Source organism: Microbacterium sp. CGR1, assembly GCF_001266755.1.
Lineage (GTDB): Bacteria > Actinomycetota > Actinomycetes > Actinomycetales > Microbacteriaceae > Microbacterium.
In genome coordinates this window covers 2144651-2202321 of record NZ_CP012299.1, presented here as the reverse complement: position 1 = coordinate 2202321, position 57671 = coordinate 2144651, and the positions used below count along the sequence as shown (strand labels likewise).

The following is a 57671-nucleotide window of genomic DNA, read 5'->3' as shown; positions in this document are numbered from 1 at the left end:
ACCTCCGTGACACACTGCTGTGACCGGTCACAGTGACCACCGCCGACCCTGAGGTATCCGTGAGCAACGAAGCCCCCGTCTTCTCCCCTGAGATCGACGCCTCCATCCAGGCCGTCCGCGAGGATGTCGCCCGTCTGCACGGCGAACTGGTCCGTTACGACCTCATCGTCTGGACCGGCGGCAACGTCTCGAGCCGCGTGCCCGGAGCCGACCTGTTCGTGATCAAGCCGTCGGGCGTCAGCTACGACGACCTCACGCCCGAGAACATGATCCTGTGCGACCTCGACGGCGCCGTGATCCCCGGCACTCCGGGAAGCGACCGCTCGCCCTCGAGCGACACCGCGGCGCACGCGTACGTCTACCGTCACATGCCCGACGTCGGCGGAGTCGTGCACACGCACTCGACGTTCGCCGTCGCGTGGGCAGCCCGTGGCGAAGAGATCCCCTGCGTCATCACGGCCATGGCCGATGAGTTCGGCGGTCCTATCCCGGTCGGTCCCTTCGCGATCATCGGCGACGACTCGATCGGCCGCGGCATCGTGCAGACGCTCTCGGGTCACCGCAGCCGCGCGGTGCTCATGCAGAACCACGGTCCCTTCACCATCGGAGTCGACGCGAAGGATGCCGTGAAGGCCGCCGTCATGGTCGAAGACGTGGCCCGCACCGTGCACTACGCCCGTGAGGCCGGCCCGCTGATCCCGATTCCGCAGGAGGCCATCGACAGCCTCTTCACCCGCTACCAGAACGTCTACGGACAGAACTCGGACGCCCGACGATGAGCGACACGACCCGCACGACCGCCCGCGACGACATCCTCGCCGGCCGCACGAGCCTCGGCATCGAGCTCGGCTCCACGCGCATCAAGGCCTGTCTGATCGGATCCGACGCCACCGAGGTGCTCGCGACCGGGTCGTTCTCGTGGGAGAACCGCCTCCAGGACGGCCTCTGGACCTACGCGATCGACGAGGTGTGGACAGGCCTGCAGGCGGCATACGCCGGTCTCGTCGCCGACGCGGACGAGCGCCACGGCGTGCGCCCCGAGACGTTCGGCGCGATCGGGATCTCGGCCATGATGCACGGATACCTCGCGTTCGATGCGCGGGGCGAGCTGCTCACGCCGTTCCGCACCTGGCGCAACACCAACACGGGCGCCGCGGCGGCCGAGCTGACCGACCTGCTCGGCGTGAACATCCCCCTGCGCTGGTCGATCGCGCACCTGCACCAGGCAGTGCTCGACGGCGAGGCGCACGTGCCGCAGCTCGACTTCGTCACCACCCTCGCGGGCTATGTGCACACGAGGCTGACGGGCGAGCGCGTTCTCGGCGTCGGCGACGCCTCCGGCATGTTCCCGATCGACTCGGCCACCGGAGACTACGACGAGCGGATGCTACAGGCCTACGACGCCCTCGCCGCCGACCGTCTTCCCGCCGCAGCCAAGGACCTGCTCCCGACCGTCCTTCCCGCCGGCGCCGCCGCCGGGACGCTCACCGCCGAGGGCGCGGCCCTGCTCGATCCGTCGGGCGCGCTGCCCCCCGGCATCCCGCTCTGCCCGCCCGAGGGCGACGCGGGCACCGGCATGGTCGCGACGAACTCGGTGTCGCCGCGCACCGGCAACGTCTCGGCCGGAACCAGCATCTTCGCGATGGTCGTGCTCGAGCGCCCGCTCTCCGAAGTGCACCACGAGCTCGACCTCGTGACGACACCCGCGGGCGACGCCGTCGCGATGGTGCACTGCAACAACGGCGCGAGCGAACTGGCCGCCTGGGCAGGGCTCTTCACCCGTTTCGCCGCCGCCGCGGGGCAGCCGCTGAGTGATGACGCCGTCTTCGACGCACTCTTCCGCGAGGCTCTCGACGGAGAGGCGGATGCCGGCGGCCTGCTGGCGTACAACCACCTCGCGGGCGAGCCGATCGCCGGCCTCACCGAGGGGCGCCCGCTGTTCGTGCGCACCCCCGACAGTGCCTTCACGCTGGCGAACTTCATGCGCTCGCAGCTGTACGGCGTGTTCGGCACGCTCGCGCTGGGGATGCAGGTGCTCGCCGCCGAAGGAGTCGAACTCGACCGCATGTTCGCGCACGGTGGCATGTTCCGCACCGCGGGGGTCGCGCAGCGTTTCCTCGCCGGAGCGCTCGGCGCTCCCGTCGCGGTGGGCGAGCTCGCCTCCGAGGGCGGCGCGTGGGGCATCGCGGTGCTCGCGTCGTATCTCGCGCACTCCGAGACGGCGTCGCTGGGGGAGTACCTCGAGCGCGACGTCTTCGCCTCCGCATCCCTCGCGGTCGCCGACCCCGACCCTGCCGACGTCGCCGGCTTCACCGCCTACCTCGACCGCTACCGCGCGGGCCTCGCGATCGAAGCCGCCGCGACCACCGCTCTCTGACCCCCACGCGCACTCTTCACGCCGACACCGGAACCCCCAAGGACTCTCATGCCCCGCACCCCGCTCACCACTTCGCTCGACGGCTACGAGGTCTGGTTCCTCACCGGCAGTCAGCACCTCTACGGCCCCGAGACGCTCGCGCAGGTCGCCGAGCAGTCGCAGGAGATCGCCCGCATCCTCGACGAGGCCGGCGAGGTGCCCGTGACCATCGTCTGGAAGCCGGTGCTGACGGATGCCGCAGCCATCAAGCGCACGGCCCTCGAGGCGAACGCCGACGACCGGGTCATCGGCCTGATCGCGTGGATGCACACCTTCAGCCCCGCGAAGATGTGGATCGCCGGTCTCGACGCACTGCAGAAGCCGCTCGCGCACCTGCACACGCAGGCGAACGTCGAGCTGCCGTGGGCCGACATCGACTTCGACTTCATGAACCTGAACCAGGCGGCGCACGGCGACCGCGAGTTCGGCTACATCCAGACGCGCCTCGGCGTGCCGCGCAAGACCGTCGTCGGTCATGCGAGCGACCCGCGGGTGCGCCAGGAGATCGCGACGTGGCAGCGTGCGGCCGCCGGCCTCGCGGCATCCCGTTCGCTCAAGCTCGCCCGCTTCGGCGACAACATGCGCTTCGTCGCGGTCACCGAGGGCGACAAGACCGAGGCCGAGCTGCGCTTCGGCGTGCAGGTCAACACGTGGGGCGTGAACGACCTGGCGGATGCCGTCGCCGCGGCATCCGACTCCGAGATCGACGCCCTCGTGGCCGAGTACGAAGAGCTGTACGAGGTCGTGCCGGAGCTTCGTCGCGGTGGCGACCGCCACCAGTCGCTGCGCGACGGTGCCGCGATCGAGATCGGTCTGCGGACGTTCCTCGAAGAGGGCGGCTTCGGCGCCTTCACGACCTCGTTCGAAGACCTCGGCGCCCTGAAGCAGCTGCCGGGCCTCGCGGTGCAGCGGCTGATGGCCGAGGGCTACGGCTTCGGCGCCGAGGGCGACTGGAAGACCGCGATCCTCGTGCGCGTCGCCAACGTCATGGGCGCGGGCCTGCCCGGTGGGGCGAGTCTCATGGAGGACTACACCTACGACATGACGCCCGGCGACGAGCTGATCCTCGGGGCGCACATGCTCGAGGTCTCGCCCTCGCTCACGACGGCGAAGCCGACCCTCGAGATCCACCCGCTCGGCATCGGCGGCAAGGAAGACCCGGTGCGCCTGGTCTTCACCGCCGACCCCGGCCCCGCGATCGTCGTCGCCCTCAGCGACATGCGCGACCGCTTCCGCCTCACCGCGAACGTCGTCGAGAACGTGCCCCCGCGCCAGTCGCTGCCGAAGCTGCCGGTCGGCCGCGCCGTGTGGAAGCCGCAGCCCGACTTCAACACCTCGGCCGCCGCCTGGCTGACCGCGGGTGCTGCGCACCACACGGTGATGTCGACCGCCGTCGGGCTCGAGGCCTTCCGCGACTTCGCCGAGATGGCCGAGGTCGAGCTGCTCGTGATCGACGATGCGACCACCCTGCCCGAGTTCCAGAAGCAGGTCCGCTGGAACCAGGCCTACTACCGACTCGCGCAGGGGCTGTGATGACGGGAGCCGGCCGGCCGCGCTCGGGGCGTCAGCTGCGCATCACCGGGCACGGATACGACGCCGTGATCGCGAGCGTCGGCGCCTCGCTGCGCCTGCTCGCATTCGAAGGACGCGACCTGGTCGTGCCCTTCGACGCCGACGAGGTGCGGCCCGGATACCGCGGCACCACCCTCGCACCGTGGCCCAATCGCATCGTCGACGGTCGCTACACGTTCAGCGGCGCCGAGCATCAGCTGGCCCTTACCGAGCCCGCCCGCGGACAGGCGCTGCATGGGCTGCTCGCCTGGGCCGAGTTCGAAGACCGACTCGTGCTCGACGACCGCGTCGTGCTCGCGGCCGTGATCGAGCCGCAGACCGGCTATCCGTTCCGCGTCGAGGTGGAGACCGAGTACCGCATCGACGGCGACGGCCTTCAGCAGACCGTCACCGCGCGCAACCTCGGGACGGATGCCGCGCCCTGGGGCACAGGGCCGCACCCGTATCTCGTCGCCGGACCCGATGGTCGGGTCGATGACTGGACGCTGACCCTGCCGGCATCCGAGGTGCTGACCGTCACCGACGACCGGCTGAGCCCGGTGGCGCTCGAGGGAGTGTCCTCGCATCCGCAGTGGGACTTCCGCGTTGCGCGCCCGATCGCCGACGTCTTCATCGACCACGCTTTCGCCGGCCTCGCCCGCGAGGGCGGAGTCGCCGAGGTGCGGGTGGTGACGGATGCCGGAAGCGGCGTCGTCATGACCTTCGATGAGCGCTGCCCGTGGGTGCAGGTGCACACGGCCGACAACCCCGGCATCGACGCGATCCATCGCATCGGCCTCGCGGTCGAGCCGATGACCTGTCCGCCGGACGCGTTCAACTCGGGGACCGACCTGGTCGTGCTCGAACCCGGCGCGACGCACGCAGCATCCTGGCGGATCGCCGCCGTCTGACGCGTGGCGGCCGGCCCGAGTCGCTCGCGGCACGGTCGTGGCGCCGATGCGGGGCCAGTTCGGCATCCGGGACTCGGTGCGGGGCCAGTTCGGCATCCGAATGGGGCGTTTCCGGTGCGCAACTGGCCCCGCACGCGTGATGCCGTGCGAGAGCGGGCGATGCTGCCGGGTGCGGGGCCAGTTCGGCACCAGGGATCGTATGCGGGGCCAGTTCGGCACCCGGGACCCGGTGCGGGGCCAGTTCGGCATCCGAATGGGGCGTTTCCGGTGCGCAACTGGCCCCGCACGCATGGTGCCGGTGCGGGTGCGGGTGCGGGTGCGGGTGCGGGTGCGGGTGCGGGTGACGGATGTCGCGGCTGCGCACCGCGCCTCTCCGATCAGGCGAGTGCCGCGACCAGCGCCCGGGCTGCGGATGCCGACGACTGCGGGTTCTGGCCGGTGATGAGCAGTCCGTCGACGATCGTGTGATCGCTCCACGGGTCGGTCACGTCGATGTCGGCGCCGAGCTCGCGCAGAGAGGTCTCGAGCAGGAACGGCGCGCGGTCCGCGAGCCCTCCGAGGCGCTCCTCCTCGTCGGAGAATCCGGTGATGCGCCGTCCGGCGACGAGCGGCTCGCCCGCAGCATCGCGTGCGGGCATCAGAGCCGCGAGCCCGTGGCACACCGCGGCCAGCGGACGTCCCGCCGCGACGGTCGCCGAGATGAGCGCCGCCGAATCGGCATCCACAGCGAGGTCCTGCATCGGTCCGTGCCCGCCGGGGTAGTAGACGGCTGCGTAGTCGGCGCCGTCGACATCGGCGAGCACCAGGGGAGTGCTGAGCCCCGGGATCTCCGCGAGCGCCGCGGCATCCCCGTCGCCGAGGCTCGACGCATCGGCGACCGGCTCGACACCGCCGGGTGTCGCGAACACCACGTCGTGCCCCGCGGCGGTGAGCAGGCGATAGGGGGCGAGCAGCTCTTCGGCCCAGTAGCCGGTGGGGTGCTCGGTGCCGTCGGACAGGGTCCAGGTGCGGGCGCCGGAGACGACGAAGAGGACGGATGACATGGATGCTCCCAAGGTTCGGACGACGGATGCCGTGCGGATTCGATATCCAGGACAACGCCCCGCCGCGACGAACGATTCCGATAGATTGCCGATATGAGCAATCGGAATTCCGATGGATTGCCCGACCTGGGGCTGTGGCGCACCTTCCTCATCGCGCACCGATCCGGGTCGGTGTCGGCGGCGGCGCGCAGGCTCGGACTCGCGCAGTCGTCGGTCACGACGCAGTTGCAGGCGCTGGAGGCGAGCGTCGGCGAGCCGCTGTTCGTCCGTCATGCCCGCGGCATCCGTCCGACGCCCCGAGCCGACGAGCTCGCCGCGCGGCTCTCGGGCCCGCTCGACGCGTTGGCGGATGCTCTCGGCACCCACCCGGCCCTCGAACCGCCGGTCATCCGCCTCGGCGGGGCGGGGGAGTTCCTGGCCACCGTCGCAGCCCCGGCTCTCGCGAGTGCTGTCGCCGGCGGACTGCGGCTTGCGGTGACCACGGGCCTGGCCGACGATCTGCTCGATCAGCTGAGGGTCGGCAGCCTCGACCTGGTGATCTCCGCCGTGCGTCCTCGCGGACGGGCGCTGCCGAGCATGCCGCTGTTCGACGAGGAATTCGTGCTCGTGGCCTCGCCGTCGCTGAGCATCGACCCGTCTCCTGCCCTCTCGCCGGACGCGCTCGCGCACGTGCCTCTGCTGGCATACGACCGAGACGTCCCGATCGTCCGACGGTACTGGCGCCACGTGTTCGGCATCCGTCTCGACCGGGAACCGGCTCTCGTCTTCCCCGACCTGCGCGCGCTCGCCGCCGCTGCGGTTGCGGGGGCGGGCGTCACCGCCCTGCCGACCTATCTGATCGCCGACGAACTCGCCGATGGCAGACTCGTCGACCTGCGACCCACCCAGGACCCGCCGATCAACACGCTGTATCTCGTGCGGCGACCGGGTCCGTTGTCCGACGGGGTCGCGGCCGTGGAGAAGGCGCTGCGCGCCGCCGTCGCCGACCTCTGACGCTCGTCGCGGCGGCGGTGCGGGGTCAGGTGCGCATCTGGAGTCCGGTGCAAGGTCAGTTTCGCATCGGACATCCGGTGCAGGGTCAGTTTCGCATCGGAAACGCCCGATTCGGATGCGGTAGTGGCCCCGCACAGATGCACTGCCCGGCCTCACAGATGTGCGGCCGCTCGCGCGCCGAACGCACACGACGGACGGATGCCGCACCTCACGGACGCACGCACCTCATGCACGCACCTCACGGACGGATCGCACACGGCAGGTGTGGCAGACCCGATGCGGCAGTGGCGACCGAGCCTCAGCGGTTGAGCCAGTGGCGCAGCGTGCGCGTGACCCAGGGCAGCACCCAGTAGGTCATGATCGGCGTGAGCACGACGGTCGTGGCGAGCACGCGCAGCCAGATCGGCAGCTCGTTCCAGCCGGGCACGGGGCTCAGCGCATAGGTGAAGGCGAGGTTCAGCGGGAAGAACCCGAGCCAGATCGACACGGCCTGCTTCCACCGCGGCGGAGTGCTGACCATCGCGACGGTGGTCGTCGAGCCGTCAGCGCGGGGGAGGGTGATGGTGTCGGTGGTCGGCTCGTCGAACCAGCCCTCGATGCCCGTGCGGCGGCGCACGCGCTCGCTGCGCACGAACTGCTCGCCGGTCGACTTCCACCACTCGCGCTCGCCCGACTGCTCCCACGCCACAAGCGACTTCTCGTCGGAGAAGCGGTACAACATGTGCCAGACATGCGAGTCCTCGCCGTCGCGCACCCAGCCGGATCCGAGGAACCCCGGGTATCGGTGCGCCAGATTCACGCCGGTCTGCACCCAAGCGGTGGCGGCGGCGACATGCTCGGGGTCGACCTCGCGGCGGATGGAGACGGTGATGGGTTCGCTGGACATGGTGGGGTCCTCGGAGAGAGCGGATCGCCCGGGTCACGGGCGCCTCGACGGTGGGGGATGCGCCGGGGTGCGGGCGCGTGTTCGATTGTATTTCGGATGCCGGGTGTCGCCGGTCGTTTTTCGCCGCGCGCGAAGACGGCATCTCCGGGTGCCGGGTGCCGGATGTCGGATGCCGAGTACCGATGCCGGGTGCCGGGTGCTTCAGAAGGCCGAATGCGCCTGGGACGGCCGGATGCCGGGAATCCGGCCGTCGCGGGCGCGCATGGCCGAGGCTGGTGCAGGGCAGCGACGCGGCATCCGTCCCCGCACTCCGCGACAGGGCGAGAATAGGAGGCATGAGCACGCGCAGCGAAGCCGTCCTGATCGATGTCGTCCGCACTCCCGTCGGACGCGGCAAGCCGGGCGGCGCGCTCTCGGGTGTGCATCCTGTCGACCTCGCGGCGGGTGCTCTCGCCGCGATACTCGAGCGCAGCGGGCTCGAGTCGAGGCAGATCGACGACGTGCTGCTCGGTTGCGTGAGTCAGGTGGGGGACCAGTCGTCGAACATCGCGCGGCAGGCTGTGCTCGCCGCGGGTTTCGACGAGTCGATCCCCGCGACGACGATCGACCGCCAGTGCGGGTCCAGCCAGCAGGCCGTGCATTTCGCCGCCCAGGGGATCATGGCCGGCGCGTATGACGCGGTCATCGTCGGCGGCGTCGAGTCGATGAGTCGGGTGCCGCTCGGATCGTCTGCGGCCGGCGGGTCGCCGATGTCGCCTCGCCTGCGTGAACGCTACCCCGAGGGACTCGTGAACCAGGGCGTCTCGGCCGAGCTGATCGCCCAGCGCTGGGGCATCGATCGCGCAGCGCTGGATGAGTACGCCGCCGAGTCGCACCGCCGCGCGGCCGCCGCGTGGCACGAGGGATTCTTCGACCGCACCGTCATCCCGGTCGCCGAGGCTCCGGATGCCGTGGGTGACGAGACCGTGCGCGCCGGCACGACGGCCGAGGGCCTCGGGGGACTCAGCCCCGCGTTCCGCACCGACGCTCTTGCCGCCCGATTCCCGGACGTCGACTGGCGGATCACTCCCGGCAACTCCTCGCCGCTGACCGACGGAGCATCCGCTGCGCTCGTGACGAGCGCCGAGCGTGCCGAACAGCTGGGACTCACGCCGCGGGCGAGGTTCCACGCGTTCACGGTGGTCGGCGACGATCCGCTCATGATGCTGACCGGCCCGATCCCCGCGACGCGGCGCATTCTCGAACGCACCGGACTGACGATCGATGACCTCGACGCCTACGAGGTCAATGAGGCCTTCGCGTCGGTGCCACTGGCCTGGGCCGCGGAACTCGGGGCGGATGCCGCCAAGCTCAACCCGCGCGGAGGTGCGATCGCCCTCGGGCACGCACTGGGCTCGTCGGGCACCCGCCTGCTCGGCACCCTGATCGACCACCTCGACGCGGTCGGCGGCCGCTTCGGACTGCAGACCATGTGCGAGGGCGGTGGCATGGCGAACGCCACGATCATCGAGCGGCTGTAGGCCGGCACCCGGCACCCGCTGTGCCCCTGCCGGGTCGATGTTCGCCGGACAGGACAGAGAAGACCCCCGCCGACCCGATTCGGCGGGGGTCTCTTCGGGAGCAGACGCTCACCGTATGCGCGGATGACGTGACTACCCGATCCGGTCTGAGTCTGTGTCCGCGCATCTGCAGTTGTAGTCGGCGAAGGTGTCCGGGCGGTGAACGCGGCGAGAAATCCTCCTCACCCGGGATTCGCGATCCTGGAAGCGTTTGCGACTTACGGCCATCAGCAACATTCACACCCCTGACTTTTCGCCAGAACACTACTGCAAGCGCTTGCAGTCATAGACCCCGCCCTGCTAGCTTCACTCGCAAGCCTCCGGACACGTCGTCGTGTCCGCCGCCATCAGGGAGCATCATTTGTTCAAGTCGGCTCGGTCGAAGACGACCGCTTCACGTCCGCTCGCTCTACTCGCCGCCACCGCGCTCGTCGTCTCGGGCTTCGGCGCGGCCGGCACGCTCGGCGGCTCATCCGCCGCGGCGGCCGATCGCACCGTGGCTCTCGTGGGCTCGCTGCAGTCCGAGCTCGGCTGCGCGGCGGACTGGGCGCCCGACTGCACCGAGACCGAGCTCGAGCCCACGGGCGCCGAGGGCATCTACTCCGCCGAGTTCGAGGTCCCTGCGGGCACGTGGCAGTACAAAGTCGCGGTGAACGACGGCTGGGACGAGGCGTACGGGCTCGACGGCGGGGCCGACGACATCCCTCTGACGGTGGCCGGCCCGACGACCCTCCGCTTCACGTTCGACGACACGCTCAAGCGCGTCGGGCTCGAGTCCACCGACCTGCGTGGCGGCTACACCTCCGACGACGAGGCGCTCATCGCGAGCCCGGCCCGACAGGCGGGTGCCGGCGAGCAGTTCTACTTCGTGATGACCGACCGCTTCGCGAACGGCGACACGGCCAACGACACCGGCGGTCTCGAGGGCGACCGGCTCACCACCGGTTTCGACCCCACGGACAAGGGCTTCTATCAGGGCGGCGACATCGCCGGAATCCGCGAGAACCTCGACTACATCGAGGGGCTCGGCACATCGGCGATCTGGCTGACGCCGAGCTTCGCCAACAAGCCGGTGCAGGGTGAGGGCGCCAACGCCTCTGCCGGCTATCACGGCTACTGGATCACCGACTTCACCCGCATCGACCCGCACCTCGGCACCAATGAGGAGCTGCAGGCCCTGATCGCCGACGCGCACGCCCGCGACATCAAGGTGTACTTCGACATCATCACCAACCACACCGCCGACGTCATCGACTACGCCGAGGGGCAGTACTCCTACATCGACCAGGCGACGAGTCCCTACACGGATGCCGCGGGCACGGCGTTCGACCCGGCCGACCACGCGGGCACCGACGGGTTCCCCGAACTCGACCCGGCGACGAGCTTCCCCTACACGCCGGTGATCGACGACAGCGAGGCCGACGTGAAGGTGCCGGCCTGGCTGAACGACCCGTCGCTCTATCACAACCGCGGAGACTCGACCTGGTCGGGGGAGTCGGTCACATACGGCGACTTCAGCGGACTCGACGACCTGATGACCGAGCACCCGACGGTGGTCAACGGCTTCGTCGAGGTCTACGACAAGTGGATCGACCTCGGCATCGACGGCTTCCGCATCGACACCGTCAAGCATGTGAACTTCGAGTTCTGGGAGAAATGGACGGCCGACGTCCTCGACTACGCGCACGAGAAGGGCAACGACGACTTCTTCATGTTCGGCGAGGTCTACGACGCCGACCCCGTGAAGCTCGCACCGTACGTGCGAGACACCGACATGAACTCGATCCTCGACTTCACGTTCCAGTCCTCCGCCGTCAGATACGCGTCGGGCAATTCGGCCAAGGGCCTGCAGTCCCTGTTCGCGGGCGACGATCGCTACACGACACCCGACTCGTCGGCGACGGCACTGCCCACGTTCCTCGGCAACCACGACATGGGCAGGGTCGGATCCTTCCTCCAGACGACGGATGCTCCGCTCGAGCGCGACGAGCTGGCGCACGAGCTCATGTTCCTCACCCGGGGTCAGCCGGTCGTCTACTACGGCGACGAGCAGGGCTTCGCCGGCCCCGGCGGCGACAAGGACGCCCGGCAGTCGCTCTTCGCCACCCAGGTCGCCGACTACGCGAATCAGAACCTCATCACCGGCGAGCCGTCCGGCTCGGTCGACCGCTATGCGACGGATGCCGCGCTCTACGAGCACATCGCCGCGCTGTCAGAGCTCCGGGAGTCGAACCCGGCGCTCAGCGAGGGCGCGCAGATCGAGCGGTACGCGGCGTCCGGTGCTGGTGTGTACGCGTTCTCCCGCGTGGATCCCGACGACAAGGTCGAATACCTGGTGGCCGTGAACAACGCCGCCACCGCGCAGACGGTCGACCTCACCACGCTGACCGCCGACGCCTCGTACGAGGTGCTCTACGGTGACGCCGCGTCCCTCGCCACGGATGCCGGTGCGGCCGCCTCGATCACGGTGCCGGCTCTGTCGGCGGTGGTCTGGAAGGCCGACTCGACCGTCACGGCGCCGTCCGAGGCGGCATCCGTCGAGGTCGTCGTGCCCGCCGCCGGAGCCGGTGTCACCGGACAGTCCGCCGTGCAGGCCGACATCGCCGATCAGTGGGCGCAGACGAGCTTCGCCTGGCGCGTCGTCGGCTCCGAGGAGTGGCAGGCGCTCGGCACCGCGGAGGACACCGACCCTCGCGTCTTCCACGACATCCGCGATCTCGCGAACGGCACGCTCGTCGAATACCGGGCCGTGACGACGGATGCCGCGGGCAACCACGCCGCAGCCTCGACGTACGCGTCGGTCGGCAACGCCGTGACGCTGGCGGCCGGCGAGGAGCCCGAGTCTCCGATCGACATGGTGACCGTGCCCGGCAGTCTCAACTCCGAGATGGGCTGTGCGGGCGACTGGGACCCTGCCTGCGAGAAGGCGAGGCTGACCCTGCGCGCCGACGGCGTATGGGAGGGGGCTTTTGATCTGCCGGCCGGCGACTACGAGTACAAGGCCGCGATCAATGGCAGCTGGGCCGTCAACTACGGTGCGAACGGTGTGCCGGACGGCTCGAACGTCGCGCTCACCCACGCGGGCGGGCCGATCACCTTCTACTTCGACCCGCGCACGAACATCGTGCAGTCCTCGGCCGACGGACCCATCGTGACGCTGCCGGGCTCTCTGCAGGACGAGCTCGGCTGCGCGGCGGACTGGTCTCCCGACTGCCTCGGCACCCTCATGGCCGACGGTGACCGCGACGGCGTCTACGAGTTCTCGACCGCCGACCTCCCCACCGGAGCCTACGAGCTCAAGGTGGCGCACGGCCTGAGTTGGGCTGAGAACTACGGCGCCGACGGAGTGCCGGGCGGCGCGAACATCTCGTTCAGCGCGGCCGAGGGCAGCGTGACGTCGTTCCGCTACACGCTGGCGACGCACGTCCTCGAGGTCGTGAGCGCGGACCCGCAGCTCCCCGGCGCCGGAGAGCAGCGCGCACAGTGGGTCGACGCCGAGACGATCGCCTGGCCGGCGACTCTCGGGTCTGTCGACAAGGCCGCCTATCAGCTGTACTCCTCGGCGGACGCCTCGCTCGCGGTGGCAGACGGCGACATCGCGGGTGGCGAGTCGATCGCGCTCGAGGTGATCGAGGGCGGCCTGACGGACGAGCAGCTCGCCCGGTTCCCCGCGCTCGACGGATACCTCGCCCTGCGGGTGACGGATGCCGATGCGGCGGCACTGCTGCGAGCGCAGCTCGCGGTCGTCCAACGTGACGAGACGGGTGCGCCCTCCGCATTCACCGGCGTGCAGATCGCCGGGGTTCTCGACGATCTCTATGCCGCAGCCCTCGACGACGTCGACCTGGGCGTGACGTTCTCGGGCAAGAAGCCGACGTTCCGGCTGTGGGCGCCGACGGCGCAGAGCGCGACCCTTCTCACCTGGGACGAGGGCGCCGAGGGCGACCCCGCTCGGCACGAGGCCGCGTGGGATGCGGCGTCCGGCGTCTGGTCGGTCGCGGGCGCCAAGGATCTCAAGGGCGACGAGTTCCAGTGGGAGGTCGCGGTCTATGCGCCGACGACCGGCGCGATCGAGACGAACCGGGTCACCGATCCCTACTCGACGGCGCTCACCCTGAACTCTCGGCGTTCGGTCGCCATCGACCTCGACGACAAGGCCTGGCAGCCGAAGCAGTGGCAGAAGGCCGAAGCGCCGGTCGTCGAGCGCGCGGTCGACCGGGCGATCTACGAGCTGCACATCCGCGACTTCTCGATCAGCGACGAGACGGTTCCGGCCGACGAGCGCGGCACGTACCTGGCGTTCACCCGCGACAGCGCGGGCACCGATCAGCTGAAGCAGCTCGCGGATGCCGGAATCAACACCGTGCACCTGCTGCCCTCCTTCGACATCGCCTCGATCGAGGAGGACCGCGCAGCGCAGGCGGTGCCCGACTGCGACCTCGCCTCGTTCGGCCCGGCCGACGCGGCACAGCAGGCGTGCATCCAGGCGGTCGCGGATGCCGACGGCTTCAACTGGGGCTACGATCCGTACCACTACTCGACGCCCGAGGGCTCGTACGCGGTCGACGCCGACGGCGGCGCCAGGGTCAGCGAGTTCCGGTCGATGGTCGGCGCTCTCCATGACATGGACCTGCAGGTCGTGCTCGATGAGGTGTTCAACCACACGGCGGCATCCGGTCAGGCCGAGAAGTCGGTGCTCGACCAGGTCGTGCCCGGCTACTACCACCGGCTGAACGCGGCCGGCGGCGTCGAGACCTCGACGTGCTGCCAGAACGTCGCGACCGAGCACCTCGCCGCGCAGAAGCTCATGGTCGACTCGATCGTGACCTGGGCGCGCGACTACAAGGTCGACGGCTTCCGCTTCGACCTCATGGGCCACCACTCGACGACGAACATGCAGGCGATCCGCGACGCGCTCGACGCCCTGACCCTCGCGAAGGACGGCGTCGACGGTTCGGCGATCCATCTGTACGGCGAGGGCTGGAACTTCGGCGAGGTGGCGGACGATGCGCTGTTCGAGCAGGCCACCCAGGGGCAGCTGGGAGGCACCGGCATCGGCACGTTCAACGACCGCCTGCGCGACGCCGTGCACGGCGGCAGCCCGGTCGACTCGTCGTCGACGTTCCGTCAGGGCTTCGGCACCGGTCTCGGCACCGACCCGAACGGCGATCCGATCAACGGCACGGTCGAGCAGGCGCTCGCCGACCTCGGCCACGAGACCGATCTCGTCAAGCTCGGGCTGGCGGGCAATCTGCGCGACTTCGAGTTCACGACGAGCGACGGCTCGGTGACGGCGGGAGAGGCGATCGACTATCGCGGCTCCGCGGCGGGCTATGCCGATCAGCCGGACGAGACGATCAACTACGTCGATGCGCACGACAACGAGACGCTCTACGACCTCTCGGTGCTCAAGCTCCCGGTCGACACGACGATGGCCGACCGCGTGCGGATGAACACGCTGGAGCTCGCGACTGTGACGCTCTCGCAGTCGCCGTCGTTCTGGCATGCAGGCACCGAGCTGTTGCGGCCGAAGTCCCTCGATCGCAACAGCTACAACTCCGGTGACTGGTTCAACCGCATCGACTGGACCGGTCAGGAGTCGACGTTCGGCTCGGGGCTGCCGACCGCGGCGGACAACGAGGAGAAGTGGCCGATCATGGCGCCGCTGCTCGCCGATCCTGCGCTCAAGCCGGCCGCGGCCGACATGGCGGCCGCAGAGGCATCCGCTCTCGATCTGCTGCGCATCCGCGACGAGGTCGATCTGCTGCGGCTCGGCTCGGCCGAGCTGATCCAGCAGAAGGTCACGTTCCCGAACGGCGGGGCGGGGGCGGCTCCGGGCGTGATCCTGATGCAGATCGACGACCTGACGGGTCCCGACGCCGACGCCGATCTCGACGGGGCGCTCGTCGCGTTCAACTCCTCTCCTGCGCCGGTCACGCAGACCGTCGCGGGCCTGGCCGGGCGTTCGTTCGCGCTGACCCCGGCTCAGGCGAACGGAGCGGATGCCGTGGTCAAGACCACGACCTGGGACGCCGCGACCGGAACCGTGACGATCCCCGCCCGGTCGGTCGCCGTGCTGGTCGACGACCAGGTGCAGCCGATCGATACGCGGGTGCGCGCCTCCTCCGACCTGCTGGTGAAGTCGGGCAAGAGCGCCACCGTGAAGGTCACCGTGGCGGCCGATGACGGCAGCGCGCCGGTGGGCACGGTGACGGTGCACGAACGCGGCAAGGTCATCGCCACGGTCGAGCTGGCTCCCTCCGACAAGGGCAGGGTCACCGTCTCGGTGCCGAAGCCGAGCCGTGGGGTGCACCTGCTCACGGTCCGCTTCGACGGCACGGAGCCGTGGCAGGACTCCCGCAGCACGCGCAGCCTCCCGGTGATCGTCTACTGAGGTCGAGGCGAGGGGTGCGGCCGCGCGCCGCACCCCTCGACCCGCGCGACCGCGGCCGTCCTCGCGTGATCAGTCCCGCGCGTCGACCCCGCTCGTGTCGATGAACGCCCAGCCGTATGCACCGAGCTCGCGGCGCGCCGCGGTCGACCCCGTGAGCACATCGCGGCCGGGCACATCGACCGCCAACGGCTCCGCACTGTGGTTGATGGCGGTGAGGATGCCGCCTCGGCGTGCGATCTCGACGTGCTCGGGAAGGCCCTCGATCTCGGCGGTCACTCCCGCCTCGACGGCGAGCCAGCGCAGCACGGCTGCCATGCCGGCGTCGTCCGGGATCGTCGCGAGGTAGTAGCCGTTGCCGTCCCCGAAGGCCTTGCGGGTGAACGCCGCTCGCCCGGCGGTGCGACCCTCGGTGAAGCGACCCAGCACCTCGGCATCCTGCACGAGGAGCTCTTCCGCGAAGTACTGGCCGACGATCGTCCCCGCGGGGCCGTCCACTGGCGCCTCCGACTGGCCCGGCCCGTCGGGCACGGCGTGGCTCGCGACCTCTCCGGCCGAGTCGGCCGATCGCACCGACTCGGGCGGCACCAGCGCCCCGAAGTCCTCGAGCGCGACGCCGAGCGCGTCCCGCAGCGAGACGATGAAGCCGCCCTCGCGGAACGCGTCGTCCTGGTCGACGACATCGCTGAACGCCGAGACGAACAGGTTGCCGCCCTGCGCGACATACGCCGTGAGATTCGCGGCGCCCTCATCGCTCAGCAGATACTGCTGAGGCGCGACCACGAGTGAATAGCCGCGGAGATCGCTCGTCGTGTTCACGATGTCGACCGCGAGGTTCTGCCGATGCAGCGCCTCATGCCAGCGGTGCGAGAGCGTCAGGTAGTCGAGCACGATCGGGTGGTCGCGCCCGTCGATCGCCCACCAGTTCTCCCAGTCGAAGACGAGAGCGATCTTCGCCCCCGACGAGACGTCCGGCATCTCGGGGAGCTGCGCGAGCTGTCCGCCCAGCTCGACGACCTCCCGCCAGGTGCGGGTGTCGAGCCCGGCCTGCGGCACCATCGCCGAGTGGAACTTCTCGCTGCCGCGGCGCGACTGCCGCCACTGGAAGAACATGATCCCGTCGGCGCCTCGGCCCACCGCCTGCGCGCTGATCGCCGCCATCTGACCGGGTGCTTTCGGGGCGTTGGTGGGACGCCAGTTCAGGGCATTGGTGGACTGCTCCGTGAGGATCCAGGGCACCCCGGGCTTGAGACCGCGCATCAGCTCGCGTGCGAACGCGGCCCCGCGGAACGACTCGGGGTCGTTGGGATCGGGGTAGTTGTCGTCGCTGATCACGTCGACCTCGGCCGCCCACTTCCAGTAGTCGGCCGGCGGGAACGCGCCCATGAAGTTGGTCGTGATCGGCTGGGTCGCTCCCGCGGCGCGGATGATGTCGCGCTCCATCACGTACAGCTCGAGCAGGGTGTCGGAGGTGAACCGTTTGAAGTCCAGAACGCTGGTCGGGTTGATGCTGTACGGCGCCTTGCGCGGCGGCACGATCTGATCGAAGTCGGTGTAGCGCTGCGACCAGAAGTCCGTGCCCCAGGCGTGGTTGAGGGCGTCGATCGTCGCGTACCTGCGCTGCAACCACGCGCGGAACGCGTCGCGCGCGGCGTCGGAGTAGTCGTAGTGCAGATGGCATCCGTACTCGTTGTTGACGTGCCACAGCACGACGGCAGGATGCTGCGCGTAGCGCTCCGCGAGAGCGGTGACGAGTTCGGCCGCGAGGCGACGGTAGACGGGAGAGGAGGGCGCGAACGCCTGGCGGCTGCCGGGCCAGAACGTCGAGCCGTCGGCATCCTGCGGCAGCATCTCGGGGTAGGCGGTCGAGGCCCACGGCGGCGGGGATGCGGTGGCGGTGGCGAGGTCGACCTGGATGCCGCCCTCGTGCAGCAGCCCGATGATCTCGTCGAGCCACTCCCAGTCGAACTCGCCCTCGGCCGGCTGGATGCGCGACCACGAGAAGATCCCCAGGCTCACGAGCGTCACGCCGGCCTCGCGCATCAGCCGGACGTCGTCCGGCCACACCTCTCGCGGCCACTGCTCGGGGTTGTAGTCGGCGCCGTAGTGCATGAGTCTCCTGGGTCGGGTGTTCGGCCTGCTCTCTCGACCCTAGTGGGGAAGCGCTTTCCAGCACAGTCGTCCGGCGTGCTTCCGAAACTGCAAGGACACCCTAGTAAATATGCGGATGCCGAAGTACCATCGTCATAGTGCCAACGACGGCGCGAAGGGACATCGCACAATGACTCGTATCATTCCCCACTTCGTAGGCGGAAAGCACCTCACCCCCGAGGGAGGGCGCTTCGCCGACGTGTTCGATCCGAGCACGGGATCCGTTCAGGCGCGCGTGCCGCTGGCCTCCGCGGAGGAGGTCGCCGATGTGATCGCGAACGCCGAGGCCGCGCAGGTCGAGTGGGCGGCGACCAACCCCCAGAAGCGCGCACGTGTGCTGCTGCGCTTCCTCGATCTCGTGCAGCGCGAGATGACCGAGCTCGCCGAGCTGCTTGCGAGCGAGCACGGCAAGACGGTCGACGATGCGAAGGGCGACATCCAGCGGGGTCTCGAGGTCATCGAGTTCTCCGCGGGCGCGCCGCACCTGCTCAAAGGCGAGTACTCGACGGGTGCCGGCGCCGGCATCGACGTCTACTCGATGCGGCAGCCGCTCGGAGTGGTGGCGGCGATCACCCCGTTCAACTTCCCGGCGATGATCCCCCTGTGGAAGGCGGGCCCCGCCCTCGCCGCCGGCAACGCCGTGGTGCTCAAGCCCAGCGAGCGCGACCCCTCGGTGCCGGTGCGCATCGCCGAGCTGTTCCTCGAGGCGGGGCTGCCCGCCGGGGTCCTCAACGTCGTGCACGGTGACAAAGAGGCCGTCGACGCGCTGCTCACCGACGACCGCATCCGCGCCGTCGGCTTCGTGGGCTCGACGCCGATCGCCGAGTACATCTATTCGACGGCGGCCGCGCACGGCAAGCGCGCGCAGTGCTTCGGCGGCGCCAAGAACCACATGATCGTCATGCCCGACGCCGACCTCGACCAGGCCGTCGACGCGCTGATCGGCTCGGGATACGGATCGGCGGGCGAGCGTTGCATGGCGATCTCGGTCGCGGTGCCGGTCGGCCAGGAGACGGCGGATGCTCTCGCCGCCAAGCTCACCCAGCGCGTGGCGCAGCTGCGGATCGGCCCGTCCCTCGCCTCCGACGTCGACTACGGGCCACTCGTCACCCGGGCTGCCGTCGAGCGGGTCGAGGGGTACATCCAGCAGGGGGTCGACGAGGGCGCGACCCTCCTGGCCGACGGTCGCGGCTTCACGGTGCCCGGTCATGAGCAGGGCTTCTACCTCGGACCGACGCTGTTCGACGACGTGACCACCGACATGGCGATCTACCGCGAGGAGATCTTCGGACCGGTGCTCGTGATCGCCCGCGCCGCCGATTACGAGGAGGCGCTGCGCATGGCATCCGAGCACGAATACGGCAACGGCGTCGCGATCTTCACGCGCGACGGAGACGCGGCACGCGACTTCGCCGCACGGGTCGAGGTCGGGATGGTCGGCGTCAACGTGCCGATCCCGGTGCCGATCGCGTATTACACGTTCGGTGGCTGGAAGCGCAGCGGGTTCGGCGACCTCAACCAGCACGGCGCCGATGCCTTCCGCTTCTACACGAAGACCAAGACGGTCACGAGCCGCTGGCCGTCGGCCGGCATCCGCGACGGCGCCAGCTTCGTGATCCCCACCATGCACTGACCTCACGACGCCCACAAGGAATCGACATGACAATGACCACCGTCACCACCACCGCCGAAGAGCGCGAGGCCATTCTCGACGCCGTCCGCGAGTTCGCCGAGACCGAGCTCGCACCCTTCTCCGCCGAGCGCGACGAGAAGCACATCTTCCCCCGCGAGTCGCTCGGCAAGGCCGGAGAACTGGGCCTCGGCGGCATCTACGTGAGCGAGGAGTTCGGCGGCACGGGCCTCAGCCGCTCCGACACCGTGGCGATCTTCGAAGAGCTCGCGAAGGGCGACCCCGCCGTCGCCGCCTACATCTCGATCCACAACATGGTGGTGTGGATGATCGACACCTACGGCGACGATGCACAGCGCGGCCGCTGGCTGCCCGACCTCACCGCCATGCAGGAGTTCGGCGGCTACTGCCTGACCGAGCCGGGCGTCGGATCCGATGCCGCGAACGTCGCCACGAGCGCGGTGCGCGACGGGGACGACTACCTCCTCACCGGCGTGAAGCAGTTCATCTCGGGTGCCGGCGAGGCCGCCGTCTACGTGGTGATGGCCCGTACCGGCGAGCCGGGAGCCCGGGGCATCAGCGCCTTCCTCGTTCCCGGCGATGCCGAGGGACTCAGCTTCGGGGCGCCCGAGAAGAAGATGGGCTGGCACGCCCAGCCCACCCGTCAGGTGATCCTCGACGGCGTGCGCATCCCCGCATCCGGAATGCTCGGCGACGAGGACCGTGGCTTCGCGATCGCGATGTCGGCGCTCAACGGCGGTCGCCTCAACATCGCGGCCTGCTCCATCGGAGGTGCCCAGTGGGCCCTGGATCGGGCGGTGCAGTACGTGCACGAGCGCGTGGCGTTCGGCGAGCCGCTGGCCGAGAAGCAGTCGATCCTGTTCGCGATCGCCGACATGCGCACCGACCTGCAGGCCGCTCGCCTCATGGTGACCGACGGCGCGCTGGCGGTCGACGAGCACGCCCCGGATGCCACGATGCGATGCGCGATGGCCAAGCGCTTCGCGACGGATGCCGGATTCGACGTCGCCAACCGAGCGCTGCAGCTGCACGGCGGCTACGGCTACCTGCAGGACTACGGCATCGAGAAGGTCGTGCGCGACCTGCGGGTGCACCAGATCCTCGAGGGCACGAACGAGATCATGCGCCTGATCGTCGGGCGCGAGATGCTGCGACCGGCGGGATCCGCCTCGATGCGGAGCGCATCATGAGCGAGTCGTCGAGCGTCCGGATCGCCTTCCTCGGACTCGGCCACATGGGGCTGCCGATGGCGAAGAACCTCGTCGCCGCAGGGCACGAGGTGCACGGGTTCGACCTGGTGCCCGCGGCGATCGAGGCGGCGCAGGCCGCCGGCATCCCCGTCGCGGCCAGCGGAGCGGACGCCGTCGCCGACGCCGACGTCGTCATCACGATGTTCCCGGCGGGAAGGCACGTGATCGACGCGTACCGCACCGAGCTGCTCGCCGCAGCCCGCCCCGGCACCCTGTTCATCGAGTCGTCGACGATCGCGGTCGACGAGGCCCGTGCCGCCCACGCGCTCGCGCTCGCCGCGGGGCATCGCAATGTCGACGCCCCGGTGTCCGGCGGCGTCGTCGGTGCCGAGAACGGCACGCTCGCGTTCATGGTGGGCGGCTCGGACGAGGACTTCGCCGCCGCACTGCCGGTGCTCGAGATCATGGGCACGCGCATCGTGCACTGCGGGGGATCGGGGCTCGGCCAGGCCGCGAAGGTGTGCAACAACATGGTGCTCGCCGTCTCGCAGATCGCGGTGGCCGAGGCATTCGTGCTCGGCGAGCGGCTCGGGCTCGAGCACCAGGCGCTGTTCGACGTGGTGTCGCAGGCGTCCGGTCAGTGCTGGTCCATCACGACCAACTGCCCCGTGCCGGGCCCGGTGCCGACGAGCCCGGCGAACCGCGACTACCAGCCGGGCTTCGCCGGTGCTCTGATGGCGAAGGATCTCGGGCTCGCGCTGCAGGCGATCGAGCAGACGTCGACCGACGCGCGGATGGGGCGGCTCGCCCAGCAGCTCTACGCCGCCTTCGCTGCGGGCGACGGCGCGACCCGCGACTTCTCCGGCATCATCACCGACATCCGCGACGGCAGCGTGTGAGCCGCGCGAGATACTGAGATGACCACGACGGAGAGGCCTTCACGATGACGGAATACGAGACGATCCTGGTCGAGCAGCGCGGACGTGTGGGGTGGATCACCCTGAACCGCCCCGAGGCGCTCAACGCGTTGAACAGTCGCCTCGCCGACGAGGTCACCGCGGCCGCTGTGGCCTTCGACCTCGACGACGGGGTCGGCGCCATCGTCGTGACCGGGTCTGAGAAGGCGTTCGCCGCCGGCGCGGACATCAAGGAGATGGAGGGCATGTCGGCCTCCGAGATGCTCGAGACCGATCATTTCGGCGTCTGGCATGAGTTCGCCGCGGTGCGCACGCCCGTGATCGCCGCCGTCTCGGGGTTCGCACTCGGGGGAGGATGCGAGCTCGCGATGATGTGCGACATCATCCTCGCCGCCGACACCGCGAAGTTCGGGCAGCCCGAGATCAACCTCGGCGTCATTCCCGGCATGGGCGGCACGCAGCGGCTCATCCGCGCCGTGGGCTACTACAAGGCGGCCGAACTCGTGCTGTCCGGTCGGTTCATGGGCGCCGAGGAGGCGGAGCGCTCCGGCCTCGTGTCGCGCGTCGTGCCGGCATCCGACCTCCTCGCCGAGGCTACGAGGCTCGCCGAGACCATCGCGTCGAAATCGCTGCCGTCGGTGTTCGCCGCGAAGGCCGCGCTCGACGCGGCGATGGAGACGACGCTCGCCGATGGCCTCGCCCACGAGAAGCGGGCGTTCGCCGAGCTGTTCGACACCGCAGACCAGAAGGAAGGCATGTCCGCCTTCCGGGAGAAGCGTGCGCCCGACTTCCAGAACCGCTGAGCGCCGCTCCACAACTCCGGAGGACTGCGCCCGTTCCGTGCCGAGCACCCGCCGGCAAGCCCGAGCCCCCTCGGATCTCCGGAGTCATGGAGCAGAGCCTGCACGCAGGCGGCGGGAGACCTCAGCCGCGCAGCGCGTCGACGATCTTCGCGACGCGCCGCTCGCGGGTCGCATCCTGCTTGGCCTCCGCCACCGAGCGGGCGTGCTCCTTGCGCACGGAATAGGGGAGCGCGTCGAAGGCGGCGCGCAGCGCGGTGTCGGCGTCGAGCGCCTCCGCGAGGGCGGCGGGCACCTCGACAGTGCGCTCGGCCGCATCCAGCCGGATCACCGCATCGACCTCCTCGTCGATCTCGACGCCGAGGTCGGTGCGCACAGCCTTGCTGAAGCCGATCATGTTCGCACCTCCCATCCGGGCCAGGCGCAGACGGGCGGTGCGTCCTCCGATCGTGACCGCGACGGGGAACGCCTTCCCCGCTCCGAACGAGGCGACCTGCTCGTCGGTGAGGATGATCGCGGCGGCGGGGCCACGGCCTTCGAGGATCGTGTGCAGGCGCAGTTCGCTCATGCGGGCAGTGTACGCCCGCGTCCCTCGGCCTCGGATGCCAGGTGGGCGTTGCGCTCCTCGATCAGGCGTCGCATGTACTCGCGAAGGATCAGACGGTCGACGAGGCGTCCGATCGGACCGAACGGCGAGTGGAAGACGATCGTGTCGCGGGCCAGGGTTCCCTGCGGATGCTCCTCGAACACGTGCTCGTGCTCGAACGCTCCGAACGGCCCGGAGAGTTGCCGATCGCGGAACCCACGCGGCGGGTCGACGTCGTACACGATCGTCCGCAGCCGGAACGGGATGCCGAAGTGCCGTGCTCGCCACGTGACGGTCGACCCCTCCGTGAACACGCCGCCGGCGGGAGCCTCGATCATGGTCTCCCGGTATCGCGCCATCGACCGCAGGTGCATCCCGGGGTCGAGGGCGACTGCGAACACCGTCTCACGCGGTGCGGCGATGACCGTCTCGAGCACGAACGCGGCCATGTCAGAGCGGCTCGGGCTGCGGCCTGGGGTCGGTGAAGTCGCCGGCGGCCTTGCGCATGCGGGCGACGATCGCGACGAGCTCGGCGGCATCCTCGCGGCTCATCCCCGGGTCGGCGAAGACATCGGCGTTCAGGGCGTCCGTGGCGCGAGCGACCAGTTCTCGGCCCGACTCGGTCAGGGCGAGCAGTGCCGCACGGCCGTCGTGCGGGTGCGGTTCGCGCACGATGAGTCCGTCGCGCACGAGGCGCTCCGCGGTGCTCGTGACGGTCGTCGCGTGCACCTGCAGTCGGGCGACGACGCTCGACAGCGGCAGTCGGCCCGACCGGCTGAACGCCAGAAGACGCAGCATCTCGTATCGGGCGAAGCTGAGCGCGAAGGGCTTGAGCGTCGCGTCGACCCGCGCGAGCAGCAGCTGCTGCGCGCGCATGACGGAGGTGACGACGGTCATGCCGTCGGCGGCATCGGTCCATCCGTGCGCGAGCCACTGCCGCTTCGCCTCGGCGAGCGGATCGACGGGCAGCGGACGCGGTCGGTTCACGGTTCTACGGTAGGCCATCGCGTCGCCGCAGCCGGGACCCGGCACCCGGGAGCCGACTGGTGGTCCTCAGTCGCTCGTCGGGTGGAACTCAGTATCAAGGGACTAGAATCGACGCAGTCGTGAGGAGCAATCGATGAAGATCTTCGTCCTGGTCAAAGAGGTGCCGGACACCTATGGCGACCGCAAGCTGAACCTCGAGACCGGCCTCGCCGACAGAGGCGCCGGCGACGTGGTGCTCGATGAGATCACCGAGCGCGCGCTCGAGGTCGCGCTGAGCCATGCCGACAAGAACGAGGGCACCGAGGTGGTCGCGGTCGCGATGGCTCCTGGCGGCTCGACGGCATCGGTGCGCCGAGCGCTCGCGATCGGCGCAGGCTCCGCAGTGCACATCGCCGACGAGCAGCTCGCGGGGGCCGACCTCGGCCTCACTGCCGAGACGCTGGCCGCGGCGATCCGTCGCGGCGAGCCCGACCTGGTGATCACCGGCAACCTGTCGACGGACGGCTCGGGCGGCGTCATGGCGGCGATGCTCGCCGAGCACCTGGGGTGGGCGCAGGCGACGGCGCTGACCTCGGTCGAGATCTCCTCGGACGGCATCACCGGAACCCGAGGGGCGGATGCCGGAGCGCAGCCGATCTCGGCATCCCTCCCGGCGGTGATCTCGATCACCGAGGCGCTGCCCGACGCGCGCTTCCCCAACTTCAAGGGCATCATGGCGGCGAAGAAGAAGCCGCTCGAGGTGCTCACCCTCGACGACCTCGGTGTCTCCGCGGACCCGGCGGCCGCACCCCGCACCATCATGACGTCGGTCGCCGAGAAGCCGCCGCGTGCGGCCGGCGTGAAGATCGTCGATGAGGGCGATGCCGCCGAGAAGCTGGTCGAGTACCTCGTGCAGAACAGGCTGGTGTGACATGACCTACCCCGAGAACCCCATCCTCGTCCTCGTCGACCTCGACCCCGCGGGCAACCCCGCCAGCAGCACGGCGGCACTGATCGGCGCGGCCTCGACCGTCGGCGCTCCGGTCGCGCTCGTCGTCGGAGGGTCCGCAGACGCGGCGGCTCAGGTGGCCGCGGCCGGAGCGTCGGTCGTGCTCACGGCCGACGGCGACCCGACGGTGCTCACCGTGCCGATCGTCGATGCACTGCACGCGGCCTTCGAGCAGGTGCGGCCGGATGCCGTGCTGATCTCGAACTCGATCAGCGGACGCGATGTCGCCGGGAGGTTCGCCGTGCGCGCGAAGCTGGCGCTGTCGGTCGACGCCGTCGGCGTCTCGAGGGATGACGAGGGCATCGTCGCCCACCACTCCGTCTACGGAGGCGCGTACCTCACCGACTCGGCTCCCACGTTCGGCGCACCGGTCATCACGGTGCGTCAGGGCGCGGTCGACGCGCGAGCCGAGGCGGTGGAGTCGCCGACGATCGACGCGCTCTCCGTGTCGGCATCCGGCACCGTCGGGGCGACCGTCGGCGCGGTCGAGGCCGTCGAGTCCACGTCGACGCGGCCTGAGCTGCGCGGCGCCACGCGGGTCGTCTCGGGTGGTCGCGGCCTCGCCTCGAAGGAGAAGTTCGTGCTCGTCGAAGAGCTCGCCGACGCTCTCGGCGCAGCGGTCGGCGCCTCGCGCGCGGCGGTCGACGCCGGCTACATCCCCCAGTCGCATCAGGTCGGTCAGACGGGCGTCTCGGTCTCGCCGCAGCTGTATGTCGCCCTCGGCATCTCGGGTGCGATCCAGCATCGCGCGGGCATGCAGACGGCGAAGAACATCGTCGCGATCAACAAGGACGGCGAGGCGCCGATCTTCGACGTCGCCGACTTCGGCATCGTCGGCGATCTGTTCACGATCGTCCCGCAGGTGATCGCGGCCCTCGAGGCGCGGAAGAAGTAGCCATGGCGACGCGGATGCTCAGGCGCGGGCTCCCGCGCGTTCCCGGCGGCGAGCCGTGGCCTCCCGGCGACATCGCCGTTGAGGCGCCTGCGGATGCCGAGTACGCATCGCCGCTCTCGGCGCCGTCGACCTCGCTCGATGAGTCGGAGGAGGCCGCTCCGGAGGCTGCCGCCTCGGCGGCTGCCGTGCCGGAGCCCGAGTTCTCGGCCGTCGAGCACGCGGTGCCGTCTGCGGCGAGTGGCGCGTCCCTTCGCCGAGGCCTTCCGCGCACGCCGGGTGGCGAACCGTGGCCTCCCGCGAGCGTGGCGGCTGTCGCAGGCGCAGGCGCAGGCGCTGCCACGGCGCGGGCATCGTCTTCGACACCGGAACCGGCGGATGCCGCCACCGACGCCGCGGCAGACGTGCCGACCCGGTCCGCCTCGCCGTCCACGCTCGACGAGCCGACGCCTGAGTCGGCCCCGGTCGTCGCGCAGACGGGATCCGTGCGTCGCGGTCTGCCGCGAGTCGCCGGCGGAGATCCGTGGCCCCCGGCGGATACCGTTCCGCTGATCGCAGTCGCCTCGGACGCGGCCTCCTCCATCGCCGTCGATGCCCCGGCTGCCGCGGATGCCCCGGCCTCCGCGGATGCAGCCCCCGAGGTCGCGGCATCTGCACCGGCATCCGCACCGGCCGCCGCTCCGGCATCCGCACCCACCACGGCCGTCGCCACCGCCGCCGCGTTCGCGCTCGGGGATCCTTCGATCCCGCTGCCCGCTCCCCGCACCGTCTGGAACGGCAGTGCGCCTCGGCACGTCGCGGCGACCGCTCCGGCATCCGACCGACCTCGGCCGACCTGGACCCAGGCGATCGCCGTCCTTCTGGGCGCCGCGGCGCTCGGCATCCTGGCGGCCGCTGCCGTGGCGTTCGTGCGGGCGCTGCTGAGCTTCCCGTTCATGCAGGACTTCCTCGCCGCGTTCCCCGGCGAGTACGAGCCGGCCGTCGCCGTCGAACCGGGGTTCGCCCCGTGGACCAACTGGGCGCACTTCTTCAACGTGTTCCTGATGGTGCTCATCATCCGGTCGGGCCTCCGCATCCGCAACGAGAAGCGCCCGACCGCGTTCTGGACCCCGCGCAACGATCCCAAGGGCAAGGTCAGCCTGACGATCTGGTTCCACCAGGCGCTCGACATCCTCTGGCTCGTGAACGGCGTGATCTTCGTGGTGCTGCTGTTCGTCACCGGACACTGGGCGCGCATCGTGCCGACGAGCTGGGAGGTCATCCCCAACGCGCTGTCGGCCGCGCTGCAGTACGTGTCGTTCGACTGGCCGACTGAACACGGCTGGGTGAACTACAACAGCCTGCAGCAGCTGGCCTACTTCGTCACGGTGTTCATCGCGGCTCCCTTGGCGGCGGCGACCGGGTTCCGCATGTCGGGGATGTGGCCGAAGAAGGCCGAGCGTCTCTCGAAGGCCTACCCGATCGAGTGGGCCCGCGCGCTGCACTTCCCGATCATGATCTACTTCGTGGTGTTCATCATCGGACACGTCGCGCTGGTGTTCCTCACCGGGTTCCTGCGCAACCTCAACCACATGTACGCCTCCTCGGACGCCGTCGGCTGGACCGGGTTCTGGGTCTTCGTGGCATCCCTCGTGGTGATCGCCCTCGGCTGGGTCGCCGCACGGCCGCTCGTCATCGCCCCGATCGCGAAGCTGTTCGGCACCGTCTCCGGACGTTGACCCGTCCACGATTCAGCCCAGACCGCTTCCGACGCAGCGAAACGGCCCCCTGCCTGAGGCAGGGGGCCGTTCATGCGAAAACGTGAGCGCGAGGGCCACGAGGCGCGGGCTCAGCGCACGAAGCGCACCTCGGTCAGCGTCTCGCCGAGGAACGGCTCGGTGTGGCTCGCGCCGTCGAGCGTGAATCCGTTGCGCGTGTAGAAGCGGTGGGCGCGGGGGTTGTCCTCCGCGACCCACAGGTAGAGAGGTTCGTCCTTCTCGACGGCGGCGTCGAACAGCTTCTGGCCGATGCCCGTGGAGTGGTACGCGTCGAGCAGGTAGATGAAGTACAGCTCGCGGAACGCCGGGGCGTCCTTGTCGCGGGCGGGGCCGGAGCCGACGAACCCGACGATCTCTCCGTCGACGAGCGCGGCGCGCATGGTGAACTCGGGGCCTTGCGAGGCCCAGTGCGTCCACAGCTCGGCCATGCGGCGGGGCGACACCTTCTCGAGGGCTGCCTTGCTGATCAGGTGGTCGTAGGTCTCGTGCCAGCACTGCGCGTGCACGCGCCCCAGGGCTTCCGCATCCACATCACGGACCGGACGGACGATGACTTCAGGCTGGGCTTCGGCGCTCATATCGCGACTCTACGCGCGGGGTCCGCGAAGAGGAAATCGAACGGAAGGGTTCCCGCAGCACCGATATGCCGCTGGAGACATCGCACAACGATGTTCGCGAATCGTTCGTCGCTGGCTACGATCAGTGCTCGTGAACGTGATCTGGCGTACTCTCCTCGTGATCCTCTCCGCCCGTCGCCGCGTGCGGCGAGGCAAGACCCTCGACGCGGGCTCCGTCAGCAGCATCACACTGACGACGCTCCCCACCGACATCGACATCCTGCGCCACATGAACAACGGTCGTTACCTGTCGCTGTTCGACCTCGGTCGCTGGGACCTGCTGATCCGCACGGGGCTGTTCGACGCGATGAACGAGCGCGGCTGGTACGCCGTCGTGTCGAGCGAGACCGTCACCTTCCGCAAGTCCCTGCAGCTCTGGCAGCGGTTCGAGGTGCAGTCCCGGTTCATCGGACACGACGACAAGGCCGTGTTCCTCGAGCACCGAGCCGTCGTCGACGGCGAGATCTACGCACGGGTGATCGTGCGCTCGCGGATGCTGCGCCGCACCGGAGGCACGGTCAGCAACGAAGAGCTGTTCGCCGCAGTGGGCAAGCCCGAGGGCGTGCCCGAGATCGATCCGTGGGTGCACGACTGGGCCGCGGCATCCGCTCTGCCTCCCGTGCGCACCTCCGCGCCGAGCGTGTGGAACTGACCCCGTGACCGATCCGTGGGGTCTCGAGACGCGCGCACCGGGCTCGGTGCTCCTGGTGGGATGCGGCAAGCTCGGCGTGCGACTCGGCGAGCGGCTCGTCGAGCAGGGCGCACAGGTCACGGCCATGCGCCGGAGTGCAGGGGAGCTGCCCTTCCCGACGATCGAGGCGGACCTGCGGCATCCGCTCGACCGTGACCTTCCGGCCTTCGACTCGGTCGTGATCACGCTGCCGCCCAGCACCGAGGGCGACTCGATCTATCCACCGGCGCTGCGCGGGCTCGCGAAGGCCCTGCCGTCGATGCCGGAGCGGGTCGTGTTCGTGTCATCGACGCGCGTGTTCGAGGGGCGTCCTGGCGAGACACCGCTGACCGAGCGCGACGCGACGCGGGTCTCGAGCGAGCGAGGCGGCGATCTGGTCGAGGGCGAGCAACTGGCCATGGAGCTGTTCGGTGCCCGCATCGTGCGGCCCGCCGGCATCTACGGCCCGGGACGCGACTTCCTCATCCGACGGGTGCGAGAGGCGGCACCGGTCGACCACACGCGTCGCACGAACCGGATCCACGAGACGGACCTCGTGCGGCTGCTCGAGGCGATGCTGCGCGCCGACTCCGCGCCACCGCTGATCCACGCCGTCGATCGGGAGCCGGTGCTGCTCGGGGACGTGGTCGCGCATATCGCCACCCGGCTCGGCGTCGAGCCGCCGCCGCACCTCGACCCCGAGGTCGGCGGCGGGACGGTGCTCGACGGGCATCTGCTGCAGGAGTTCCTCGGCGATCTCGACTACCCGACGTTCCGCGAGGGATACGACGAGATGATCGCCGCGCTCTGAGCGGTTTCACCTCTTCCGGTCGCAGTTCGTGCCGCCCGCCCGCGCGTTCGACGGCACGAACTGCGACCGGAACCGCACGACGCGATCGTCGCTCAGGGCCAGGCGCTCACCGCGGTCCTAGGCTGAGCTCATGGCCGACCCGATGCCCTCCACGGATCCCGAATCCGTCTCGCTCGCGGACCGTGCGGTCGAGCTCGCCCGCCGCTGGGTGATCGAGGCCGCGGCCGCCGATGTCGACCCGGCGGCCGAGCGCCTGGCCGGTGTGCTGCAGGATGCCAATGGCCTCCCTTTCACGCTCGGATTCGTCGACGGGGTCATGCGCCCCGAGAGCCTCAGCGCCGCGGCATCCCAGCTGCACCGCATCGCCCCGATCGTGCCCGACTTCCTGCCGTGGTATCTGCGGTCGGCCGTGCGCATCGGCGGCGGAGTCGCGCAGATGCTGCCGAGCCCCGTGGTGCCCATCGCCCGCCGGGTGCTGCGCGAGATGGTCGGTCACCTGGTCGTCGACGCCCGACCGGCGAAGCTCGGTCCTGCGATCGCGAAGATCCGCGAATCGGGCGCACGACTCAACCTCAATCTGCTGGGAGAGGCCGTGCTCGGCGAGGCCGAGGCGCAGCGGCGGCTCGACGGCATCCATGAGCTGATCCGTCGTCCCGATGTCGACTACGTCTCGGTGAAGGTGTCGGCGATCGTCAGCCACATCTCGATGTGGGCGTTCGACGAGGTCGTGGAGTCGGTCGTCGAGCGACTCCTTCCGCTGTATCTGACCGCCGCGTCGGATCGCACCTTCATCAACCTCGACATGGAGGAGTATCGCGACCTCGATCTGACGATCGCGGTGTTCACACGCATCCTCGAGGATCCGCGGCTCGAAGGTCTCGAGGCCGGCATCGTGCTGCAGGCCTATCTGCCCGACGCCCTGCCGGCGCTGCAGCAGCTCACCGCCTGGGCTCGCGAGCGCGTCGACCACGGCGGCGCCCCCATCAAGGTGCGGCTCGTCAAGGGAGCCAACCTCGCGATGGAGCGGGTCGAGGCGCGGATGCACGGATGGACGCAGGCGACGTACGACACGAAGCTCGACACCGACGCCAACTATCTGCGCTGCCTCGACTGGGCGCTGCGCCCCGAGAACGTCGCCGCCGTGCGTCTGGGGATCGCGGGTCACAACCTGTTCGGCATCGCCTATGCGTGGCTGCTCGCGGGGGAGCGGGGTGTCCGCGCTCTCGATCCGGGATCGGCGACCGCCGCGAACTCGCAGCCGCCGATCGAATTCGAGATGCTCCTCGGCATGGCGCAGGGGCAGGTGCAGGCCGTCTCCCGCGAGGTCGGCGAGGTGCTTCTCTATGTCCCGGTCGTGAAGCCGAGCGAGTTCGACGTCGCCATCAGCTACCTGGTGCGGAGGCTCGAAGAGAACGCGTCGAGCGACAACTTCCTGTCCGCAGCATTCCGCCTCGGTGACGATGAGGCGCTGTTCGTGCGTGAGCGCGACAGGTTCCTCGATGCGGTCGACCGCTCGGCGTCCCCGACGCTGCAGGTGGGGGCGCTGCGCAGCCAGGACCGACTCGCACCCGTGCACGAGTCCATGCGGCCCGTGCCCGTGGCGCCTGCGCCCGAGGAGGGGCTGACCCAGGCGGTGCTCGGAATCTCGCGCGGATCGGATGACCCGACCGGGCCGTTCCTGGAGACCGCGGTCTACGCCCCACGCGAGATCGATGAGGCGACCGGCGGCGCGCCGGGCTTCGCGAACACGCCCGACAGCGACCCGTCGCTTCCGGCCAACCGGGACTGGGCCCGCGAGATCACCGCCCGGATCGACGACTCCACCCTCGGCGTCTCGACGATCGAGGCCGCCCGGATCGACGATGCGGACACGCTCGAGGCCACGATCGCGGGCGTGCACGACGCCGCGGCGCTCTGGGGTGCTCGCCCCGCCGCCGAGCGGGCCGAAGTGCTGCTGCGCGCGGCCGCCGCTCTGGAAGGCCGCCGCGGAGACCTGATCGAGGTCGCCGCCTCCGAGACCGGCAAGGTCTTCGCCGAGGCCGACGTCGAGGTCAGCGAGGCCGTGGACTTCGCGCGCTACTACGCCGCCAAGGCGCGGGAGTTGGATGCCGTCGCCGGCGCCACGTTCGACCCGGCGCGCGTGACGGTCGTCACCCCACCGTGGAACTTCCCTCTCGCGATCCCCGCGGGAGGCGTGCTCGCCGCGCTCGCCGCGGGCTCCGGAGTCGTCTTCAAGCCGGCTCCGCAGGCTCGCCGCTGCGCGGCGGTCATCGCCGAGACGCTCTGGGAGGTCGGCGTTCCCCGCGACGTGCTCGCCCTCGTCGACATCGAAGAGGGCGATCTCGGCCGCGAGCTGATCTCGCACGAGTCCGTCGATCGGGTCATCCTCACCGGTTCGTGGGAGACGGCGGCGCTGTTCCGCTCGTGGCGCCCCGAACTGCCGCTGCTCGCCGAGACCAGCGGCAAGAACGCGATGATCATCACCCCCTCGGCTGATCTCGATCTCGCGGTCGCCGATCTGGTGCGCAGCGCCTTCGGGCACGCGGGGCAGAAGTGCTCGGCGGCCTCCCTCGCGATCCTCGTCGGACCCGTCGGACGCTCCCAGCGCTTCGCCCGTCAATTGGCCGATGCCACTCGGTCGCTGCATGTCGGCTGGCCCACCGATCCGCTCGCCGAGGTCGGACCCGTGATCGAGCGACCCGAGGGCAAGCTCGCGTGGGCGCTCACCGAGCTCGAAGGCGACGAGCAGTGGCTCATCGAGCCCGCCGTCTCGACCGACGACCCCACGGGGCGCCTCTGGCGACCCGGCATCCGTGTGGGAGTGCAGCCGGGTTCGCGGTTCCACACCGAGGAGTTCTTCGGCCCGGTGCTCGGCGTCATGCACGCGCCGACGCTGGAGCGGGCGATCGATCTGCAGAATGCGGTCGAGTACGGTCTGACCGCCGGACTGCACACGCAGGACCCGGCTGAGCTCGCGCTCTGGCTCGACCGCGTGCAGGCCGGCAACCTCTACGTGAACCGGGGCATCACCGGTGCGATCGTGCAGCGCCAGCCGTTCGGCGGGTGGAAGCGCTCCTCGGTGGGCCCCGGCGCCAAGGCCGGCGGCCCGAACTACCTCATCGGACTCGGATCCTGGCGGTCGAGCGGGTCCGGCACCGTCTCGAGCACTCTCCATCTGCGCGGGCTGGACTCGCGCATCACCGACCTCATCGAGTCGGCGCAGCCGTCGCTCGACTTCGAGGCCTTCGAGTGGCTGCGTCGTTCTGCGCTCTCGGATGCGCTCGCCTGGGACCGCGAGTTCGGGCAGGTGCGCGACGTGTCGCACCTCGGGATCGAGCGCAACCTGTTCCGCTACCGCCCGGTTCCGGTCGCGATCAGAGCCACCGCGGATGCCGGCTGGCAGGAGCTGCTGCGCGTCGTCGTCGCCGCGGTGCGCGCCGGCGCCCGGTTCGTGCTGTCGACGCCCGTCGGTCTTCCGGCGCCGGTTCGCCGCGCTCTCGGCGAGCTCGGCGCCGTCGTCCACATGGAGAGCGACGACGAGTGGATCGAGCGGATGCGGCGGCGCGGCGAGCAGCCGTCCGCGACGCTCGAATCCCTCGACGACGAATTGCGACCGAGCCGGGTGCGACTGGTCGGGCCCCGGGACTCCGTGGCAGCGCTGCACCGCGCACTGGCGACAGCCGTCGGCGGCGATCCCGACCTCGCGGTGTACGACGGCGAGGTCACCTCCGCCGGGCGCATCGAGCTGCTGCCCTTCGTGCACGAGCAGGCCATCGCGATCACCGCGCACCGCTACGGCAACCCCGACGCCTGGAGTGCTTCCGTCATCTGACGCCGCGCGAGCGCTGTGTAAAGAATTCTTGACACAGCGGATGCCGCAGACGTAACCTCGTGTCAAGAATCTTTTACACGGGAGGATGTCATGGTCTACGAGGAGCGCAACGTCTGGGTCGGTCTCGTCGTCAGCCTGATCGCCATCACGGCGTACGTCGTCGCGGTGCTGCAGCAGGCGGCCGGCGGTCCCGTGACCGAGGTCGACTGGCCGCCGCTGATGCTGTGGATGATCGGCGGCGGAATCGTCGTGACCATCGCGATCAGCATCATCTGGGGCATGATCGCCGGCGCACGCGACCCCGACGGCGTGGGCAAGTCCGACATCCGCGATCGGGACATCGGTCGCATGGGGAGTCGTGTCGAGCAGGCGTTCGTGGCCATCGCGGGCACCGGCGTGATCCTGCTCTGCGCGATGAACGCGGACGTCTTCTGGATCGCCCACGCCATGTTCGCGGGCTTCGCGATCGCGACGATCGTGGGCGGGATCGCGCGGGTCGTGGCCTATCGAAGGGGTCTCGTCTGATGGTCAAGCCGACGCTCGTCTCCAACCGCATCCGTGCGCATCGGGAGGCCGCCGGTCTGACCCAGGCCGAGCTCGCCCGCCGCGTCGGCGTGACTCGCCAGACGCTGATCGCGATCGAGCAGGAGAAGTACTCGCCGACCCTCGAACTGGCCTTTCAGATCGCCCGGGCATTCGGCGTCGGCATCGACGACCTGTTCCAGTACCCCGAGCCCACGACCACGGAGGTGTGAGATGACCGAGACGATGCCTGCCTGGGTGCGTGAGACGTACGGCCCGTCCGACGGAGTGCACCTCGAGCAGATCCCCGTTCCGATCCCGCGTCCGGGCGAGGTGGTGCTGCGCGTCGAGGCGACCGCCCTCAACGCCGGTGATATCCGCCTCATGCTCGGAGACCCCCTGCTCGTGCGTCCGGTCTTCGGCCTGACGCGCCCGAAGCATCCGGTGCGGGGAATGGAGGTGGCCGGCACCGTCGTCGCCGTCGGATCCCAGGAGATCGGCGCCGAGGTCGGCGAGCGAGTGGTGGGCGAGCTCGTCGGAGGCGGGGGACTCGCATCGCATGTCGCTGTGCCCGCGACGCGCCTCGTCCCGATCCCGCCGGATGTGACCTCCGAGACTGCGGCCTGCCTGCCGATCGCCGCAGGCACCGCATGGCAGGCACTCGACCACGCGGGCATCGGCTTCCGCTCCGTCAAGCACACTGCGGCGGGCCATGTCCCTCGAGTCCTGGTGCTCGGCGCCTCCGGGGGAGTGGGCACCTTCGTGGTGCAGCTCGCGGCGCTGCGCGGTGCCGAGGTCTGGGCGACGTGCGGCGAACGCAACGCGCGCCTCGTCGAGCACCTCGGCGCCGTGCGCACCCTCGACCATCGTCGCTCGCCGCTGACGGAGCTGCCCGCAGCGCACTTCGACGCGGTGATCGACATCGCCGGAGGGATGCCGCTGCGCGACCTGCAGCGCCTCGTGATCTCCGGCGGACGGGTGGTGCTCGTGACGGGTGACGGCGGCCCCGTGCTGGGCCCGATCCCGCGGATGGTGAAGGCGGCGTTCCTGTCGATCGGTTCGAGCCGCCGCATCCGCCCGCTTGCGGCGAGCCCTCGTCCGGAGATCCTCGCGAAGCTGCTCGAGCTCACCGCCGAGGGGCGGATCACACCCGTGATCGAGCGCGAATTCGGATTCGACGAGGCCCGCGCGGCCCTCGCGCACCTCGAGGCCGGTCATACGGTCGGCAAGGTCGTCGTCCGCGGAGCCTGAGCGAGAAGCGCCTGCGCTCTGGCGGCGTCCAGGGGGCGGGTGACAGAATGGATGCTGGCGTGCCCGAGTCGCATCTTCCCCGGGCGCCGGCTCTCATCGAGCGGCGCGGGTCGAAGGACCGCCGGGCCCCTGGACAGCGTCCGCCGCATCCGTTCGAGGAGCCCCATGTCTGTCGAAACCACTGCGCCGGCATCCGAGACCGCAGCCCCGGTCCGCACCGCACACCACCGTCACTACCTGATGTGCACGCCGTCGCACTTCACGGTGAACTACTCGATCAACCCGTGGATGGAGCCCTCGAAGCCGACCGACACGGCCAGGGCGGTCGAGCAGTGGCAGAAGCTGCACGACCTGTACCTCGAGCTCGGCCATGAGGTCGAGCTGATCGAGCCTCTCGCCGGGTTCCCCGACATGGTCTACACGGCGAACGGCGGGTTCCTGATCGACGGCCGCGCCTACGTGCCGAAGTTCCGCTTCGTCGAGCGTCAGGGCGAGGCGCCCGCGTTCGCCGACTGGTTCCGCGCCGCGGGCTACGACACCGTGATCCCCGAAGAGGTCAACGAGGGCGAGGGCGACTTCCTGCTCGTCGGCGACGTGATCCTCGCCGGCACCGGGTTCCGCTCGACCGGCGACAGCCACCGCGAGGTCGGCGACGTCTTCGGCCGTGAGGTCGTGTCGCTCAACCTGGTCGACCCGCGCTTCTACCACCTGGACACCGCGATCGCGGTGCTCGATCCCGTTCAGGGTGTCGAGAACGGCGGCCCCGAGCGCGCGAACATCGCGTATCTGCCCGGCGCGTTCGATGACGAGAGCCGGGCGATCCTCGAGGAGCGCTTCCCCGAGGCGATCCTCGTGTCCGACGAGGACGGATCCGTCTTCGGTCTCAACTCCGCGAGCGACGGCTACAACGTGATCATCTCGCCGCGCGCGAAGGGCTTCGAGAAGCAGCTGCGCGAGCGCGGCTACAACCCGATCATGATCGACCTGTCCGAGCTGCTGCTCGGCGGCGGCGGCATCAAGTGCTGCACCCTCGAACTGCGCGGTGCGGTGTGACCGCCGTCGACTCGGGCGTGAGCGCCGAGGTGACGGCGGAGCCGCACGTCGCCCACAACTACCACCCGCTGCCGGTCAACATCGCCCGGGGTGAGGGTGCGTGGGTGACGGATGTCGAGGGCAAGCGGTACCTCGATCTGCTCGCCGCCTATTCGGCGGTGAACTTCGGGCACCGGCATCCGGCTCTCGTGGCGGCCCTGACCGAGCAGCTCGGTCGCGTCACCCTCACGAGCCGCGCCTTCATGAGCGATCGGCTCGAGCCGTTCGCCGCCGCGCTGTCGACTCTCGCCGGCAAAGACATGGTGCTGCCGATGAACACCGGCGCCGAAGCGGTCGAGACCGGCATCAAGGTCGCTCGCGCATGGGGGTATCGCGTCAAGGGCATCGCGGACGACCAGGCGCGCATCATCGTCGCGGCCGGCAACTTCCACGGCCGCACCACGACCATCGTCAGCTTCAGCGACGACCCCGAGGCGCGGACGGACTTCGGCCCGTACACGCCGGGATTCGACGTGGTTCCCTATGGGGACGCGGATGCCGTCGCAGCGGCCATCACCGAGAACACCGCCGCCGTGCTGATCGAGCCGATCCAGGGCGAGGGCGGAGTGGTGATCCCCCCGGAGGGATACCTGCGCCGCATCCGCGAGATCTGCGACGAGAAGAACGTGCTGTTCATCGCCGATGAGATCCAGTCGGGTCTCGGCCGGGTCGGCGAGACCTTCGCCTGCGATCGGGAGGGCGTCGTGCCCGACCTGTATCTCCTGGGCAAGGCGCTGGGCGGCGGGATCCTTCCGGTGTCGGCGGTCGTCGGCGACGCGGATGTGCTCGGAGTCATCCGCCCGGGTGAACACGGTTCGACGTTCGGGGGCAACCCGCTCGCCGCGGCCGTCGGCCTGCGGGTCGTCGAGATGCTCGAGTCCGGGGAGTTCCAGGAGCGCGCTCGCGCACTCGGCGCCCACCTCGCCGCCGGCCTCGAGCCGCTGATCGGGCACGGGGTGACCGAGGTGCGCATCGCCGGGCTGTGGGCCGGCGTCGACATCGACCCCGCCAAGGGGACCGGCCGCGAGATCGCGGAGAAGCTCCTCGACCGGGGTGTGCTCGTCAAGGACACCCACGGTCAGACGATCCGCATCGCCCCTCCGCTGGTGATCCGCGCGACCGAACTCGACTGGGCGGTCGAGCAGCTGAAGCTGGTTCTCGGGGCGTGACGCCCTGTCCGCCGGGCGACACGCCCGGCGGACAGCCCGGATTTGCCGGAACCCCGGAACCCACGTAACTTATTACTTGTTCGCCCCACAGGGAAGCGGAGAGGCCGAGAGCCTTACCCCCCTCAAGCGGAGGACCACCTCCACTCGATCAGCTCCTCGGAGCAGATCGCAGACACACTTCTGTCTGACCTGGAGCTTCCACTTCGGAGAAATGGTCGATTTGACAGCGACTCCGGAACGGATAAGCTAGTGAAGTTGCCTCGGCGGCCTTGAGCCCCGAGCTGCAGATCTGGTTCTGAGCCTCACGGCGTGTCGATTTGACAGGCCGAATGGCACAGATAAGATAGAGAAGTTGCCCTTCGGGCCTGGTTGTGATGACTGGGTCGTGGGAGCATCCGATCCTTGAGAACTCAACAGCGTGCACTTGTCAAATGCCAAATAACCTCGATTCAGCTTCGGCTGGATGAGATTCCTTTGGATCAAAGACCAACCTCCTTGTGGGGTTGGCAACGGATAAAGTCAGCAATGATTTGTCTCTTTGGTCAGCATCAAACTCGCTGCGTCACCGTTTTCCCGGTGTCGTATGCATTTCTTTTTTACGGAGAGTTTGATCCTGGCTCAGGATGAACGCTGGCGGCGTGCTTAACACATGCAAGTCGAACGGTGAACACGGAGCTTGCTCTGTGGGATCAGTGGCGAACGGGTGAGTAACACGTGAGCAACCTGCCCCTGACTCTGGGATAAGCGCTGGAAACGGCGTCTAATACTGGATACGAGTAGCGACCGCATGGTCAGTTACTGGAAAGATTTATTGGTTGGGGATGGGCTCGCGGCCTATCAGCTTGTTGGTGAGGTAATGGCTCACCAAGGCGTCGACGGGTAGCCGGCCTGAGAGGGTGACCGGCCACACTGGGACTGAGACACGGCCCAGACTCCTACGGGAGGCAGCAGTGGGGAATATTGCACAATGGGCGCAAGCCTGATGCAGCAACGCCGCGTGAGGGATGACGGCCTTCGGGTTGTAAACCTCTTTTAGCAGGGAAGAAGCGAAAGTGACGGTACCTGCAGAAAAAGCGCCGGCTAACTACGTGCCAGCAGCCGCGGTAATACGTAGGGCGCAAGCGTTATCCGGAATTATTGGGCGTAAAGAGCTCGTAGGCGGTTTGTCGCGTCTGCTGTGAAATCCGGAGGCTCAACCTCCGGCCTGCAGTGGGTACGGGCAGACTAGAGTGCGGTAGGGGAGATTGGAATTCCTGGTGTAGCGGTGGAATGCGCAGATATCAGGAGGAACACCGATGGCGAAGGCAGATCTCTGGGCCGTAACTGACGCTGAGGAGCGAAAGGGTGGGGAGCAAACAGGCTTAGATACCCTGGTAGTCCACCCCGTAAACGTTGGGAACTAGTTGTGGGGTCCATTCCACGGATTCCGTGACGCAGCTAACGCATTAAGTTCCCCGCCTGGGGAGTACGGCCGCAAGGCTAAAACTCAAAGGAATTGACGGGGACCCGCACAAGCGGCGGAGCATGCGGATTAATTCGATGCAACGCGAAGAACCTTACCAAGGCTTGACATATACGAGAACGGGCCAGAAATGGTCAACTCTTTGGACACTCGTAAACAGGTGGTGCATGGTTGTCGTCAGCTCGTGTCGTGAGATGTTGGGTTAAGTCCCGCAACGAGCGCAACCCTCGTTCTATGTTGCCAGCACGTAATGGTGGGAACTCATGGGATACTGCCGGGGTCAACTCGGAGGAAGGTGGGGATGACGTCAAATCATCATGCCCCTTATGTCTTGGGCTTCACGCATGCTACAATGGCCGGTACAAAGGGCTGCAATACCGCGAGGTGGAGCGAATCCCAAAAAGCCGGTCCCAGTTCGGATTGAGGTCTGCAACTCGACCTCATGAAGTCGGAGTCGCTAGTAATCGCAGATCAGCAACGCTGCGGTGAATACGTTCCCGGGTCTTGTACACACCGCCCGTCAAGTCATGAAAGTCGGTAACACCTGAAGCCGGTGGCCTAACCCTTGTGGAGGGAGCCGTCGAAGGTGGGATCGGTAATTAGGACTAAGTCGTAACAAGGTAGCCGTACCGGAAGGTGCGGCTGGATCACCTCCTTTCTAAGGAGCATCTGACTCTTCGGAGTCCAGAACCCAGATCGAAGACGTTCGTTCTTCGCTGGGAGCTCATGGGTGGAACATTTGACATGACATCAGCGCAGCTGAGTCTCGTGAGTACGCTGACCTTCGGGTTGGTTGGAAAGTGGGGCTTCGTGAGCGGGGTGTCTGCACGCTGTTGGGTCCTGAGGGACCGGATGCGATCTTCGGATCGTTTCTGTACCTCTGGGCCTCTTGTTGTTTCCCCTGTGGGGGTGGCGAGAAGGGGTACCGCCCGTACTTTGAGAACTACACAGTGGACGCGAGCATCTTGCAGCCGGCTTCGGTCGGTTGCACAAGATGATCTTAAAGATCATTAGTCAATTTCATGCCAGGCCTTCGGGTCTGGTGTCGATTCTGATTCAAACTCATGTGATTTCAAGTCTTTAAGAGCAAACGGTGGATGCCTTGGCATCTGGAGCCGAAGAAGGACGTAGCAATCTGCGATAAGCCTCGGGGAACTGATAAGCAAGTTTTGATCCGAGGGTGTCCGAATGGGGAAACCCCGCTGGGCGGCGTGCCGACCTAGTGACTCCCGCCTGAATATATAGGGCGGGTAGAGGGAACGTGGGGAAGTGAAACATCTCAGTACCCACAGGAAGAGAAAGCAACCGCGATTCCGTTAGTAGTGGCGAGCGAAACCGGAACAGGCTAAACCTAGCGTGTGTGATAGCCGGCAGGCGTTGCACGTTGGGGGTTGTGGGACTTTTCAGTCATCTCTGCCGAGATGGCGGCGTTACACGATGGTATAGACGAACGGTCTTGAAAGGCCGGTCATAGAGGGTGCCAACCCCGTAGTCGAAATGCCAACCGTGGCGCGAAGAGTATCCCAAGTAGCACGGGGCCCGTGAAATCCCGTGTGAATCTGTCAGGACCACCTGATAAGCCTAAATACTCCCAGATGACCGATAGCGGACAAGTACCGTGAGGGAAAGGTGAAAAGTACCCCGGGAGGGGAGTGAAATAGTACCTGAAACCGTTTGCTTACAAACCGTTGGAGCAGCCTTAGTAGCTGTGACAGCGTGCCTTTTGAAGAATGAGCCTGCGAGTTAGCGATATGTGGCGAGGTTAACCCGTTGAGGGGTAGCCGTAGCGAAAGCGAGTCTGAATAGGGCGATTCAGTCGCATGTCCTAGACCCGAAGCGAAGTGATCTATCCATGGCCAGGTTGAAGCGACGGTAAGACGTCGTGGAGGACCGAACCCACTTAGGTTGAAAACTGAGGGGATGAGCTGTGGATAGGGGTGAAAGGCCAATCAAACTTCGTGATAGCTGGTTCTCTCCGAAATGCATTTAGGTGCAGCGTTGCGTGTTTCTTGCCGGAGGTAGAGCTACTGGATGGCCGATGGGCCCTACAAGGTTACTGACGTCAGCCAAACTCCGAATGCCGGTAAGTGAGAGCGCAGCAGTGAGACTGTGGGGGATAAGCTTCATAGTCGAGAGGGAAACAACCCAGACCACCAACTAAGGTCCCAAAGCGCGTGCTAAGTGGGAAAGGATGTGGAGTTGCCTTGACAACCAGGAGGTTGGCTTAGAAGCAGCCACCCTTGAAAGAGTGCGTAATAGCTCACTGGTCAAGTGATTCCGCGCCGACAATGTAACGGGGCTCAAGCACGCCACCGAAGTTGTGGCATTGACATTATTGGTAGGCCTTCGTGGTCCAGCCGTGTTGATGGGTAGGAGAGCGTCGTGTGGCCAGCGAAGCGGCGGTGTAAACCAGCCGTGGAGGCTACACGAGTGAGAATGCAGGCATGAGTAGCGAAAGACGTGTGAGAAACACGTCCTCCGAAAGACCAAGGGTTCCAGGGTCAAGCTAATCTTCCCTGGGTAAGTCGGGACCTAAGGCGAGGCCGACAGGCGTAGTCGATGGACAACGGGTTGATATTCCCGTACCGGCGAAGAACCGCCCAAGCTAATCCAGTAGTGCTAAGTGTCTGAATCCCAGTGACTGATCCCTTCGGGGTGACGCGTTGGGCCTAGCGCACGACCCCATTCTGGTGCGGTTAGCGTATTAACAGGTGTGACGCAGGAAGGTAGTCCAAGCCAGGCGATGGTTGTCCTGGTGCAAGTGCGTAGGCCGAGAGATAGGCAAATCCGTCTCTCACATAGGCTGAGACACGATGCGGATAAAAAGTGGATGATCCTATGCTGCCAAGAAAAGCATCGACGCGAGGTTCTAGCCGCCCGTACCCCAAACCGACTCAGGTGGTCAGGTAGAGAATACCAAGGAGATCGAGAGAATCGTGGTTAAGGAACTCGGCAAAATGCCCCCGTAACTTCGGGAGAAGGGGGGCCTTCGACGTATTAGGACTTGCTCCGAAAGCGTTTGGAGGCCGCAGAGACTAGTGGGTAGCGACTGTTTACTAAAAACACAGGTCCGTGCCAAGTCGCAAGACGATGTATACGGACTGACGCCTGCCCGGTGCTGGAAGGTTAAGAGGACCGGTTAGCCGCAAGGCGAAGCTGAGAATTTAAGCCCCAGTAAACGGCGGTGGTAACTATAACCATCCTAAGGTAGCGAAATTCCTTGTCGGGTAAGTTCCGACCTGCACGAATGGCGTAACGACTTCCCAACTGTCTCAACCGCGAACTCGGCGAAATTGCATTACGAGTAAAGATGCTCGTTACGCGCAGCAGGACGGAAAGACCCCGTGACCTTTACTACAGCTTGGTATTGGTGTTCGGTGTGGCTTGTGTAGGATAGGTGGGAGACTGTGAAGCATGGACGCCAGTTCATGTGGAGTCATTGTTGAAATACCACTCTGGTCACTCTGGATATCTAACTTCGAACCGTAATCCGGTTCAGGGACAGTGCCTGGTGGGTAGTTTAACTGGGGCGGTTGCCTCCCAAAAAGTAACGGAGGCGCCCAAAGGTTCCCTCAACCTGGTTGGCAATCAGGTGTCGAGTGTAAGTGCACAAGGGAGCTTGACTGTGAGACTGACAGGTCGAGCAGGGACGAAAGTCGGGACTAGTGATCCGGCAGTGGCTTGTGGAAGCGCTGTCGCTCAACGGATAAAAGGTACCTCGGGGATAACAGGCTGATCTTGCCCAAGAGTCCATATCGACGGCATGGTTTGGCACCTCGATGTCGGCTCGTCGCATCCTGGGGCTGGAGTAGGTCCCAAGGGTTGGGCTGTTCGCCCATTAAAGCGGTACGCGAGCTGGGTTTAGAACGTCGTGAGACAGTTCGGTCCCTATCCGCTGCGCGCGTAGGAAATTTGAGAGGATCTGACCCTAGTACGAGAGGACCGGGTTGGACGAACCTCTGGTGTGTCAGTTGTTCCGCCAGGAGCACCGCTGATTAGCTACGTTCGGGATGGATAACCGCTGAAAGCATCTAAGCGGGAAGCCGGCCTCAAGATGAGATTTCCATACCTTCGGGTGAGAGGCTCCCAGCCAGACTACTGGGTTGATAGGCCAGATGTGGAAGTGCAGTAATGCATGCAGCTGACTGGTACTAATAAGCCGATGACTTGATAACACACCGTTTGTTGGTGCTACGCGTCCACTGAGTGGTTCTCGATGTACGGTCGAGAACCCTAGAGACAACAATGATTTGTCTATAGGTTTGATTGAAACATCAATAGTGTTTCGGCGGCCATAGCGTGAGGGAAACGCCCGGTTTACATTCCGAACCCGGAAGCTAAGCCTCACAGCGCCGATGGTACTGCAGGGGGGACCCTGTGGGAGAGTAGGACACCGCCGGACTTCTTTTACACAGAAAAGCCACCCAATGTTGGGTGGCTTTTCTGCGTTAACGTGTGCGCGAGCGCAAGCGCAAGCGCAAGCGCAGGCGTCGACTGACCGGGCGCGGCAGCGGATGCGTCGCGTCAGCGCTTGAGCCGTGACTCGAGTACGGACGCCGTCTCGATCACGGCGTCCGCGAGGATACGCTCATCGAGCTCGCCGCCGGCCCAGGTCACAGCGACCGCGGCCACAGGCCAGCCCGCATGATCGCGGACGACGGCGCCGACGCTGCGCAGTCCGTCTGCCACCTCGCTGTCCTCGGTCGCATAGCCGCGTTCACGAACGGTGCGCAGCAGCTCGCGCAGTTCGCCCGGCTTCCTGGGGCCGCGTCCCGTACGGTCGGGGAACGCAGACGCGCTCGGATACAGCGCACGCACCTGCTCGCGGGGGAGCGCAGCCAGCATGGCCCGCCCCGAGGCGGTGAGGTGCGCAGGCAAGCGGACGCCGACATCCGTCACGAGAGCCTGCCGTCGGGGAGCGCGCTCCTCGACGATATAGAGCACGTCGCCGCCGCTCATCACCGCCAGGTGCGTGCTCTCCCCGAGACGATCTGAGAGGGCGGCCACAAGAGGCCGCCCGATCCGTGCGAGCGGCTGCTGCCGCGCGTATCCGCCGGCGAGTTCGAATGCCGAGGTGCCGAGGCCCCAGCGCCGGTCTTCCTTCATATGCAGCACGAACCCGTGCGCAGCGAGGGTCGTGAGCAGGTGATAGACGGTCGAGCGGGGCAGCTCGAGTTCGCGGGCGATCGCCGAGGCGGCGACGGGCGCGGGGCGCCCGGCCAGATAGCTCAGGATCCGCAGCGTGTTGTGGGCGGCGGGCACCTGGGCGGCGGCCTCCATGTTGTCTGGGATCACAGACACAGGATGTCACGATCGCCTGCCACGCGCGATCCGTCGGGTGTGGAATCGAGACATGACCGATCTTCCCGCCGTCCTCATCGGCGATGCACCCCTGAGCCCCGCCGACGTCGTCGCGGTGGCGCGCCATGGCGCGAGCGTCACGATCAGCTCCGCCGCTCTCGACCGGGTCGCGGAGACGCGGCGCGTGATCGACGGACTCGCGGCGGATCCGCACCCGCACTACGGCGTCTCGACGGGTTTCGGCGCGCTCGCGACGACGTTCATCGCCCCCGACCGCCGCCTTCAGCTGCAGGCGAGTCTCATCCGCTCGCACGCGGCTGGCACCGGCGCCGAGGTCGAACGCGAGGTCGTCCGCGGCCTGCAGCTGCTGCGCCTTCAGACGCTCTCCTCCGGCCGGACGGGTGTTCGCCCCGTCGTGGTCGAGACCTACGCTGCTCTGCTGAACGCGGGCATCACCCCGATCGTGCGCGAATACGGATCGCTGGGGTGTTCCGGCGACCTCGCCCCACTCGCGCACATCGCACTCGCGGCGATGGGAGAGGGCGATGTGCGTGACGCCGAGGGCACGCTCATCCCGGCATCCGACGCGCTGGCCGCAGCCGGCATCCATCCCCTCACTCTCGTCGAGAAGGAGGGCCTCGCGCTCATCAACGGCACCGACGGCATGCTCGGCATGCTCGTGCTGGCGCTGCACGACCTCGAGACGCTGCTCGTGACGGCCGACATGGCGGCGGCGATGTCGGTCGAGTCGCAGCTCGGCACGGATGCCGTCTTCGCGGCCGACCTCATGGCGCTGCGACCGCAGTCCGGCCAGGCCGAGTCGGCGGCGAACCTGCGGGCTTTCCTGCACGATTCGCCGATCGTGCACAGCCACAAGGGCCCCGAAGACGGCCGGGTGCAGGACGCGTACTCACTGCGTTGTTCGCCGCAGGTCCACGGCACCGCGCGCGACACGATGGGCTACGCATCGACCATCGCCGAGCGCGAGCTCGCCAGCGTCATCGACAACCCGGTGATCACGGTCGATGGGCGCATCGAGTCGAACGGCAACTTCCACGGTGCACCGGTCGCAGCGGTGCTGGACTTCCTGGCCATCTCGGTCGCCGACGTGGCCTCCATCTCCGAGCGCCGCACCGACCGCGCGCTCGATCCGGCACGCAACCACGGGCTGCCGCCCTTCCTCGCCGACGAGGTCGGTGTCGACTCGGGGCTGATGATCGCGCAGTACGCGGCGGCTGGAATCGTCTCGGAGCTCAAGCGGCTCGCCGTTCCGGCATCCGTCGATTCCATCCCGTCCTCGGCGATGCAGGAGGACCACGTCTCGATGGGGTGGGCTGCTGCTCGCAAGCTGCGCCGTGCGATCGACGGCCTCGGCCGTGTCATCGCGATCGAGGTGCTCACCGGTGCCCGTGCGCTGGATCTGCGCGCTCCGCTGCAGGCCGGCCCCGCGACCGGAGCGGTGCGCGACCTGGTGCGCACGGTCGCCGCGGGCCCCGGGCCCGACCGATTCCTCTCACCCGACATGGAGGCCGTGACCGCACTCGTGCAGTCCGGCGCCATCGCCCGCATCGCAAAGGAGCACGCGAATGACTGACATCACGACGGATACGACTCCGACCACCGGGCCGCGCACGGTTCGCGCCGCCCGTGGCAACCAGCGCACCGCCAAGAGCTGGGGTGCGGAGGCGGCGAAGCGGATGCTGATGAACAACCTCGACGCCGAGGTCGCCGAGCACCCCGAAGACCTCGTCGTCTACGGGGGCACGGGCAAGGCGGCGCGCAGCTGGGAGGCGTACGACGCGATCGTCCGCACGCTCGATGAGCTCGAGCCGGACGAGACGCTGCTCGTGCAGTCGGGCAAGCCGGTCGGCGTCTTCCGCACGCACGAGTGGGCGCCGCGCGTGCTGATCGCCAACTCGAACCTCGTGGGCGACTGGGCCAACTGGCCCGAGTTCCGCAAGCTCGAAGAGCTCGGTCTGATCATGTACGGCCAGATGACCGCGGGGTCGTGGATCTACATCGGCACCCAGGGCATTCTGCAGGGCACGTACGAGACGTTCTCCGCGGTCGCCCGCTCGCTGGGCAAGGACTCGCTCAAGGGAACGCTGACGCTGACCGGCGGTGCGGGCGGCATGGGCGGCGCTCAGCCGCTCGCGGTGACGCTCAACGACGGCGCCGTGCTGATCGTCGACGTCGACGAATCGCGTCTCGCCCGTCGTGTGCAGCACGGCTACCTCGACGAGTACACCACCGATCTCGATGCGGCGATCGCGCGGGTCGTGGCGGCGAAGGATGCGGGCGAAGCGCTCTCGGTGGGCGTGGTCGGCAACGCGGCCGAGGTCTTCCCCGAGCTGCTGCGTCGCGGGGTGCCGATCGACATCGTCACCGATCAGACCAGCGCGCACGACCCGCTCGCCTACCTGCCGGTCGGCATGGCCGTCGCCGACTGGAAGTCTGAGGCCGAGCGGGATGCGGAGGAGTTCACCCGCCGCTCGCGCGAGTCGATGGCTCAGCATGTCGCGGCCATGGTCGCGTTCCAGGATGCCGGGGCCGCGGTCTTCGACTACGGCAACTCGATCCGGGCCGAGGCGCAGCTCGGCGGATTCGATCGCGCCTTCGAGTTCCCGGGCTTCGTGCCGGCGTACATCCGACCGCAGTTCGAAGAGGGTCGCGGACCCTTCCGCTGGGCGGCGCTCTCGGGCGACCCCGAGGACATCTACAAGACCGACCGTGCGATCGCCGAGCTGTTCCCCGAAGACAAGGCTCTCCACCGCTGGCTCGAGAAGGCCGGCGAGAAGGTGCACTTCGAGGGCCTGCCCGCGCGCATCTGCTGGCTCGGATACAAGGAGCGCCACCTCGCCGGCCTCAAGTTCAACGAGATGGTGGCCTCGGGGGAGCTGGCCGCGCCGATCGTGATCGGCCGCGACCACCTCGACTCCGGCTCCGTGGCGTCGCCGTATCGTGAGACGGAGGCCATGAAGGACGGCTCGGATGCGATCGCCGACTGGCCCCTGCTGAACGCGCTGCTCAACACGGCATCCGGTGCATCGTGGGTGTCGCTGCACCATGGCGGCGGAGTCGGCATCGGGCGCTCGATCCATGCAGGGCAGGTGACCGTCGCCGACGGATCGGCGCTCGCCGCCGAGAAGCTCGAACGCGTGCTCACCAACGATCCGGGCACGGGTGTCATGCGCCATGTCGACGCCGGATACGAGCACGCTCGGGACATCGCCCGTGAACGCGGACTCAAGGTGCCGATGCTGTGAGCGCCTCGCTGATCACGAACATCGCCGAGCTGACGACCAACGTCGCCTCGCCCGCAGGCGACCGCTTCGGCACGCTCGTCGACGCGGCCGTGCTCATCGACGGCGAGCGGATCGCATGGGTCGGATCCGCCGCGGATGCGCCGGAGGCCGACGTCGTCCTCGACGCGGCGGGTCGCGCCGTCATCCCCGGTTTCGTCGACAGCCACAGCCACCTGGTCTTCGGAGGCGACCGCGCCGCGGAGTTCGAGGCCCGGATGGCGGGGCAGCGATACGCCGCCGGCGGCATCCGCTCGACCGTGGTCGCGACACGAGCGGCGAGCGACGACGAGCTGCGCGCGCGTCTGCGGGGATTCGTCGACGAGATGCTCGCCCAGGGCACCACGACGGTCGAGATCAAGAGCGGCTATGGCCTGAGCGTGCGAGACGAGGAGCGCCTGGTGCGCCTCGCGGCGGAAGTCACGCCCGAGGTCACCTTCCTCGGAGCGCACGTGGTGCCGGTGGAGTACGCCGACCGCGCGGACGAGTACGTCGACCTGGTGACAGGGCCGATGCTCGACGCGTGCGCTCCGCATGCGAAGTGGATCGACGTGTTCTGTGAGACGGGTGCGTTCTCGGTCGAGCAGTCGCGAAGGGTGCTCGAGGCGGGCATCGCACAGGGGCTCGTTCCCCGAGTGCACGCGAGTCAGCTCGGCCCGGGTGAGGGAGTACGCCTCGCCGTCGACCTCGGCGCGGCATCCGTCGACCACGGCACCTACCTGACCGACTCCGACATCGAGGCGCTGGCAGCATCCGACACGGTGCTCACGCTGCTCCCCGGGGTGGAGTTCTCGACGCGCCAGCCGTATCCCGACGCGCGACGACTCATCGACGCGGGCGTGACCGTGGCGATCGCCTGCGACACCAATCCGGGATCGAGCTTCACGTCGTCGATGCCGTTCTGCATCGCGCTCGCGGTGCGCGACATGGGCCTGACCCCCGCCGAGGCGGTGTGGGCGGCGACCGCCGGGGGCGCTCTGGCGCTGCGCCGCGACGATGTCGGCGTGATCACGCCGGGCGCGCGGGCGGACCTCGTGCTGCTGTCGGCGCCGACCCGCATCCATCTCGCCTACCGACCCGGAGTCCCGCTCGTCGAGCGGGTGTGGAAGGACGGCGTCGGGGTCTTCGCAGCATCCGGAACGGCAGAGGGGACGAATCATGGCACTGTCGCACGATGAGCTCTGGCCGCGCGCGGGCTCCTGGCCCGGGTTCGAGACAGGGGATGACGCGGATGCCGTGCTGCTCGGCGTGCCGACCTGGCGCACCTCGCTGTCACCGACCGGAGCACACGCGACGCCCGCCGCGATCCGCGAGGCGCTCACCCGGTACAGCGCGACGCTCATGGGGCCGCCCGTGGTCGATCTCGGGGCGGCACTCCGCGTGCTCGATGCCGGGGACGTCGACGAGCCGGACGGCGAGGACGGCATCGCGACCACCGTCCGGCGCGTGCGCGAGCTCGCTGACGCCACCCGTCTCGTCATCGCACTCGGGGGCGACAACGCCCTGACCTATCCGGTCGCGCGCGGTGCCGGGGCCACCGGACTCATCACCATCGACGCGCACTTCGATCTGCGTGACGGCATCTCGAACGGATCGCCCGTCCGTCGGCTGATCGAAGACGCGCCCGACGGCGAGAGGATCGACCCGACGAGGATCGTCCAGATCGGCATCGCGGACTTCGCGAACTCCGCCGCCTACGCGGCGCGTGCTGCCGGGTGGGGAATCCGCGTGATCACCCTCGACGAGGTTCGCCGCCGGGGCATCGAGGACGTCGTCGCGGAGGCGACGCGCATCGCCGGAGCGGGTGCCGCCGCCCGCATCCACCTCGACGTCGACGTCGACGCGGCCGACCGTTCCGCGGCGCCGGGCTGCCCGGCATCCGTTCCCGGCGGCTTCGCCGCGTGGGAGCTGCGCCACCTCGTGCGCGCGATCGTCGGCGACCCGCGTGTGGTCAGCGCCGACATCGCCGAGGTCGATGCGACCGCTGACACCGACGACCTGCGCACGGTGAGGCTCGCCGCGCTGTGCGTGCTCGAGATGCTCGCGGCGCTCGCGTCCCGCTGACACGGCGTCGGGAGAGCGCCACTCAGTTCAGCGCCGATGTCAGCCGGAACAGGCCGTCGAGGAAGGTCGACTTCGCAGGCTCGCGCAGCCATTCGTCGAGTGTCAGCTCCCGCCCGGCGGCGCGGTACTTCTGCTCGACCTGGCGCATCTGCGCGACGAAGGACCCGCCCCGCACCAGCAGCGACATCTCGGAGTTGAGGCTGAAGGAGCGGATGTCCATGTTGCTCGAGCCGATCACGGCGATGTCGTCGTCGATCGAGAAGTGCTTGGCGTGCAGGATGTACGGCGCGGGGTAGAGGAAGATGCGCACTCCGGCTCGCAGCAGCGTCTCGTAGTACGACCGCTGTGCGTGATAGACCATCGCCTGGTCGCCGAGCTCCGATACGAACAGCTGCACGTCGAGTCCGCGCTGGCATGCCGTGGTGATGGCATAGATCATCGCCTCGTCGGGCACGAAGTACGGGCTCGTCAGGATGACCTTCTCGGTCGCGCCGTGGATGAGCGAGAGGAACATCCGCAGGTTGTTCTCGGTGCCGTATGCCGGCCCGCTCGGCACCATCTGGCAGTGCAGATCGGCGGGTGGAGGTGCGGGAACGGCGGTGGCCGGTACGCGTTCGACCGCGGACAGGTCCTCGCCGGTCTCGATGAGCCAGTCCGACAGGAACACCGCATCGACCTGGGCGACGACCGGTCCGTCGACGCGGGACACCAGCTCCTGCCACATGAGGCCGCGTCTGATGTTCTTCTCCGAGTTGTAGTCGCGGGAGATGAGATTCTGCGAGCCGACGAAACCGACGTGGCCGTCGACGACGACGAGTTTGCGGTGGTTGCGCAGATCGGGGCGCTGGTACTCGCCCTTGAGCGGGCGAACCGGCAGCATCCATGCCCACGTCACGCCGACCCTGTCGAGCTCCGCGAAGGTCTCCTCCGACTTCGGGATCTTGCGCGAGGCGATGTAGTCGGCCAGCAGGCGCACCGTCACCCCGCGGGCGACGGCCCTCTCCATCGCGTCGAAGAAGCCCCGGGTCGTCTCGTCGCGCGCCGCGATGTAGAACTCCACGTGCACGTATCGCTCGGCGGAGTCGATGGCTGCGGCCATCGCGTCGATCGATGCCTGGTAGTCGTCGATCAGCTGCGCCGACGAGCCACCGACCATCGGCAGGCCGGTGAGGGCGTGATTCTGCTGCGCGACACGCTGCAGCCACCGCGGAGCCTCGGCATCCGGAAGGTCGAGGGCGCGCTCGGCGATCATCGCCGTGATGCGCTGCTGCTCGTCACGGCGCTTCTTCGGCAGCCGGAAGTCTCCGATCAGCAGGTAGAGCGCGATGCCGATGAAAGGAAGCAGGAACACGAGCAGCAGCCAGGCCATCGCCGCGGTGGGCTTGCGATCGCGCGGGATGTAGATCAGTGCGAGCACGTTGATGCAGAACGCCGCGATCGCGAGCACCGACCAGACCAGGTTCGCGGAGAGCAGCGAGTCCATGACTCCTCCTTCGAGGGATGCCGGCATGCCAGAGGGGTTCCCGTGCGACCTGCGCGAGTGAGGTGCACGCTAGCAGTGGCGCGGCCGCCCCTCCACAGGCCCTCACCCGGAGGGTGCGATGCCGTCAACCCTGCTCAGTGCTCAGACCCCGGGGATCAGCAGGTGCGCGATCGTGAAGATCGCCAGGCCCGCGAGCGCGCCGACGAACGTGCCGTTCAGACGGATGTACTGCAGGTCGCGGCCGACCATGAGCTCGATCTTCTCGGTCGTCTCGACCGGGTCCCAGCGCTCGACGGTGTCGGTGATGATCGACGCGATGTCGTGGCGGTAGCGGTCGACGAGGAACACCGCGGCATCCGACACCCACGTGTCGACGCGGTGCTGCAGCGCGGCATCCGTCGTGAGCCTGTCGCCGATCTCCTGCAGAGCCTGTGCTGCCCGCACACGCAGACCGCTCTCGGGGTCGGCGAGGGCGGTGAGCAGTCCGTTCTTCGCCGTGTCCCAGGCCTCGGCGGCGAGGGCGCCCACGCGGGGGCTGTCGAACAGCGATGCCTTGGCGTTCTCGAGCTTGGCCCTCGTCGCGGGGTCGTTCTGCAGGCTGTCGGCGAGGCGGGCGAGATAGCCGTCGACGGCGATGCGTGCCGGATGCTTCGGGTCGGCCTGCACGGCGCGGACGAACTTGACCGCCTCGTTGTAGGCGGTGTCGTCGACGAATCGGTGGGCGAGCTTCGGGACCCACCCGGGGAGCCTGCGCGAGATGAGTCCCGAGAACGACTCGGCGTTCGCATCCAGCCAGCGGCCGATGCTGTCGGCGGCGAGGTCGACCGCCCCGTGGTGCGCATCGGCCTCGACGATCTTCTCGAGCCAGGCGCCGGCGGGCGGTCCCCACTCGGGAGAGACGAGGTGCTCGCGGGCGAGGTCGGTGATGAGGTCGCGCACGTCGTCGTCGCTGAGAGCGTTCAGGACGGCGGTCGCGATCGTCGCCCCCTCGGCCGCCACGCGTTCGGCGTGGGCAGGCTCACGCAGCCATTCACCGGCGCGCTTCGCGATCGCCGTGCTCGCGAGCTTGGTGCGCACGACGCTCGCCTCGAGGAAGTTCGTCTCGACGAACTCGCCCAGCGTGCGGCCGATCTCGTCTTTGCGGTTCGGGATGATCGCGGTGTGCGGAATGGGCAGCCCCAGCGGCCGACGGAAGAGCGCGGTCACGGCGAACCAGTCGGCGAGAGCACCCACCATGCCGCCCTCGGCGGCGGCGCGGACGTAGGCCAACCACGGCTGTCGCTCCTGGAAGGCGAACGCGATCACGAACACGACGGCCATGAAGATCAGGGCGCCGAGAGCCACCGCCTTCATGCGGCGAAGAGCGCGAAGTCGTACCTGGTCTGCGGGCGACAGGAGCGCCATCGGGGTTCGCGGCATGACGTCATCCTTTCACGGGGAGTCCTCGCTGAGGTCGGCTTGCAGCGTCCGGTCCGTTCGCCCTTCACCGAGTCCACGCTGTGTAGTACTCTCACTACAGTCCGAAAGGGGGTCCATCGTGTTCACCATGACCGCTCGAGAGTTCAACCAGTCCGTCGCGCGCGCTCAGCGCGTCGCCGACGGGCAGCCCGTGATGATCACGAGACGTGGCGAGCCCGCCTACGTACTGCTGAGCATCGGAGAGTACGAACGCCTCCGGCCCGCCGCTCTGACGGAGGACACGCGATCCTTCCTGGACGTCGTCCGGCCCCTCCCTGAGGGGGCGGATCCCGATGACGTCTTCGGTCAGATCATGGACGAGATCGCCGCCGACAGATCGCGTGACTTCGGACGAGAGATCGACCTGTGACACCGTTCCTGGTCGACACGAAGGTGATCTCGGAGATCCGTCGGCCCAGGCCCGACCTCGGCGTGGCGCGGTGGTTCGGCGCGACGGCTCGGGAGTCCATTCACATCAGCGTGATCACCGGGCTCGAACTCGAGCGCGGCGTCCTCCTGGCGCGGAGACGGGATGCCGTCGCCGCCGCGTCTCTGGAACGGTGGCTGGATTCGGTCAGAAGCGGACTGGTGCACCCCGCTCTCGAGGTGACGCAGGCGATCGCTCAGATCACCGCAGCCATCCAAGTGCCGAACCGGCGTCCGCTCGGCGACTCGCTCATCGCGGCCACCGCGCTGCACCACGGACTGACGCTGGTCACCCGCAACGAGAGAGACTTCGACATCCCGGGACTCGCTGTCCTCAACCCGTTCTCGGGCTGACCGAGGCAGGATCCGAGTACCCTCGAATCGTGATCGAAGACATCAAGAAGCGTGCGCTGCACCGCACCAGCATCCTCGAGGGTCAGATGCGCGGAGTCGCGCGGATGATCGAGAGCGAGGAGTACTGCATGGACATCATCACGCAGTCCCGCGCGATCCAGCGTTCGCTCGAGTCCCTCAACCGCCTGCTGCTCGAGAACCATCTGCGCACGCACGTGACCCACATGTTCGACGAGGGCGGGGAGGAGCGCGACAAGGCCGTCGACGAGCTGCTCAAGGCGTTCGACTTCGACCGCAAGTAGCGCCGCGCTCCTCCGCCCCGGTCAGCGTCCGCCGCCGAACACCTCGCCCTCCATGGCGTCGTAGCCCTCGGCCTGCGGGTCGCCGTGCGAACCGCCTGACAGCGCGTACTCCTCTTCGGGCGAGAGCACGAGGCGGTGTCGGAAGAACAAGCCGAATCCGAGCAGGATGATCGCGTAGACGATCGCGATCGCGATGATCGCCGGGCCGAACGTCGGGTTGAGCAGGAAGCCCACGAAGATCAGTGCCGCGATCACCAGGGCGATCACCGCGCCGGGGATGCCCCACGGGCTGACGTACGGACGGTCGACGTTGGGGAACTTCTTGCGCAGGATGATGAACGACACGAGCTGCAGCCCATAGGCGACGACGGCTCCCCAGACGGCGATGTTCAGCACGATCGCGCCGGCGACCGTTCCGGCACCCTCCGAGTCGACGGCCGTGAGCACGTCGAGCACGATCAGCGCGACGAAGCCGACCGCCGCGCCGACAGTGAGCGCGACCCACGGGGTCTGCCGCTTTCCGGTGAGCGAGAGGAAGCGGGGGTAGTAGCCGGCGCGGGACAGTGAGTACATGTTGCGTCCGTAGGCGAACATGATTCCCTGCAGCGACGCGAGCAGGCCGATGAGGGCGAACAGCGCGAGCACGGCGGCGAGCTGGTCGCCGACGATCGCGCGGAAGCCGTCGAGCAGCGGCTCACCGGCGGTGCCGGTGGCCTCGGCGCCGATCACGCCGGTGTTCAGGAACAGCACCAGGAGTCCGGTGACGATCAGGGTGCCGCGGGCCCAGAATCCTGCCTTCGGGATGTCGCGGGTCGGGTTGTGCGACTCCTCGGCCGCGAGCGGGAGCTCCTCGATGCCGAGGAAGAACCACATCGCGAACGGCAGCGCGAACAGGATCGGCAGGACGCCGTGCGGAAGGAACGCGGTCTGGCCCTCGTCGGGGACGATGTCCCACAGGGCATCCCACGAGAACGCGCCGGAGAAGATCGCCATGGCGGAGAACACCAGGATGATGCCGATGGAGATCACGGAGACGACGATCGCGAAGCGGAACGAGATGGCGGCGCCCGCGGAGTTCAGGGCGATGAAGACGACGTAGAGGATGAGATACCAGACCCAGCCCGGCAGTTCGAGGCCGAGCAGCTCGCTCGTGATGCCGTTGGCATACGACGCCGAGAAGTAGACGATCACCGCCGTGGTCGCGACGTACTCGATGGTCTCGGCGGCTCCGGTGACGAGACCGCCCCACGGACCCATCGCCGAGCGGGCGAAGGAGTACGCGCCGCCGGTATGCGGCATCGCGGCCGCCATCTCGCCGATCGCGAAGATCATGCCGTAGTACATCGCCACGAGGATGGCGAACGCGATGAGCATCCCGCCGAAACCCGCGAAGTCGATGCCGAAGTTCCAGCCGGAGAAGTCGCCCGAGATCACCGCGGCGACCGCCAGACCCCACAGGCCCCAGACGCCGGCGGACCTCTTCAGCGTCCGTTTCTCGAAGTAGTCACTCCCGGCACGTGTATAGGTCGCTCCGGCGACCTTGCGGGATTCATTGCTCTGCTGGGACATCCGCTCTCCGTTCGCATGCGTGCAGGCGCCGGGTGCACCTTGCGGATGATTGTGACAGTCAATGGTGGTTTCGTCTACCTTTAGACGACGAGTTGATCTACTCTGAGGGCGAAGCCGGTCGGCCGATCGCTTCACCGCACGAGAACGGAGCGTCAGATGTCGGGCAACCTGAGCATCGAACAGCTGGATGCCGGCATCGCCGCCGGTGAGATCGACACGGTGATCGTGGCCTTCGCGGATGCGCAGGGGCGACTGGTCGGCAAACGCGTGTCGGCGCGGCTGTTCCAGGAGGACATCCTGGCTCACGGGGCCGAGGCCTGCGACTACCTGCTGTCGGTCGACGTCGACATGAACACCGTCGACGGCTATGCGATGTCGGGGTGGGACCGCGGCTACGGAGACATGGTGCTGAAGCCCGACGTCGAGACCCTGCGCAACATCCCGTGGCTCGAGGGCACCGCGCTGGTCATGTCCGATCTCGTGTGGCAGAACGGCGAACCCGTCGGGCCCTCGCCCCGGGCGATCCTCGATCGCCAGCGCGACCGCCTCGCCGAGCGGGGCTGGACCGCGTACTCGGGCACCGAGCTCGAGTTCATCGTCTTCGACAACACCTACCGCGACGCCTGGGCGCGCAAGTACGACGGGCTGACACCCGCGACCGACTACAACGTCGACTACAACCTGCTCGCCTCGACCCGCATGGAGCCGCTGCTGCGTGACATCCGCAACAGCATGGACGGCGCGGGCCTGTACTGCGAGGGCGTGAAGGGCGAGTGCAACTTCGGTCAGCAGGAGATCGCGTTCCGGTATGCGGAGGTGCGGGAGACCGCCGACCAGCACGCGATCTACAAGAACGGCGCGAAGGAGATCGCCGAGCAGCACGGCAAGGCGCTCACGTTCATGGCCAAGTTCAACGAGCGGGAGGGCAACAGCTGTCACATCCACCTGTCGCTCCGCGACGAGTCGGGTGCCCCGGTCATGGCGGGCGACGGAGAGCACGGCTTCAGTCCCGTCATGGAGCACTGGATCGCCGGCATCCTCGCCACTCTGCGCGAATTCACCCTGCTGCTCGCGCCCAACATCAACTCGTATAAGCGTTTCGCGAAGGGCAGCTTCGCGCCGACCGGTGTGGCATGGGGCATCGACAACCGCACCTGCGCTCTGCGGGTAGTCGGCCATGGATCGGGGCTGCGGGTCGAGAACCGGGTGCCCGGCGGAGATGTGAACCCGTACCTCGCGATCTCGGCGATCATCGCGGGCGGTCTGCACGGCATCGAGAACGAACTGCCGCTGCCCGAGCGCTTCACCGGCAACGCCTACGAGGATGCGGTCGACCACCTGCCGACCACCCTGCGCGAGGCGGCGAAGCTGTTCAGCGAATCGACCATCGCGCGGGCGGCGTTCGGCGACGACGTGGTCGAGCACTATCTGAACCAGGCCCGCATCGAGGTGGAAGCCTACGACGCGGCCGTCACCGACTGGGAGCGCATCCGTGGCTTCGAGCGCCTCTGACACCGCGCCGCTGATCGGCGTCACGACCTATCTCGAGCGCGCGCAGCAGGGGGTGTGGGATGTCAGGGCCGCGTTCCTGCCGGAGCAGTACCTCACAAGCGTGACCTCCTCCGGCGGCATCGCCCTTCTTCTCCCGCCCCAGGATCCGGATGCCGCGGACGCGGCGATCTCAGGGATGGACGGACTCGTGCTCTCGGGTGGCGCGGACGTCGCCCCCGAGCTCTACGGCGAGGACCGGCATCCGCTCACCGACCCCGCGAGGGTCGACCGCGACGCGTGGGAGCTCGCGCTCTTCCAGGCGGCCGAGCGTCGTGGCATCCCGGTGCTCGCCATCTGCCGCGGTCTGCAGCTCGTCAACGTCGCCCGCGGCGGAACCCTGCAGCAGCACCTGCCCGAGTCGCTCGGCACCGAGAAGTACCGCATCGGCGGCGGTGTCTTCGCCGAGAACGACGTCGCGGTGTCGACCGACACCCCTCTCGCCGACATCATCGGCGAGACCGAGATGCGGGTGCACAGCTACCACCACCAGGGGGTCGACCGTCTCGGCGAGGGGCTCGTCGCCGCCGCGCATTCGGACGACGGCCTCGTGCAGGCCTTCGTCGACACGTCAGCCGGCCACATCGTCGGCGTCCAATGGCACCCCGAGGAGAACGCCGAGGATCGGCGGCTCTTCACCGATCTCGTCTCACAGGCCCGTGCGTTCGCCGCAGGGCGGAAGGAGGACGCCCGATGAGCGCGTTCACAGTCATCAACCCGTCGACCGGTGCCGCGATCCGCGAGATCGCGCGCGCTGACATCGGAGAGA

43 protein-coding genes and 3 rRNA genes (1 of these 46 cut by a window edge) are annotated in these 57671 nt (G+C 68.2%); 35 read left to right on the top strand and 11 right to left on the bottom strand.

What is annotated here, in order from left to right; translation table 11 throughout:
- Window positions 1–59 precede the first annotated feature (59 nt).
- The 4 genes from AKG07_RS10620 to AKG07_RS10605 are packed head-to-tail and all read left to right on the top strand — an operon-like array spanning window position 60 to window position 4878.
- Entirely contained in the window at window positions 60–779 is a 720-nt protein-coding gene (locus AKG07_RS10620) for an L-ribulose-5-phosphate 4-epimerase (RefSeq protein WP_053097872.1), read from the top strand.
- Complete coding sequence (locus tag AKG07_RS10615; protein ID WP_053097870.1) at window positions 776–2377, top strand: xylulokinase; 1602 nt, start codon at window positions 776–778, stop codon at window positions 2375–2377. Before AKG07_RS10620 ends, AKG07_RS10615 begins: the two co-directional genes overlap by 4 nt.
- A gap of 48 nt (window positions 2378–2425) precedes the next feature.
- Complete coding sequence (araA, locus tag AKG07_RS10610; RefSeq protein WP_053097867.1) at window positions 2426–3949, top strand: L-arabinose isomerase; 1524 nt, start codon at window positions 2426–2428, stop codon at window positions 3947–3949.
- The gene (locus AKG07_RS10605; protein ID WP_053097866.1) at window positions 3949–4878 is read left to right on the top strand and encodes an aldose 1-epimerase family protein; all 930 of its coding nucleotides are present in this window, start codon (window positions 3949–3951) and stop codon (window positions 4876–4878) included. The genes araA and AKG07_RS10605 overlap by 1 nt, the downstream gene beginning before the upstream one ends.
- A gap of 377 nt (window positions 4879–5255) precedes the next feature.
- On the opposite strand, the gene AKG07_RS10600 is transcribed toward AKG07_RS10605, so the two are convergent.
- A complete protein-coding gene (locus AKG07_RS10600) occupies window positions 5256–5921 on the bottom strand; it encodes a type 1 glutamine amidotransferase domain-containing protein (RefSeq protein WP_053097865.1) in 666 nt (221 codons plus the stop codon).
- Between the two features lie 93 nt (window positions 5922–6014).
- Here AKG07_RS10600 and AKG07_RS10595 point away from each other — a divergent pair, with 93 nt between their 5' ends.
- Window positions 6015–6914 (top strand): LysR family transcriptional regulator, encoded by a 900-nt coding sequence (locus tag AKG07_RS10595; protein ID WP_053097863.1) that lies wholly within the window; start codon window positions 6015–6017, stop codon window positions 6912–6914.
- 298 nt (window positions 6915–7212) lie between these two features.
- On the opposite strand, the gene AKG07_RS10590 is transcribed toward AKG07_RS10595, so the two are convergent.
- Window positions 7213–7800, bottom strand: coding sequence for an antibiotic biosynthesis monooxygenase (locus AKG07_RS10590; protein WP_053097861.1), 588 nt, complete (start codon window positions 7798–7800; stop codon window positions 7213–7215).
- A 335-nt stretch (window positions 7801–8135) separates the two neighbouring features.
- On the opposite strand from AKG07_RS10590, the gene AKG07_RS10585 reads away from it, so the two are divergent.
- Both AKG07_RS10585 and pulA read left to right on the top strand, forming a co-directional pair.
- Complete coding sequence (locus AKG07_RS10585; protein ID WP_053097859.1) at window positions 8136–9320, top strand: thiolase family protein; 1185 nt, start codon at window positions 8136–8138, stop codon at window positions 9318–9320.
- Between the two features lie 400 nt (window positions 9321–9720).
- The gene (gene pulA, locus AKG07_RS10580; protein WP_082297902.1) at window positions 9721–15753 is read left to right on the top strand and encodes a pullulanase-type alpha-1,6-glucosidase; all 6033 of its coding nucleotides are present in this window, start codon (window positions 9721–9723) and stop codon (window positions 15751–15753) included.
- Between the two features lie 69 nt (window positions 15754–15822).
- Here the strand turns inward: pulA and AKG07_RS10575 are convergent, their stop codons facing one another.
- Window positions 15823–17862 (bottom strand): beta-galactosidase, encoded by a 2040-nt coding sequence (locus tag AKG07_RS10575; protein WP_053097857.1) that lies wholly within the window; start codon window positions 17860–17862, stop codon window positions 15823–15825.
- 169 nt (window positions 17863–18031) lie between these two features.
- Here AKG07_RS10575 and AKG07_RS10570 point away from each other — a divergent pair, with 169 nt between their 5' ends.
- From AKG07_RS10570 to AKG07_RS10555, 4 genes are read left to right on the top strand one after another with little or no spacing between them, the layout of a single operon-like run.
- The gene (locus AKG07_RS10570; protein WP_053097855.1) at window positions 18032–19534 is read left to right on the top strand and encodes a CoA-acylating methylmalonate-semialdehyde dehydrogenase; all 1503 of its coding nucleotides are present in this window, start codon (window positions 18032–18034) and stop codon (window positions 19532–19534) included.
- Between the two features lie 26 nt (window positions 19535–19560).
- Window positions 19561–20742, top strand: coding sequence for an acyl-CoA dehydrogenase family protein (locus AKG07_RS10565; RefSeq protein WP_053097853.1), 1182 nt, complete (start codon window positions 19561–19563; stop codon window positions 20740–20742).
- On the top strand, window positions 20739–21641 hold the full coding sequence (gene mmsB / locus AKG07_RS10560) for a 3-hydroxyisobutyrate dehydrogenase (RefSeq protein WP_053097851.1): 903 nt from the start codon (window positions 20739–20741) through the stop codon (window positions 21639–21641). The genes AKG07_RS10565 and mmsB overlap by 4 nt, the downstream gene beginning before the upstream one ends.
- Window positions 21642–21685: 44 nt before the next feature.
- On the top strand, window positions 21686–22462 hold the full coding sequence (locus AKG07_RS10555; RefSeq protein WP_053097849.1) for an enoyl-CoA hydratase-related protein: 777 nt from the start codon (window positions 21686–21688) through the stop codon (window positions 22460–22462).
- 121 nt (window positions 22463–22583) lie between these two features.
- On the opposite strand, the gene AKG07_RS10550 is transcribed toward AKG07_RS10555, so the two are convergent.
- From AKG07_RS10550 to AKG07_RS10540, 3 genes are read right to left on the bottom strand one after another with little or no spacing between them, the layout of a single operon-like run.
- On the bottom strand, window positions 22584–23027 hold the full coding sequence (locus AKG07_RS10550; RefSeq protein WP_053097846.1) for a YdeI/OmpD-associated family protein: 444 nt from the start codon (window positions 23025–23027) through the stop codon (window positions 22584–22586).
- Window positions 23024–23494 carry an SRPBCC family protein gene (locus AKG07_RS10545; protein WP_053097845.1) on the bottom strand — a complete coding sequence of 157 codons (471 nt, stop codon included), beginning with the start codon at window positions 23492–23494 and terminating at the stop codon, window positions 23024–23026. The genes AKG07_RS10550 and AKG07_RS10545 overlap by 4 nt, the downstream gene beginning before the upstream one ends.
- A gap of 1 nt (window position 23495) precedes the next feature.
- Window positions 23496–24032 (bottom strand): MarR family winged helix-turn-helix transcriptional regulator, encoded by a 537-nt coding sequence (locus tag AKG07_RS10540; RefSeq protein WP_053099260.1) that lies wholly within the window; start codon window positions 24030–24032, stop codon window positions 23496–23498.
- Window positions 24033–24165: 133 nt separating this feature from the next.
- Between AKG07_RS10540 and AKG07_RS10535 the strand changes: the two genes are divergently transcribed.
- The 3 genes from AKG07_RS10535 to AKG07_RS10525 are packed head-to-tail and all read left to right on the top strand — an operon-like array spanning window position 24166 to window position 27630.
- Entirely contained in the window at window positions 24166–24942 is a 777-nt protein-coding gene (locus tag AKG07_RS10535) for an electron transfer flavoprotein subunit beta/FixA family protein (protein WP_053097843.1), read from the top strand.
- Window position 24943: 1 nt separating this feature from the next.
- Entirely contained in the window at window positions 24944–25915 is a 972-nt protein-coding gene (locus AKG07_RS10530) for an electron transfer flavoprotein subunit alpha/FixB family protein (protein WP_053097841.1), read from the top strand.
- Window positions 25916–25917: 2 nt separating this feature from the next.
- The gene (locus tag AKG07_RS10525; protein WP_053097839.1) at window positions 25918–27630 is read left to right on the top strand and encodes a cytochrome b/b6 domain-containing protein; all 1713 of its coding nucleotides are present in this window, start codon (window positions 25918–25920) and stop codon (window positions 27628–27630) included.
- A 110-nt stretch (window positions 27631–27740) separates the two neighbouring features.
- On the opposite strand, the gene AKG07_RS10520 is transcribed toward AKG07_RS10525, so the two are convergent.
- Complete coding sequence (locus AKG07_RS10520) at window positions 27741–28247, bottom strand: GNAT family N-acetyltransferase (RefSeq protein WP_053097837.1); 507 nt, start codon at window positions 28245–28247, stop codon at window positions 27741–27743.
- Between the two features lie 130 nt (window positions 28248–28377).
- Here AKG07_RS10520 and AKG07_RS10515 point away from each other — a divergent pair, with 130 nt between their 5' ends.
- The 11 genes from AKG07_RS10515 (at window position 28378) to rrf (ending at window position 43497) form a co-directional block, all read left to right on the top strand.
- A complete protein-coding gene (locus AKG07_RS10515; protein WP_053099259.1) occupies window positions 28378–28938 on the top strand; it encodes an acyl-CoA thioesterase in 561 nt (186 codons plus the stop codon).
- A 4-nt stretch (window positions 28939–28942) separates the two neighbouring features.
- Window positions 28943–29767: a hypothetical protein gene (locus AKG07_RS10510; RefSeq protein WP_233277247.1), complete on the top strand. Its 825-nt coding sequence runs from the start codon at window positions 28943–28945 to the stop codon at window positions 29765–29767.
- Window positions 29768–29897: 130 nt separating this feature from the next.
- Entirely contained in the window at window positions 29898–33599 is a 3702-nt protein-coding gene (locus AKG07_RS10505) for a proline dehydrogenase family protein (protein ID WP_053097835.1), read from the top strand.
- Window positions 33600–33689: 90 nt separating this feature from the next.
- Window positions 33690–34124, top strand: coding sequence for a hypothetical protein (locus AKG07_RS10500; RefSeq protein WP_053097833.1), 435 nt, complete (start codon window positions 33690–33692; stop codon window positions 34122–34124).
- Window positions 34124–34354 (top strand): helix-turn-helix transcriptional regulator, encoded by a 231-nt coding sequence (locus AKG07_RS10495; RefSeq protein WP_053097831.1) that lies wholly within the window; start codon window positions 34124–34126, stop codon window positions 34352–34354. Before AKG07_RS10500 ends, AKG07_RS10495 begins: the two co-directional genes overlap by 1 nt.
- Before the next feature lies 1 nt (window position 34355).
- On the top strand, window positions 34356–35372 hold the full coding sequence (locus AKG07_RS10490) for an NAD(P)-dependent alcohol dehydrogenase (RefSeq protein ID WP_053097829.1): 1017 nt from the start codon (window positions 34356–34358) through the stop codon (window positions 35370–35372).
- 165 nt (window positions 35373–35537) lie between these two features.
- Window positions 35538–36425, top strand: coding sequence for a dimethylargininase (gene ddaH, locus AKG07_RS10485; protein ID WP_053097827.1), 888 nt, complete (start codon window positions 35538–35540; stop codon window positions 36423–36425).
- Complete coding sequence (rocD, locus tag AKG07_RS10480) at window positions 36422–37633, top strand: ornithine--oxo-acid transaminase (RefSeq protein ID WP_053097826.1); 1212 nt, start codon at window positions 36422–36424, stop codon at window positions 37631–37633. Before ddaH ends, rocD begins: the two co-directional genes overlap by 4 nt.
- 595 nt (window positions 37634–38228) lie before the next feature.
- Window positions 38229–39753 (top strand): 16S ribosomal RNA (locus AKG07_RS10475).
- Between the two features lie 412 nt (window positions 39754–40165).
- Window positions 40166–43270: ribosomal RNA gene (locus AKG07_RS10470) — 23S ribosomal RNA — on the top strand.
- Window positions 43271–43379: 109 nt separating this feature from the next.
- A 5S ribosomal RNA gene (rrf, locus tag AKG07_RS10465) occupies window positions 43380–43497 on the top strand.
- The 16S, 23S and 5S rRNA genes sit together here, the layout of an rRNA operon.
- A 122-nt stretch (window positions 43498–43619) precedes the next feature.
- Here rrf and AKG07_RS10460 read toward each other — a convergent pair.
- The gene (locus AKG07_RS10460; protein WP_053097824.1) at window positions 43620–44375 is read right to left on the bottom strand and encodes an IclR family transcriptional regulator; all 756 of its coding nucleotides are present in this window, start codon (window positions 44373–44375) and stop codon (window positions 43620–43622) included.
- Between the two features lie 73 nt (window positions 44376–44448).
- Between AKG07_RS10460 and hutH the strand changes: the two genes are divergently transcribed.
- From hutH to AKG07_RS10440, 4 genes are read left to right on the top strand one after another with little or no spacing between them, the layout of a single operon-like run.
- Window positions 44449–45990, top strand: coding sequence for a histidine ammonia-lyase (gene hutH, locus AKG07_RS10455; protein WP_053097823.1), 1542 nt, complete (start codon window positions 44449–44451; stop codon window positions 45988–45990).
- A complete protein-coding gene (gene hutU / locus AKG07_RS10450) occupies window positions 45983–47662 on the top strand; it encodes a urocanate hydratase (protein WP_053097822.1) in 1680 nt (559 codons plus the stop codon). The genes hutH and hutU overlap by 8 nt, the downstream gene beginning before the upstream one ends.
- Window positions 47659–48876: an imidazolonepropionase gene (gene hutI, locus AKG07_RS10445; protein ID WP_053097820.1), complete on the top strand. Its 1218-nt coding sequence runs from the start codon at window positions 47659–47661 to the stop codon at window positions 48874–48876. The genes hutU and hutI overlap by 4 nt, the downstream gene beginning before the upstream one ends.
- On the top strand, window positions 48857–49762 hold the full coding sequence (locus tag AKG07_RS10440) for an arginase family protein (RefSeq protein ID WP_053097818.1): 906 nt from the start codon (window positions 48857–48859) through the stop codon (window positions 49760–49762). Before hutI ends, AKG07_RS10440 begins: the two co-directional genes overlap by 20 nt.
- 22 nt (window positions 49763–49784) lie before the next feature.
- On the opposite strand, the gene cls is transcribed toward AKG07_RS10440, so the two are convergent.
- Window positions 49785–51245 (bottom strand): cardiolipin synthase, encoded by a 1461-nt coding sequence (cls, locus tag AKG07_RS10435; RefSeq protein WP_053097816.1) that lies wholly within the window; start codon window positions 51243–51245, stop codon window positions 49785–49787.
- Between the two features lie 141 nt (window positions 51246–51386).
- Window positions 51387–52664, bottom strand: a complete 1278-nt coding sequence (locus AKG07_RS10430) for a DUF445 domain-containing protein (protein WP_053097814.1) — start codon at window positions 52662–52664, stop codon at window positions 51387–51389.
- 127 nt (window positions 52665–52791) lie between these two features.
- Between AKG07_RS10430 and AKG07_RS10425 the strand changes: the two genes are divergently transcribed.
- Genes AKG07_RS10425 through AKG07_RS10415 form a run of 3 tightly spaced genes read left to right on the top strand, consistent with a single transcriptional unit; the run spans window position 52792 to window position 53785 of the window.
- The gene (locus tag AKG07_RS10425; RefSeq protein WP_053099257.1) at window positions 52792–53073 is read left to right on the top strand and encodes a type II toxin-antitoxin system prevent-host-death family antitoxin; all 282 of its coding nucleotides are present in this window, start codon (window positions 52792–52794) and stop codon (window positions 53071–53073) included.
- Window positions 53070–53483, top strand: a complete 414-nt coding sequence (locus AKG07_RS10420) for a type II toxin-antitoxin system VapC family toxin (RefSeq protein WP_053097812.1) — start codon at window positions 53070–53072, stop codon at window positions 53481–53483. The genes AKG07_RS10425 and AKG07_RS10420 overlap by 4 nt, the downstream gene beginning before the upstream one ends.
- 29 nt (window positions 53484–53512) lie before the next feature.
- On the top strand, window positions 53513–53785 hold the full coding sequence (locus tag AKG07_RS10415) for a metal-sensitive transcriptional regulator (protein WP_053097810.1): 273 nt from the start codon (window positions 53513–53515) through the stop codon (window positions 53783–53785).
- Window positions 53786–53806: 21 nt separating this feature from the next.
- Here AKG07_RS10415 and AKG07_RS10410 read toward each other — a convergent pair whose 3' ends face one another.
- Window positions 53807–55354: an amino acid permease gene (locus AKG07_RS10410; protein ID WP_053097808.1), complete on the bottom strand. Its 1548-nt coding sequence runs from the start codon at window positions 55352–55354 to the stop codon at window positions 53807–53809.
- Window positions 55355–55510: 156 nt separating this feature from the next.
- On the opposite strand from AKG07_RS10410, the gene AKG07_RS10405 reads away from it, so the two are divergent.
- The 3 genes in view from AKG07_RS10405 to AKG07_RS10395 are tightly spaced (each overlapping or abutting the next) and all read left to right on the top strand, a layout consistent with a single transcriptional unit that may run on beyond the window.
- The gene (locus tag AKG07_RS10405; protein WP_053097806.1) at window positions 55511–56866 is read left to right on the top strand and encodes a glutamine synthetase family protein; all 1356 of its coding nucleotides are present in this window, start codon (window positions 55511–55513) and stop codon (window positions 56864–56866) included.
- Window positions 56847–57599 carry a gamma-glutamyl-gamma-aminobutyrate hydrolase family protein gene (locus tag AKG07_RS10400; RefSeq protein WP_053097803.1) on the top strand — a complete coding sequence of 251 codons (753 nt, stop codon included), beginning with the start codon at window positions 56847–56849 and terminating at the stop codon, window positions 57597–57599. The genes AKG07_RS10405 and AKG07_RS10400 overlap by 20 nt, the downstream gene beginning before the upstream one ends.
- Window positions 57596–57671 carry the start of an aldehyde dehydrogenase family protein gene (locus AKG07_RS10395; RefSeq protein WP_053097801.1) on the top strand. It continues 1286 nt past the right edge of the window, so only the first 76 of its 1362 coding nucleotides appear in the window; the start codon lies at window positions 57596–57598; its stop codon lies off the right edge, out of view. Before AKG07_RS10400 ends, AKG07_RS10395 begins: the two co-directional genes overlap by 4 nt.

Bases quoted from the DNA above. Each gene is read 5' to 3' on its own strand.
- AKG07_RS10615 (WP_053097870.1), top strand. From the start codon at position 776: ATGAGCGACACGACCCGCACGACCGCCCGCGACGACATCCTCGCCGGC.
- araA (WP_053097867.1), top strand. From the start codon at position 2,426: ATGCCCCGCACCCCGCTCACCACTTCGCTCGACGGCTACGAGGTCTGG.
- AKG07_RS10605 (WP_053097866.1), top strand. From the start codon at position 3,949: ATGACGGGAGCCGGCCGGCCGCGCTCGGGGCGTCAGCTGCGCATCACC.
- AKG07_RS10600 (WP_053097865.1), bottom strand. From the start codon at position 5,921: ATGTCATCCGTCCTCTTCGTCGTCTCCGGCGCCCGCACCTGGACCCTG.
- AKG07_RS10595 (WP_053097863.1), top strand. From the start codon at position 6,015: ATGAGCAATCGGAATTCCGATGGATTGCCCGACCTGGGGCTGTGGCGC.
- AKG07_RS10590 (WP_053097861.1), bottom strand. From the start codon at position 7,800: ATGTCCAGCGAACCCATCACCGTCTCCATCCGCCGCGAGGTCGACCCC.
- AKG07_RS10585 (WP_053097859.1), top strand. From the start codon at position 8,136: ATGAGCACGCGCAGCGAAGCCGTCCTGATCGATGTCGTCCGCACTCCC.
- AKG07_RS10575 (WP_053097857.1), bottom strand. From the start codon at position 17,862: ATGCACTACGGCGCCGACTACAACCCCGAGCAGTGGCCGCGAGAGGTG.
- AKG07_RS10570 (WP_053097855.1), top strand. From the start codon at position 18,032: ATGACTCGTATCATTCCCCACTTCGTAGGCGGAAAGCACCTCACCCCC.
- AKG07_RS10565 (WP_053097853.1), top strand. From the start codon at position 19,561: ATGACAATGACCACCGTCACCACCACCGCCGAAGAGCGCGAGGCCATT.
- mmsB (WP_053097851.1), top strand. From the start codon at position 20,739: ATGAGCGAGTCGTCGAGCGTCCGGATCGCCTTCCTCGGACTCGGCCAC.
- AKG07_RS10555 (WP_053097849.1), top strand. From the start codon at position 21,686: ATGACGGAATACGAGACGATCCTGGTCGAGCAGCGCGGACGTGTGGGG.
- AKG07_RS10550 (WP_053097846.1), bottom strand. From the start codon at position 23,027: ATGAGCGAACTGCGCCTGCACACGATCCTCGAAGGCCGTGGCCCCGCC.
- AKG07_RS10545 (WP_053097845.1), bottom strand. From the start codon at position 23,494: ATGGCCGCGTTCGTGCTCGAGACGGTCATCGCCGCACCGCGTGAGACG.
- AKG07_RS10535 (WP_053097843.1), top strand. From the start codon at position 24,166: ATGAAGATCTTCGTCCTGGTCAAAGAGGTGCCGGACACCTATGGCGAC.
- AKG07_RS10530 (WP_053097841.1), top strand. From the start codon at position 24,944: ATGACCTACCCCGAGAACCCCATCCTCGTCCTCGTCGACCTCGACCCC.
- AKG07_RS10525 (WP_053097839.1), top strand. From the start codon at position 25,918: ATGGCGACGCGGATGCTCAGGCGCGGGCTCCCGCGCGTTCCCGGCGGC.
- AKG07_RS10520 (WP_053097837.1), bottom strand. From the start codon at position 28,247: ATGAGCGCCGAAGCCCAGCCTGAAGTCATCGTCCGTCCGGTCCGTGAT.
- AKG07_RS10505 (WP_053097835.1), top strand. From the start codon at position 29,898: ATGGCCGACCCGATGCCCTCCACGGATCCCGAATCCGTCTCGCTCGCG.
- AKG07_RS10500 (WP_053097833.1), top strand. From the start codon at position 33,690: ATGGTCTACGAGGAGCGCAACGTCTGGGTCGGTCTCGTCGTCAGCCTG.
- AKG07_RS10495 (WP_053097831.1), top strand. From the start codon at position 34,124: ATGGTCAAGCCGACGCTCGTCTCCAACCGCATCCGTGCGCATCGGGAG.
- AKG07_RS10490 (WP_053097829.1), top strand. From the start codon at position 34,356: ATGACCGAGACGATGCCTGCCTGGGTGCGTGAGACGTACGGCCCGTCC.
- ddaH (WP_053097827.1), top strand. From the start codon at position 35,538: ATGTCTGTCGAAACCACTGCGCCGGCATCCGAGACCGCAGCCCCGGTC.
- AKG07_RS10460 (WP_053097824.1), bottom strand. From the start codon at position 44,375: ATGGAGGCCGCCGCCCAGGTGCCCGCCGCCCACAACACGCTGCGGATC.
- hutH (WP_053097823.1), top strand. From the start codon at position 44,449: ATGACCGATCTTCCCGCCGTCCTCATCGGCGATGCACCCCTGAGCCCC.
- hutU (WP_053097822.1), top strand. From the start codon at position 45,983: ATGACTGACATCACGACGGATACGACTCCGACCACCGGGCCGCGCACG.
- AKG07_RS10440 (WP_053097818.1), top strand. From the start codon at position 48,857: ATGGCACTGTCGCACGATGAGCTCTGGCCGCGCGCGGGCTCCTGGCCC.
- cls (WP_053097816.1), bottom strand. From the start codon at position 51,245: ATGGACTCGCTGCTCTCCGCGAACCTGGTCTGGTCGGTGCTCGCGATC.
- AKG07_RS10430 (WP_053097814.1), bottom strand. From the start codon at position 52,664: ATGCCGCGAACCCCGATGGCGCTCCTGTCGCCCGCAGACCAGGTACGA.
- AKG07_RS10425 (WP_053099257.1), top strand. From the start codon at position 52,792: ATGACCGCTCGAGAGTTCAACCAGTCCGTCGCGCGCGCTCAGCGCGTC.
- AKG07_RS10410 (WP_053097808.1), bottom strand. From the start codon at position 55,354: ATGTCCCAGCAGAGCAATGAATCCCGCAAGGTCGCCGGAGCGACCTAT.
- AKG07_RS10405 (WP_053097806.1), top strand. From the start codon at position 55,511: ATGTCGGGCAACCTGAGCATCGAACAGCTGGATGCCGGCATCGCCGCC.